Source organism: Pedobacter suwonensis, assembly GCF_900111825.1.
GTDB classification, from domain to species: Bacteria; Bacteroidota; Bacteroidia; order Sphingobacteriales; family Sphingobacteriaceae; genus Pedobacter; species Pedobacter suwonensis.
On the sequence record NZ_FOJM01000015.1, the window covers coordinates 115343 to 173013 of the forward strand.

A 57671-nucleotide genomic window follows, 5' to 3' on the forward strand; every position below is an offset into this window, starting at 1 on the left:
GTCCGATCTTACATCTAAAATCTCCTATTTAAGAAATAATTAACCTGGATTATAAATTAGATTTTGAGACACTAGATATGAGATTTGAGACGATTGTTCGCCTGATCTCACATCTAAAATCTCATATCTCATATCTAAAACAAAATGAAAAAATATACATATACAGAAAAAAAAGATACACGTTCGGGTTTTGGAGCTGGCTTACATGAAGCTGGAAAGAAAAACGAAAATGTGGTTGCCTTGTGTGCCGATTTAGTTGGATCGCTTAAAATGGACGCTTTTATTAAAGATTTCCCTGAGCGTTTTACACAGGTTGGTATCGCAGAAGCAAATATGATCGGTATTGCAGCGGGTATGACCATTGGCGGTAAAATTCCTTTTACCGGTACTTTTGCCAACTTCTCTACTGGCCGTGTTTACGACCAGATCCGTCAATCGGTAGCTTATTCGAACAAAAACGTAAAAATTTGTGCATCTCACGCCGGATTAACACTGGGTGAAGATGGTGCAACACACCAGATCCTGGAAGATATCGGTTTAATGAAAATGCTGCCAGGTATGGTGGTAATCAATCCTTGCGATTATAACCAGACGAAAGCAGCTACCATCGCCATTGCAGAGTACGAAGGTCCGGTTTATTTGCGTTTTGGCCGTCCGGTAATTCCTGTATTTACAGATCCGGATCAAAAATTTGAAATTGGTAAAGCCTGGATGGTTAATGAAGGAAAAGATGTGACCATTATTGCTACCGGCCATATGGTTTGGAAAGCGATTGAGGCTGGTGAAAAATTGGCTGAATTGGGTATCGATGCCGAAATTATCAATATCCATACCATCAAACCTTTGGATGATGAAGCCATTCTAACATCCGTTAAGAAAACCGGATGCGTGGTTACTTGTGAAGAGCACAATAAATTTGGCGGATTAGGCGAAAGCGTAGCTCGTTTATTAACAACTGAACTACCAACGCCACAAGAGTTTGTAGCCACTAACGATACTTTTGGAGAAAGCGGAACACCAGATCAATTAATGTCTAAATATGGTTTAGATGCCATAAACATTGTTGAAGCAGCTCAAAAAGTAATTGGCAGAAAAAAATAGATTTGAGAAATTAGATATGAGGTTTGAGACACTATCAAATCTCATATCTCAATTCTCATATCTCAAATCTATAGGTAATGAAACAAGTTGAAGATTCAGAAATTCTTGCCATGTTTGCCGTTGAGCAAACGCGTAATGAAGCTTTTAACCTGTTACTAAAAAAATATCAGCAAAAAATATATTGGCACATCCGCAGGCTGGTTTTAAACCATGATGACTGTGATGATCTTTTGCAGGAGGTATTTGTTAAAGTCTGGAAGAATCTTGATAAATTTAGAAATGATTCCCAGCTTTATACCTGGATTTACCGCATTGCCACTAACGAATCCATCACTTTCCTTAACAAACAAAAGCAGCGAAACAATACACCTTTGGATGAGGTATCGTCCGAACTTGCCGATAATTTGGTAGCAACATCTTATTTTAACGGCGACAAACTCCAGCTCAAACTTCAAAAAGCAATCCTCACCTTACCGGAAAAACAGCGCATTATCTTCAATATGAAATATTTTGATGATATGAAATATGAAGAGATTTCGGAAGTATTAGGAACCTCTGTAGGGGCATTAAAAGCTTCATTTCACATTGCTGCAAAAAAAATTGAAGCTTTTATTACAAATGATGAAATAGACTATTAAACCTTTTCATGATAATTGTATCATATATCTGTGATGACCGAAAATATAGAAAATAACGATTGGATGAATGAAGCTCCTGCACTTGCTGCTCTGGAGAAGCGTAATCCTTTCTCCGTTCCTGATGGATATTTCGAAAATTGTGAAGATGGCGTTTTTTCTGCCATATTTTTAGATGGATTAAAGCAGAAAACAAGTAACAACGATTTTGAAGTTCCGCAGCTGTATTTTGAAGATTTAGCGGAACGCATACAAACCCAAATTACCCTGTCCGAAATACCTGTTGCAGGAAAGGCTTTCACCGTACCTGACAATTATTTCAACACACTGCAAAGCAGAATTACTGACAGAGTTGCTACGTTAGAACCTAAAAAGGAAGCCAAAGTTATTCCTTTATGGAGAAGAAACATGGTTAAATATGTAAGTGCAGCCTGTTTCCTGTTAATGGCCTCTTTTGGTATTTATTTTTATCAGAATAACTCGACATCTGCCAGTTTGCAATTACCGGCAGCAGAAGCAATGGCAAACGAACAGTTATTATATGATATAGACGAAAGTACGATCATTGATCATTTAGAAACGCAAAACACAACCTCATCTAATATAAAAACAAATTCTGCGTCAGATACAGAAATGGAAAACTACATTCTGAGCAATTTCTCATCATCGGATTTAGCCCAGGAATTAAACAATTAATACAGAAATGAAGAATTTACTTTTTGTTGCTTTAATGTTTTTGTTGCCCACTACCTTACTGGCACAAAGACCAAGGGGAGAAGAAATAGAATCGCTTAAAATAGCTTTTTTTACTCAAAAGCTGGATTTATCACCAGAAGAGGCTAAGGTTTTTTGGCCAATTTATAATGATATGCAGGCAGAGCTCAATTCTTTGCACAAAGAACGCATGCAGAAAATGATCTCTTTCAGAAAAGTGGATGAAATTGATAACTTAACGGATGCGCAGGTGCAGAACCTAATTACCAGTGAGTTTGATTTCAGACAAAGAGAACTGAATCTAAATAAAAAATATTACAACAAATTCAAGTCTTCTTTGCCTATAAAAGTGGTAGGTAAGTTCTACAGGGCGCAGGAAGGTTTTAAACGTGAGTTGCTTAACAGATACAGGGGCGGGCAAAAGCCTTAACGAAAAAGACTTACAGCAATGTAGGTCTTTTTGTTTTAAAGCACCCTTCATTTCCGTACTTTTGTACCATGCTTACCCAACGTCAGTTGTTTTTACAACACAATGCACAAACCTCTCCAGAGCCCCTGATGCTCGAATTTGTAAGGGCAAAAGGCATCTACATTTACGATGCACAGGATAAAAAACACATTGATCTTATTGCCGGCATCGGCGTAAGCAATATTGGCCATTGCCACCCTGCTGTAGTGAAAGCCATTCAAGATCAGGCAGCAACCTATATGCACCTCATGGTTTATGGTGAATATATTCAAACACCCCAGGTTAATTTTGCAAAGGCACTTGCCGAAATATTACCGGAAAGTTTAAGCTGCACCTATTTTTTAAACTCTGGAACAGAAGCTGTAGAAGGTGCCATGAAACTGGCTAAACGTTATACCGGCCGCAAAGGTTTTATTGCCTGTAAAAATGCTTATCATGGCAGTACCCAAGGCGCGGAAAGTTTAATGGAAAGTGATTTTTATTCTGCTGGATACGGTCCTTTCCTACCGCACGTAAATTTTATTGAACATAATAATCTTGCTGACCTTGAAAAAATCACTTCAGACATTGCTGCTGTTTTTATTGAGCCTATACAAGGTGAAGCCGGAATACGTGTTGCACATTTAAGTTATATGCAGGCTTTAAGAGCAAAATGTAACGAAACAGGAACTTTATTGATTTTCGACGAGATACAGTCAGGTTTTGGCCGCAGTGGCAAAATGTTTGCCTTTGAACATTACCAGATTGTACCAGATGTATTGTTACTGGCAAAAGGAATTGGCGGCGGAATGCCAATAGGCGCTTTTATCAGCTCATTAGAGATTATGTCGGTATTATCGCATACGCCAATCCTGGGCCACATGACCACCTTTGGAGGTCATCCGGTTTGCTGTGCTGCCGGCTTAGCGACTTTACGCACCCTGGTTGATGATCATATTGTAGAGGAAGTAGAAGAAAAAGGCCAGTTATTTAAACAGCTTTTAAAACATCCGGCTATTAAAGAAATCAGGGGCAAAGGCTTGATGCTCGCTGTTGAGTTTGAGAATTTCGAACTTAATAAAAAAATTATCGATGCCTGTATTTTAGACGGCGTATTGTCAGACTGGTTTTTACATTGCAGCAATTCTATGCGGATAGCCCCCCCACTAATTATTACTAAAGAAGAAATTAAAGATGCTTGCGAGACCATCTTAAAAAACATTAACTTAGTTGCAGGGTAAACGCATAGCGCTGAGCGCAAAGTGCATGGCGGTAAAAAATTAAACAAAGTTAGCTGAAATGAATGTATTAATCGTTGAAGATGAAAAAAGCCTCGCGCTTGAAATGGATGAATTCCTGAGCAAAGAAGGATTTATTGTAGAGCATGCCTGGAAAAAATCTTCTGCTGAAGAAAAGATTTTTGTAAATAATTATGATTTCATTTTATTAGACCTGGGCTTGCCTGATGGTGATGGTTTTGATATTTTAAAACAGCTGAAAGCGACTAAAGACCGCGACGATGCTGTAATTATTTTAACAGCGCGCAGTGCCGTTGATGACCGGATTAAAGGCCTTGATGAGGGTGCAGACGATTATCTGCCAAAGCCGTTTTCCTTAAATGAACTTTTAGCACGTATACATGCCATTACGCGTAGAAAACATAAATTAGAAAAAAACGAGGTAAACATCCACAACTTTTTGCTCAATATTCAGAACAGAACAGTTTCTTATGGCGACGAAAGATTAAACCTCACCAAAAAAGAGTTCGAAATATTTAACTATCTGGTGTTGAACAAAAATCGTGTAGTATCGAGAATGAGTTTAACGGAACATGTTTGGGGCGATATTTTAGAGGTCAACTCTGACTCAAACTTCGTGGATGTACATGTTAAAAACTTACGAAAAAAACTCGCCGGGGTTACGCCAATAGATTGGTTTGAAACGGTAAGAAGTATTGGTTATAGAATCAATTGCTAGTGAGCTTTAGGGTTGGGCGTATGGCGCAGGGCGTCAATTAACCAATTAGCCAGTTCACCCAACCAAAATGACACCTCATCCATCTTACATAAACCATCATCCATCTAAATGAAGCTACAGGTTAAGTTTTCTTTATATAATGCCGTAACGAAGGTTGCCATCATTCTGGTATTAGGTGCTATCATTTTATTTTCATTAGATAGACTGGCTTACAACCAGCTTGATAACCGTTTGATTAAAAAAAAGAACAAAATCATCAAACACCTTAATGACAATGAAATCGACAGCCTTTTAAATAAAGAACAATCATTTACTGATTATAATATTTTGAAGGAAGAATTTATTGTATTAACGGTTCTTCCCGACAATCAAAAGGATTCGACAGCAAAGGTATTTACGGAAAAAAGAGAGATTGAAGGTGATATTGAAGTATACCGCATTTTAAATTATAAATTCTCTTATCACAAAAACTGGTATAACCTAGAGATTGGTGAAACCATGACAGCACTTCAGTCTATCAAAAATTCGATCCGTTTTTATATGCTGATCGTACTTGTGGCTGCATTGCTGATTACATTGATAGCCGATTACACTTTTTCTAACTTTTTACTCAAACCGTTTTATCGGATTATTGATAAAAAGATTAACCTTGTTGATGATCCCAGCCATTATAATTACCAGAACATCCCAACCAGCACCAGTGATTTTAAAATCCTTGACAACAGCATAAACTCTTTAATGCGAAAAATAAATACACTTTTTGCCTTAGAAAAGCAGTTTATCGCCAATGTTTCGCATGAGTTGCTCACCCCTATTTCGATTTTAAGTACACGATTTGAAAATATGCTTAATACACCGGATATTCCCGTTGAGCATGAAAATAAAATATACGCCTCATTAAAAACCCTGAACCGCTTAAAGCTGATTATCAACAGTCTGCTACTCATTTCAAAAGTTGAAAACAATCAGTACCTAAAAACGGAAGAAATCAGCCTTAACCAAGAAATTGATGATATACATGAGGATCTGGAAGATCGGATAGCGGACAAAAACATTAGTTACAGTGCCCGCCTTTCAAAAGATTTTCATTTTACAGGAAACAAGGCACTGATACATACGCTTTTAATCAACATCATCAACAATGCCATTAAATACAACGTTGATAATGGAACGATTACCATAACTGATAAAACTGAAAGTGACAGATATATCCTCACCATCAGCGATACCGGAACAGGTATGAGCAAAGAACTGGTAGAAAATGCTTTTGATCGTTTTAAAAGAGGAAATTCAGAAGAAAATGGATTTGGCCTGGGCCTGGCCATTGTACAAAGTATTGCCCGGTTCCATAAAATAGATGTTGATATCAAATCCGAAGAACAAAAAGGCACCAACATTTCCCTATCCTTTTCAATATAAGACTTTATTGATCAAATTATTTAACCAAATAAAATACGTTTGTATTGCCTGACTTTAAAACCAGCGGTACCCTGCAAACGGTATAAAATTTTGGCAGGGGCTTTGCTTAGTGTTAAGTCATTTTTAATAAGCAAAACGTATTGTAATGAAAAACATTATCCCCATACTAGGAGCCGCCACTTTATTGATGGCATCATGCCAGGGCGGAACAGCCAAAAAAACACAGGCCAAAATAGATTCCACTATAGTAGCCAATGCAGCCGTGACAACTGATCCGGTTCAGTGTTACCAATACATTAAAAACCGTGATACCGCTACCCTATCGTTAAAAACAGTAGATAATAAATTGACAGGTACGCTAGGCTATAATTTATACGAAAAAGATAAAAATGCGGGTACGGTAGCCGGTATTATCAAAGGTGATACCATCATTGCGAATTACACCTTTCAATCTGAAGGCAAAACATCGGTAAGAGACGTAGCCTTTTTGAAAAAGGGTAATCAGCTAACAGAGGGATTTGGTGATGTACAGGAAGTAAATGGAGAAAGCAAGTTTAAAGATCTGAGCAAACTAAAGTTTGATGGATCGATGACTTTCGAAAAAATTGATTGTAAATAATACTTCGTCATCTTCATTCAAAGGTTGTCATTTCGACTGCAGCGGAGAAATCTGTTGTCTGGTACCATAGATTTCTCTACTTCGCCGCAATTCGCTCGAAACGAGGGTAACTCCAAAGAAATTATTAAATAATTATCCCAGGAAGTAATGAATTACTTATCCTGGCATTGAACTATAAATCCTCAAATCTTTCCCAAAATCCGTCAATCGGTAGTTTGGCAAATATGTTTACCGGTTCCTTTTTTACGGGGTGTATAAACTGTAATCTACGGGCATGCAGGCAAATACTTCCCTTTCTGCTTCCTCGTGGATAACCATATTTGTTATCACCCATAATCGGACAACCCATTGAGGATAGCTGAACCCTAATCTGGTGTGAGCGGCCTGTTAAAGGATCAACTTCCAAAAGATAATAATCGCCTACTTTAGCTTTTACTTTATATGAAAGCTCGGCACGTTGACTGCCCGTAACCTCTGTGTTATAATAAGAAACCACGTTTTTTTGTGGATTTTTAACCAGCCAGTGTACCAATGTAGCCGATTCTTTCTCCGGCTTATTCTTCACTACAGCCCAATACGTTTTCTTTACCTCCCTGTTTTTGAATACGGCATTCATACGTTCTAAAGCCTTACTCGTTTTAGCAAATAAAATTACGCCGCTCACTGGTCGGTCTAAACGGTGTACTACCCCTAAAAAAGCACCATTTGGTTTATTGTATTTTTTAGCGATATACTTTTTTACCTGCTCGTCCAATGGCTCGTCGCCAGTTTCATCAACCTGCACAATATCACCTGCTCTTTTATTAATAGCGATTAAATGATTGTCTTCAAAAAGGATGTCGTTATCGGTAATTGGCATCGGTTAGTTCATTGGTACATCCGTCATTAGTTTATTTGATAAAGCAAATCGGCTAATGCGAAAGTTTATTGGTTAATCATTTAGCTGCTAATTATTGATGGTTGGACGGTTATCTGCGCCTTAAAAAACGCCAAACTCAAAACGCCAAACTCCAACTTAATACTGTTCTTTTTCGTTCGGGAAATCATTTCCTTTTACATCGCGGATGTAAGACTGCGCTGCACCTAAAATTTCATCGTAAAGATTAATATATTGGCGTAAAAAGCGTGGTTTAAATCCTTTGGTTAAACCAATCATATCATTTACCACCAAAACCTGTCCGTCGCAGTCTGGTCCGGCACCAATGCCAATAGTTGGAATATGTAGACTTTCTGTAACTTCTTTACCTAGTGCAGCAGGGATTTTTTCCAATACAATGGCAAAACAACCCGCAGCCTGCAAAGCCAAAACATCGGTTTTCAACTTATTAGCCTCCTCTTCTTCCTTTGCACGAACGGTATAGGTTCCAAATTTATAAATAGACTGGGGGGTTAAACCCAGGTGCCCCATGACAGGAATTCCTGCCGTAATAATTCGTTGAACAGATTCGATAATTTCTTCTCCGCCTTCCAGTTTAACACCATGAGCACCTGATTCTTTCATAATCCTGATCGCTGAATTCAAAGCTTCCTTTGAATTTCCCTGATAAGAGCCAAAAGGTAAATCAACCACAACAAACGCTCGTTTAACGGCTCTGATTACCGATGCAGCGTGGTAAATCATCTGATCTAACGTGATGGGCAAAGTTGTTTCATGACCAGCCATTACATTTGACGCAGAATCGCCAACCAATAAAACGTCCAATCCTGCATCATCCAAAATGGTTGCCATCGAATAATCGTAAGCCGTAAGCATTGATATTTTTTCACCACGCTCTTTCATTTCCTGTAAAATATGCGTGGTAACGCGTTTGATTTCTTTATGTACCGACATGGGATTTGTTTTGTGTTGCCAAAAGTATTGTTTTTTCTTTAATTAAGCTGAAAGACGAAAGGTAAAAGACCAAAGCAATCTCAGACTAAAATCATTTTTCATACTGATGTGGCTTTAATCTTTTTGCTTTAAGCTTCTGCCTTATTTCATTTTTCTCTTTAGATTTCCAATCTAAAATTCTATCTTTGTACCCCGAAATGGACGGGATATCTTCATCTTTTTTTGTACTCTGCAACTACGGTTTTAATGCCGAAAGCCATTCTTTTTTCAACTCTTTTTTAAATCAAAATCCATATTGTAATTACCATGACTAACTACACCAAGTTACCTGCGATTTTATTACTGGCCGATGGCACGGTTTTTTACGGCAAAGCGGCCGGGAAAATTGGAACTACTACCGGCGAAATTTGTTTTAATACCGGGATGACAGGTTACCAGGAAATTTTCACCGATCCAAGTTACTTTGGACAGATAATGGTTACCACAAATGCACATATTGGTAATTATGGTATCCACAAAGATGAAATCGAATCGGGATCAATCAAAATTGCTGGTTTGGTTTGTAAAAATTACAATATCATTTACAGCCGTAAAGAAGCTACCGAATCTATTCAGGATTATTTTCAGAACGATAACCTGGTTGCTATTGCAGATATCGATACACGTGCATTGGTGCGCCATATCAGAGACAAAGGTGCCATGAATGCGATTATTTCTTCAGAAATCACTGATTTGGAAGAATTAAAACAAAAATTAGCTGAAGTACCTTCAATGGAAGGTTTAGAGCTTTCTTCTAAAGTAAGCACCAGCGAACCATACTTTTATGGCAATCCTGAGGCGAGCTTGAAAGTAGCAGCACTTGATTTAGGCATCAAGAAAAACATTTTGCGCAGCTTTGAAAACCGCGACATCTATGTTCAGGTTTTTCCGGCTAAAACCACTTTTGCCGAAATGGAAAAATTTAGCCCTGATGGTTACTTTATTTCAAACGGCCCCGGCGATCCTTCGGTAATGCCTTATGCAGTGGAAACGATCAAAGAAATTTTAGCAGTTGACAAGCCATTATTCGGAATCTGTTTAGGTCACCAACTATTGGCCGAAGCTAACGGTATCGGCACCATGAAAATGTTTAATGGTCACCGTGGCTTAAACCATCCGGTTAAAAACATCATCAAAAACCACTGCGAGGTTACCTCACAGAACCATGGTTTTGGTGTAATACCTGATGAAGTTAGAAACTCTGACAAGGTAGAAATTACACATGTTAACTTAAACGATAAATCAATTGAGGGCATCCGTGTTAAAGGCAAAAAAGCATTCTCGGTTCAATATCACCCAGAATCTTCTCCAGGTCCACACGATTCACGTTACTTATTTGATGATTTTGTTGAGGTAATGAAAGGTGAATTAGCCTGGTAAAAAATTATTTTTTATATAAAGTATTAAAACACTGCTCATTTCTATTGGCAGTGTTTTTTTTATTTAAATTAGAATTTTCTAGGCACTTACTTTGAAAAAAAGATACCGGGTTACCAAAATCCCGAGAAACAAAGGTTGCAATATGACTGCATTTATAGAAAATCATATGCTATGCCGAGCAATAAAATCCAAACCAGTGATACATTCATTTTTTCAAAAAAATAATATTGTTTTGATGAAGCTTTTAATCAGGCAAAAAAACAACTACAAAACAGATTCGATAAATTAAAACATTATAATTGCAACCCTAAAAAATAATAAGTGATGGTTTACCTACCTTAAACATCATTTTACCGACATTTTCATCAATGTATTCAAAAATTCATTCCCTATTCATTTAAAGCTCCTTACATTCGCAATATGGAAACAAAAAAAGCCATTATCAGCGTTAAAGACCTGGTAAAAAAATATGATGATTTTGTAGCCGTTCAAGGGCTTAGTTTCGAGGTTTACGAGCATGAAATTTTCGGTCTGCTTGGGCCTAATGGAGCAGGAAAAACCACAACCCTCGAAATTATCGAAACATTGAGAGACAAAACATCTGGTGAAATTATTGTTGATGGTTTTTCTGTTGACAAACATCCACAGGATATCAAACAGATTATTGGTGTACAGCTACAGGCAGCCGGTTATTATCCAAATCTAAATCTGATCGAACTTGTTGAACTTTTTGCCGGTTTATACGGTGCCAATATTAAACCCATGGAGATGTTGGAAAAAGTAAATCTTCAGGATAAGGCAAAAGCCAAATACAAAGCACTTTCAGGTGGGCAAAAACAACGCTTCTCAATAGCTACAACCCTCATCAACCAACCAAAAATAATTTTTCTGGATGAGCCCACAACAGGTTTAGATCCACAGGCACGCAGAAATCTTTGGGACCTGATTACAGAAATCCGGAATGCAGGTACAACGGTGGTTATTACCACACACTACATGGATGAGGCTGAACAGCTTTGCGACCGCGTTGCCTTTGTGGAACGCGGACAGATTATTGCGCTGGACACGCCCGATACCTTAATAGATAATTTAGTAAATAGTGGTTTTGAACGTAAAAAAGAGGTTAAAAAGGCTAATCTGGAAGATGTATTTATTCATCTTACAGGTCAGGAATGGCGTGAATAGCCCACTATTCCCCAAAAGGAGAAACTTGACTTCATACATTTTTTAAATAAAATCCAGCGAAACCAATATGCAAACAGATATACACAAAAAAAAATCAAACTCTCCTTCAGGGGCTGGGGGGTACAATAATCTTACAGCAACTCTTGCCCTTGCCAAAGCAAGTTTCCGTTCTATTATGCGGAGCCCCTCTGCGGTGGTTTTTACCCTGGCTTTTCCCCTGATATTCATACTTGTTTTTGGATTCTTAGGTGGCGGCGGAACCCGTATCGATGTTGGGGTAATGCCAGGTTCGGATGTAAACAACCCGGTAATGGGTATGTTGGAAAAAACAGGCATGATCCGTTTGGTAAAAGATAAATCAAAAACCGAGTTCGATAAGTTACTGGAAAAGGGCAATGTTGATGCTATGATTGATGTACACAGAAAAGTAAATTCTGCCGCCTATTCGGTTAATGTGGTTTATACTTCGGCATCGAGAGATAAAGGTGGAATTTTAAAATCAGTTTTAAACAACATCTTTTACGATAAGACATTAAAGCCCACCGTTGCAGAAATTAAAGAAAGCACCATTACGGGCCGTGAATATAAAACCATTGACTTTATCCTTCCCGGCCAATTGGGCTTTTCGCTATTAAGCACGGGCGTTTTCGGAACGGCATTCGTATTTTTAAGTCTGCGCCAAACCTTAGTAATCAAACGCTTTTTTGCTACTCCTGTGAGGCGATCGAGCATCGTTATCGGCGAAGGGATTGCGCGTATAGGCTTTGCCTTAATCGGTGCTTTATTTATCATTTTAATTGGCCATTTCTTTTTTCGCTTCACACTCGTCCACGGAGCGCTTACGGTCGTCGACATGCTTATACTGGCCACCCTTGGGGTCATCGTTTTTATGGGCTTTGGTTTTATTATTTCAGGCATCGCCAAAAGCGAAAGCATGGTTCCTCCAATATCAAATATCATTACCTTGCCACAGTTTTTACTATCGGGTACATTCTTTTCTATCGAGGCTTTCCCGGGTTGGCTACAGCCAATCAGCAGGGCTTTACCGCTTACCTATTTAAATGATGCCATGCGCAAAGTAGCTTTCGAAGGTTTAGGATTATGGGATGTTAAGTTTCAGATTATGATCCTATTGCTTTGGGGAATTGGTATTTACGCCGTCGCGGTAAAAGTATTTAAGTGGGAATAAGACAGCCTGAAAGCATTTTGAAATGATAACACATTGTTATCATTTTTTTGAAGCAAAATTTTTAATATCGGATAATTTAATTTTTACTATCATCCGATATTATTACCTTTGGGCATGTGGGATTTTGATTTAAGCGATTTAGAAGAGCTATTACCGCAAATAGAAAGGTTATACGAAAAAAAGGCCAGGTTAGAAACTTCAAGGCCTTTGCCTAATAGCGCCCTAAACCGTATCAGAGAAGATCTTACCCTCGAGTGGACGTATAACTCCAATAGCATAGAGGGAAATACTTTAAGCCTGAAAGAAACCCAGATGGTTTTACAGGAGGGTATAACGGTTAAAGGCAAATCGTTACGGGAACATTTCGAAGCTTATAACCACGAAAAAGCTATCGATTACCTGTACACTTTGGTTAATAAAGATTATACCCTCAGAAGCATTGACATTTTATCGCTTCATGGCCTGGTACTCAGAAGTATTGAGGATGATTACGCAGGTCGTTTAAGAAATGGCGGTGTGCGCATTGTAGGTGCAAATTTTACACCACCCAATGCCAATAAGGTTTCTGATTTATTAGATCAATTGATCACTTTCATCAACGATAACCCATTGGGCTCAAATGATATCTTATTAGCTAGTATTTTTCATCATAAACTTGTTTGGATACATCCTTTTTTTGATGGGAATGGGCGTACCGTTAGGCTTGCCATGAATTTATTACTTATGCGAAGAGGCTTCCCCCCTGCTATCATCCTCAAAAATGATAGAAAGAAATACTACGAAGCGCTTAACCAGGCAAACAAGGGCAATTACCATAAACTTTGTTTATTGATGTTGCAAGCCCTAGAACGCTCATTAAATATCTATATAAATGCATTGCCAGGAAACCATTATGGTGATTATGAACCCATCTCCAATATCGTTTCAGAACCTGATGTTCCTTATGGCCAGGAGTATGTGAGCCTACTGGCCAGGCAGGGAAAAATAGATGCTTATAAAGAAGGTAGAGATTGGCTTACCACTAAAGCTGCTGTACAAAGCTATATCAAAACGAGGAAAAGAAAACGTTAACCTTTTTTAACTTTTTGGTAGAGGATATTGGCGTAATTTTACCCAAAAATAGTTAATGAAAAGTCTGTTCATCTTTTGTGGCATTTTGCTTCTTTTCAGTAGTTCACAAGCTCAATTTAAGTTTCTGGCAAACAACAGTTCTGACCAATACAAGGCCAAAATTTTTGTCGAGAAATGTGAAGGAAATGCCTGTAGCGGAAAAGCCACAATTATTATTTATGACAAAGTTACAGACAGGGAAACAGATATTTTTCACTCTGAAGACCTGGACTTCGGCTTAACAGGCACTCAAAATGCCAAACTTGGATGGCTGGAACTTGGCAAATACCAAACGCCTTTAATTTTCGGCGATTTTAATTTTGACGGTCTTGAAGATCTTGCCATCAGAAACGGTAGTAATGGCGCTTATGGCAGCCCATCATACGACGTTTATTTATCATCAAAAGAAAATAAATTTTTAAAAAGCGAGGAACTGACCAAACTGGCCAGCGAAAATCTTGGCATGTTTGATTTTGACAAAAAAACAAAAAAAATTGCTACCCATCAAAAAGATGGTTGTTGCTTTGATAAAACCATAAATTATAAATTTAACGCTAAGAACGTACTTTACGAAGACTCATCAGTTATTGAAGACTCCAGCATTGCCGATATTGTGACGGTAATTACTCAAAAAAATGTTGATGGAAAAATAAAAAGAACGGTGCAAAAATTTAGAATGAAAGATTATTATAATCAATAAGTTACCTTATTTTTAACATCAGTTTAAAATTAATAGTTTACCTTACCTTAATAAACAATACACTAAAAATGTAACTAACCGAAGTCGTTACCCTGATCCGATAGCTCGGATTTATTTCAGGGCCTATTGCAGGAAAAATGCTGACCACGAAGTAGTTACAAGGCAATTGAAAATAATATTTCTTCCTTGTAAAATAAATTCAGCATGACGATCGCTTGTATAACTAAAATAGTTTACAGTGCTGCTTTTACTAAAAATGGCAATATTTCTTTCTGGAAACTCACAAAATTCTTACGTACATCAGAATCGCTAACTGAGGTAAAGGCAAATGAAAATACAATACTTTTACTTGCTTTAAGTAAAAATGCCAGTCCTTCTCTTCTTGCCGGATTGTTTTTAAAGTTATCCAGTTGCAGGTAAGCAGCCAACAATAAAGCCTCTAACTGGTCTGATAGATGTTTCAAAAACTCTTGTGAATTTGCATTTTCACGAACAAAATCCCAGCCGATAAACTCATTACAGGCAGTAAATGACAAACGGCTCGTTTTCATTACCAATGCTTTCAGGTGTTCTTCTTCTGAAGCGTAACTGACTTTATTATTTAATATCTCATAAAGGTTCTGGTCCAGATAATCCATCAGAATACTATCCAAAACCTGTTCTTTACTCTCAAAATATTTGTAAATGGTTGCTTTGGCTATACGGGCCTTTTTTGCAATTTCATTTACACTGGTTTTATGGTAACCGTATTTTCGAAATAATTCTTTGGCAGCTTTTTTTACTGTTTCTTTTATTTTTTCAGCTTCCATCTTAATTGCTTACGTGTAATAATGTATTGCCCTGCAAAGAAATATTATAAGCTTTCAGGCTTCTTTCGGCAGGCGCTTTTTGTGGACTCCCATCAAGCAGCGAAAATTTGGCGCCCGAACAAGGATCGGTAGCCGTTACACCGCTATCGTCAGGTATTACTTTGCAAATCTTTTCCGGGTTTACCGTGCTGCATCGATCAAAGGCAACATATCCACCTAGCGGCGTTTTTACAATCAGCAATCCACCCACTCCATTGTTTGAAACAACCAAGACATTGTTTACTGCCTTTAAGCTAAATTCCGTTATCGTTACGTTATAGTTTACAGGTACCTCAGGAATAAAACCCTGGTTTTTACCACAACCCGTAACCATAAGGAGTACAAACAATATGCTATATAGATATTTCGTCATTAAATTAAAGCAGATTTAAATTGCTTTAAGAAACGTGCATCATTTTCAGAAAATAAACGCAAATCTTTAATTTCATACTTTAGATTGGCAATACGTTCAATCCCCATTCCAAATGCAAAACCACTATATTTTTTTGAGTCAATACCACAGTTTTCCAACACATTCGGATCTACCATGCCACAGCCTAAAATTTCTACCCAACCACTGTATTTACAAAGCTGGCAACCGGAGCCTTTACAAATGGTACAAGAAATATCCATCTCTGCAGACGGTTCGGTAAAAGGAAAATATGATGGACGGAAACGCACCTTTGTACCTTCTCCATATAATTCCTGCACGAAATAAAACAAAGTCTGCTTTAAATCTGCAAATGAAACATTTTCATCCACATATAAACCTTCTATCTGGTGAAAAAAGCAGTGTGCACGGGCAGAAATGGCTTCGTTTCGGTAAACACGGCCTGGCATAATTGCCCTGAATGGCGGCTGGCCTTGTTCCATCATGCGCACTTGCACCGACGAAGTATGTGTACGTAAGGCTATATCTCCTTTCTCACCTCCCTTTTTAATAAAGAAAGTATCTTGCATATCTCTTGCAGGATGCTCTTCAGGAAAGTTCAGGGCCGAGAAATTATGCCAATCATCTTCAATTTCGGGCCCTTCTGCTACAGTGAAACCCAGTTTGGCAAAAATCTCAACAATTTCTCTACGCACCAGAGCCAGAGGATGGCGCGAACCGATCTCGAAACCTTCGCCAGGCAAAGTTAAATCCAATTGCGTACCGTCACTTTTAGCATCAGTACTTTCGGTTGCTTCTTTTAGTGTAATGTATTTTGATTCGGCTAGTTGTTTAAATTCATTTAAAACCTTGCCCAACGATCTTTTTTCTTCAACAGAAACAGATTTGAATTCGTCGAAAATCTCCTTAATGATGCCTTTGCTTCCTAAATATTTAATGCGGAACTGCTCTAACTCGTCTGCCTTTTCAGTTACGAAAGCATTAATTTTCTCGGTATACTGTGCTATTTTGTCCTGTAACATGGCATCAAATATACAGCAAATTATCCAATAATTTTAAGCTTGTCCGGTTCAAATAATCTGTTTACAATGCCATTATAAAAGAAAATGAACCCATAAACAACAAAAGCCGCTGTAAGCGGCTTTTGTTGTTTATATAAATTCATGGATTTTAAATTACCCCTAATTCTTTTCCCACTTTAGTAAATGCGGCAATGGCTTTATCTAAGTGGTGTTGCTCGTGGCCGGCAGATAATTGCACACGGATTCTGGCTTTCCCCTGAGGCACAACCGGATAAAAGAACCCGATTACATAAATTCCTTCTGCTAACATTTTAGCAGCAAACTGCTGTGCAATTTTAGCATCATACAACATTACCGGAACAATGGGATGGAAACCAGGTTTAATATCAAAACCTGCTTCTGTCATTTTTTCACGAAAATATTTGGTGTTTTTTTCTAATTTATCCCTTAACGATGTGGTTTCGCTCAGCATATCCAATACCGCTATAGATGCTCCCGCAATTGCCGGCGCTAGAGTATTAGAGAACAAATACGGACGTGAACGCTGGCGTAACATATCAATAATTTCTTTCTTGCCTGAAGTAAAACCACCCGATGCACCGCCTAAAGCCTTACCCAATGTACCGGTAATGATATCGATACGGTCCATTACATTAAAATGCTCATGAGTTCCGCGACCGTTCTTACCAATAAAACCAGTACAGTGCGATTCATCGATCATAATCAATGCCTCGTATTTATCAGCCAAATCTGCAATCTTATCCAGTGGTGCTACAGAACCGTCCATAGAGAAAGCGCCATCAGTTACAATAATCCTGTGCCTGCAATCTTTGGCCGCGATTAACTGTTTTTCCAAATCCTCCATATCGGCATTTTTATAACGGAAACGTTGTGCTTTACACAACCTTACCCCATCTATAATTGACGCATGATTTAACTCATCAGAAATAATAGCGTCTTCAGCATTAAACAATGGCTCAAAAACTCCTCCGTTTGCATCAAAAGCAGCAGCATACAAAATAGTATCCTCAGTGCCTAAAAATTTAGAGATCTTTGCTTCAAGTTCTTTGTGCACATCTTGTGTACCACAGATAAAACGAACTGAAGACATTCCATAGCCATGATCGTCGATTGCTTTCTTAGCTGCTTCTATCACTTTGGGATGAGAAGAAAGGCCTAAATAATTATTAGCACAAAAGTTAACCACTTCAGTACCACCGATTACTCTAATGTCGGCACCCTGAGGGGTGATGATGATACGTTCACGTTTAAATAATCCAGCGTTTTCGATTTCTTCAAGTTCCTTTTGGAGAACAGGTTGTAATGTTTTGTACATGGCCTTTTTTTAATGGTTGATTTGGCACCAAAGTTATAAAAAAAAGTCTTTTCCGACCTAAAAGGGCAATTTTATCCCAACATTTTGAATACAAATATTTGACTGATCAGCTCAGCATTTCTATGACGAATCTTTAAACAACATCTATCCTGATTATTTTTTTTTCGATCTTAACAAACTTTAACACTCACCTATGTGTATAGTGTTAAAGTTATTCGATATTTATAGCTTACTAACCCAACATATGATAAGAATTTTATCGCTCCTGTTTTTTTGCGGATTTACCAATATTATTTTAGCTCAGCAATCTACCATCACTGGTTTGGTTAAAGATAATAGCGGCCAACCTATTCCTTTTGCAACTGTTTATTTAAAAAATACCACCAAAGGAACATCAGCAAATGTTGATGGAAAATATGCGTTAAAACTCAAAAATGGTCAATACACTTTAAGTTTTAGGGCTGTTGGTTATAAACAACAAGATCATATTGTCAATTTATCTGCAGATCAATCGCTCAACGTTATCTTAACCTCAGAAAGTTATACGCTAGAAAACGTGGATATCACGGCCAGTGCTGAAGATCCGGCCTATGCCATTATCCGAAAAGCCATTAAGGAACGAAAAGCACACTTGAATGAAGTTAAAGCGTTTAGCTGTGATGTATACATTAAAGGAGTGCAAAGGTTAAAAGGCGCACCTAAAAAATTCTTCGGTCAGGATATACAGAAAATTTTGGAACTTGACACTAACCGGAGGGGTATTATTTACCTTTCAGAATCACAGAGCAAATTTAATTTCAAACGGCCCAATGAGGTACACGAAGAAATGATTTCATCAAAAGTTGCCGGCCGAAACAATACATTCAGTTTTAATAAGGCATCCGATCTGATCATCGATTTTTACGACAATTACCTGCTTGAAAACAAATTGAGTACGAGAGGATACATTTCACCTATCGCAGATAATGCCCTTTTTTATTATAAATATAAATTATTAGGCGAAAGCAATGAAAACGGGGAAACTATCCATAAAATAGAAGTGATTCCACGTCGCGAGAACGACCCTATTTTCAGGGGAATTATTTATATTATCGATAATAGCTGGAGAATTTACAATACCGATGTTTACCTCACTAAAAAAGCAGGCATCAATTTCATTGATACGCTGCACATCAGCCAGCAGTTTACCAAGGTTAATGAAGCGTATATGCCTACTGCCATTAACTTTAAATTTGGCGGTAATGTGCTGGGATTTAAAATAGACGGTTATTATGTTGGTATTTACAGCAATTATAACCTTGATCCTAAATTCCCAAAACACTTTTTTAATGGGGAGATCTTAAAAGTTACCGAAATGGTAAATAAAAAAGATTCCATTTATTGGAAAAACAACAGGCCTATCCCGCTAACGGAAGACGAAAAGATCAACTACGTCAAAAAAGATAGCATAGCGAAACTAAAAGAATCGAAAAAATATCTCGATTCTCTTGAAAGAGAAAATAACAAATTCGGAATAGGTAAGCTTTTGCTCAGGGGTGTAAGCATCAATGACCGGTACGATAAAGAGTATTGGAATTTCGACCCTGTATTAAAAGCTATATTTTACAACACAGTAGAAGGATTTGCCATAAAATATGGTGTTACCTATCGCAAGGATTTTGAGAACAGAAGATCTTATTCCATCCGACCTGAGTTGAGATATGGTTTCGCCAACCAGAAGCTTACCGGAAGTCTGAGCGGAAGTTATTATTACAATCCACGTAAGCGGGCCAGTGTTGGCGCATCATTCGGAAATGGGATATTCGACCTGAACAATCTGGGCTCTATGACACAGCTTGGCAATACCATTAACTCATTATTTTATGAAAAAAACTTTGCCAAATTTTACGAAAAGAGTTTTATAAATATTAATACCACCCGCGAGCTCGTCTCCGGCCTTCAGGGAAGTTTGGCCTTGGATTACAGCAGGAATAAAAACCTCACCAATAATACCAATTTCAAATTTATAGACGTTAAGGACCTCGAATTTACTTCGAACAACCCTTTCAGTCCAAATGAAGAGATACCGCTGTTCCCTACATATAATTCTTTCAGCGCAACGGCAAGTTTAACCTATACCTTCGGGCAGCAGTATATCACCCGTCCGGATGGCAAGTTTTATACCGAATCGAAGTTCCCAAAAATTACATTATTATATAAAAAAGGTTTTAATGGTGTATTGAATAGCGATATTGACTACGATTTTGTGAAGATGGAAGTTTCTCAAGACAGGATCGGGATGGGATTATGGGGCTATACCTCCTTTTTGGCCGGTGTGGGTAAATTTTTGAACAACAAAAACATGTATTATCCTGACTTTAAACATTTCGCGGGTAACATTTCCACTATTTTCCCTCCTAATATCAGAAAATTCCAGTACCTCGACTTCTATCAGTTTAGCACCAATCAACAATATTTCGAAGCGCACTTAGAACATAATTTTGCAGGTTTCTTTATGAATAAAATTCCCTTGTTGCGTAAAGCAAAACTGGAGGAATTTATTGGTGGAGGTTATTTATCGTCTCCCGAAAAAAGGAATTATAAAGAATTCTATTTCGGTATCCAACGTCTGGTATTGCGTGCCAGCTACGGCTTTGCCTATGACGGTGGACGTAAGTTGACGCAGGGATTCAGGATCGCGTACGGATTCTAATATGGAAGATGTTTTATGTAAGATGGATGATGGCAGACAACACATTTTCCATCTTACTTTTTTATATAATTTATCTATTCAGTAAAGAAGTTGCTGAGCGGTCGGTTCGCAATCCATTCTACATTTTCCATTTTACATCATAAAAAAACCTTCCTTCTTAAGCCTTCTACCTTCAACCTTTTTTACTATCTTTGCACCGCTTTAAACGCCGTTTGCAACGGTATCAACAGCGTTATGAAAAAATATCAGACACTACTTTACTATTGCTATAGCTACATAGCAGAGGCAGAGCAATTTGCAGCCGATCATCTTAAATTTTGCAAATCTTTAGGTCTTGTTGGCCGTATCATCGTGGCCGACGAAGGTTTAAATGGTACCATATCGGGCACTCCGGAAGCCTGCGAAGCTTATATGAAAGCGATACATGCTGATGAAAGGTTCGCCAAAACAGAGTTTAAAATTGATGATGTAGAAGAGCTTTCATTTTTGAAAATGCATTGCCGTTACAAATCGGAAATTGTGCATTCTGGTTTAAGGGACACGACAATTATCGATCCCAACAAACAAACCGGTAAACATCTAGAACCGGTCGATTTCATGAAAATGAAGGATGAAGAGGATGTAGTAATCCTGGATGTACGTTCCAATTATGAACACAATCTTGGCAAATTTAAAAATGCGGTAACGCTCGACATAGAGAATTTCCGTGATTTTCCTGAGCAGATTAACCAGCTTGCCCAATATAAAGACAAAAAAATACTTACTTATTGCACGGGTGGGATTAAATGCGAAAAAGCATCTGCCCTACTATTACACCATGGCTTTAACAATGTTTATCAATTACATGGTGGTATCATCAAATATGGCAAGGAAGCTGGCGGAAAAGATTTCGAAGGTAAATGTTACGTATTCGATAACCGAATAGCAGTGGATGTGAACCAGGTTAATCCAACAGTGGTTTCAGTTTGTTATAATTGCGGAGTTACGACACCAAAAATGATTAACTGTGCCAATCCTGAGTGTAATGAGCATATTACCCAATGCGATGCCTGTGGAGAACAGCTTCAGGGCTGCTGCTCGGTAGCATGTACAACCAATCCGCGCAAACGCCCTTACGATGGTACAGGTTACTATGTAAAGGTTCCGCAGCCGGTAGCGGTAAAAGGGTAAAGAAATTAATAGAAAGATTGTCATCTCGACTGGAACGCAGTGAAATAGAGAGCTCTGTTGAAACAGATTTAGCTTCGCTGAGCACTTACGTGCTTCTCGATTTCATTGCACCCGATTTGCAAATAAAATATTTTATTTTTGGTTCATGGACGGTCAAGAACTAGCCAGTGTAGCGGGCTGATCCTTTAGGTTTAGTGCGCTACTTCCTTAAATGTTATATCACTTATATCGATTTAATGCAATAAATTACCCCTCGAAATGTCGGCAATTTTAGGAACTACTAAAATTTCGATCTTTTCATGCTTGAATCCTTAACATCCATCACCTCTCGCATGTTCTAACAATTTTTCTTTACTTTGTGGCATAATGGGTGTACCCAATATCACTTTATGCTAAACTACTTCAGGCTTTTACTATTATTATTCTGCGTTACTATAACCAGCGCCGCATCAGAAATTAAAAGTATTGGCGTTCCTTACATTGAAAATTATCCAAAAGCGGTTTATGCGTCAGGAAATCAGAACTGGAGCATAGCCAAAGATAAAAATGGTGTAATGTACTTTGGCAATGCGGAAGGATTGTTAACTTTCGATGGACGTTACTGGCAGAAATACCAAATGCCGAACAGGCAGATTGTTAGAGCTGTAGCAACCGATAAAAGTGGAAAAATTTATACCGGTAGTTTTGGCGAATTTGGTTACTGGGCAATTAAAAACAATAAATTAAGCTACCATTCACTTACCAATCTGCTGCCGAAAGGGATAAAAATAGATGATGAGGTATGGAAAATCTATGTTGATCCGGATAGGATAATCTTCCAGTCCTTTTCCAAAATATTTATTTATAGAAATAATAAAATAGAGGTGATAAAGTCACCGGCATCGTTTCTATTTCTGCATAAGGTAAATAACAGGTACTTTATAGAAGTGCTGGAAAAAGGCTTATTTGAACTGCTCGGCAACAAGTTAGTCTATATTCCCAATAGTGACAAACTAGGCAAAGAGGGTATATTATCTATTCTTCCCTATAAGCATACTGGCCTGATCATTGGGACAAGCAAACAGGGATTGTTTACTTATGATGGTAAAGATTTTAGGCCTTTAAATACTCCCGCTAATAATTACCTGAAAACCTACCAGCTTAACAATGGAGTAAGTTTGTTGGGCAAGTATTTCGCATATGGTACCATTCTTAACGGCTTGATCATAATCGATGAAAATGGAAAAATTGTGCAGCGGATCAATAAATCTAGCGGTTTGCAGAATAATACGGTTTTAAGCTTATACGCGGATAACGAGCAAAATCTATGGACAGGACTGGACAACGGAATCGACCGGATAGAACTGAATTCACCCTTATATTTCTACTTCGATAAAACTGGTCAGTTTGGAACGGTCTATTCCAGTATTATTTTCAACAATAAAATCTACTTAGGCACTAATCAAGGGCTGTTTTACAGCGAGTGGTCGCCAGACAATCTTTTGCCTTTCAATTTCCGTTTAATTCCTAATTCGCAGGGTCAGGTTTGGGAGCTGACAATTATCGATAATGAGCTAATTTGCGGTCATAACAGCGGTACCTTTAAAGTTTTGGGAGATAAAATAGAATGGATATCGAGGTCGACAGGTGGCTGGACCATCAAAAAACTAAATTCAAATCCAAATTACCTTGTTCAGGGAACTTATACAGGCTTATCTTTATTTACTAAATCGCCAGGTTCTGGATTAAAGTTCGCGACTAAAATAGCGGGCTTTCAAGCGCCTTCCAGATATGTTGAACAAGATAACAGAGGAGATATCTGGGTTGGACATGCCTATAAAGGTCTATTTAAATTAAGCCTTAGCCCCGATTACACCAGGGTAACGAGCACTAAATACTTCGATGAGAAAAATGGCTTACCTGGTAATTATAACATTAACATTTTCAACCTGGAGAATAAAATTGTTTTTTCGTCTGATGTCGGCTTTTATACCTATGATGAACTCAGCAACAAATTCACCAAATATGAGGCACTCAATAAAAGCCTGGGCTCATTCGAAACTTCCAACAAAATCATCCCCGCAGGCAGTAAAAAATACTGGTTTATTAATCATGGCAAAACGGCGATGGTTAACTTTAGTGAGCCGGGCAAGGTAGAAATAGATTCTAATCAATTCAGCATTTTGGATGGCCGGATGGTGCAATACTATGAAAATATCAGTCGCATCAGTAACTCCATTTATCTCATCAGTGTTGATGACGGTTTTGTAATCTATAACCCTACTGAACAGCTCAACCAGGAAAAGAAAAAACTACCCTCTGTTTTAATCAGACGGGTAGAAGATATTACTGACAAATTCTCACTAATCAGTGAAGGTGGAAATAGCAACGAAGAAGCAGAAATCCATAATAGCAGAAACAATATCCGCATCTCTTATGCGCTACCTTATTACAGACAAGCTAAAGTGAAATACCAGTTTTATCTGGAAGGCTATTCACACAGCTGGTCTGATTGGTCTTCGGCTACGCAAAAAGATTTCACCAATTTAAGCGCAGGCACTTATACTTTTAAAGTGAGGGCAAAAGTTGACGATAATACAATTAGTAATGAAACAATTTATACATTTACCATCCTACGACCATGGTATTTGAGCAATTGGGCTATTTTATTATATACCATCCTGTTTGTGGCAGTTTTAATTTTGGGTAAAAAAATATACGAAAAGAAACTGCAGCGAGATAGTCAGAAAATTACCGATCGTTTAAAAGCAGAGCAGGAAGAAAAATTGAGGCAGGAAGCTGAAATAAGCGAAAAGCAGATTATTAAATTACAAACGGAAAAACTCCAGGCTGAACTTGCTTCGAAGAATAGGGAGTTGGCTAATTCTGCAATGACATTGGTATACAAAAACGAGTTGCTTCAAAAACTGGCTGACGACATTACCAAGTTAAAGGATGAAAATGGTAAGAAACTTTCGGAAGAGCAGACCCGTAAAATACAAAAGGTGATCAACGACGGGATGAATGATGAACGCGACTGGCACCTGTTCGAGAACAGTTTTAACGAAGCCCATGAGAGCTTCTTTAAAAAGTTAAAAGCCCAGCATCCTGATCTGGTCCCGAATGATCTAAAACTATGTGCTTATTTAAGGATGAACATGAGCAGTAAGGAAATGTCGTCGTTATTGAATATCAGTTTAAGAGGAGTTGAAATTCGCCGATACCGTTTACGTAAAAAACTCGAGGTGCCACACGACAAAAATTTAACCGAATTTTTAATGGAACTCTAGCCTTTTGATTTCATTTTTTTAATTATCATCCATGCAAAGACAACACATCATCATTAAACGATTATTATTTTAAGAAATCGTTTTCGCGGCTTTTTACGATTTTTCAGTTCGTTAGGGACTACATCATTACCTCTCATCACAATTTTGCAACCCCCACAAAATACTTGGTGTACTTTTTACACAAAGCAAGATACTAACATTCCATTAAAACTGAAAAAAACTCTGTTTTTGACCTGAAATCGCGTTTGGTTTATTTGCCTTCGAAACTCCAAAGGCTACGATGATGTATTAATGTAGAGGTAAAATCACTTGCACATCTACCAAAACAACCCCACATTTAACTAACAATTAAACTAAATTTATAATAAAGCATGAAAAGAATCTTTACAAGAATTTCTGTTCTCGCTGCATTTTGTTTGCTAACAATTAACGTAGCATTAGCGCAAAACATTACTGTAAAAGGTAAGGTAATCGATGGCGGTGACAAGACCCCATTACCTGGCGTATCTATTTTAATTAAAGGCACACAAAGTGGCACCCAAACAGATGTAAATGGCAACTACTCTATTAGCGCGCCGGCCAACGCTACATTAGTATTCAACTTTGTAGGCTACACAGCAGCTGAGCAAGCTGTAAACAATCAAACTACCATTAATGTATCATTGGCATCTTCTACACAGCAATTAGAGCAGGTTGTGGTGGTAGGTTATGGTACACAAAGAAAAATTGATGTAACTGGATCTGTAGGAAATGTTAAAGGAGAAGATATTTCCAAACAACCATCAGTTAACCCGGTAAGTGCATTACAAGGAAAAGTTGCAGGAGTTTCCATCACAAACGTAGGAACTCCAGGTGCATCACCTAAAATTACAATTAGGGGGACTGGAACCATTTATGGAAATACCGGCGTTTTATACGTAGTAGATGGTGTTTGGTATGATGACATTAACTTCTTAAATCCTGCAGACATCGCAAACATTAGCATCTTAAAAGATGCTTCTTCGCAATCTATTTATGGTATCAGAGCTGCGAATGGTGTCGTTTTGGTTACCACCAATAAAGGAAAACGAGGAGATGCTGTTATCAACTATAACGGAACTGTAGGTTTTCAAAAAGTAACCAACCAGGTTGAGATGGCAAATGCATCGGAATATGCTACTGCCGTAAATGAGGCTTACAGCTTATTAAATCCACCAGTCGCTCCTTTATTCGCAAATACTAATTTAGGCGAAGGCACAAACTGGTACGATGTCATTTTAAGGGATGCTTTGGTGACCAACCATCAGCTATCAGTAAGTGGTGGAACAGAAAAGTCTACTTATAACCTATCTCTCGGTTACTTAGATCAGGATGGTATTGTAAAAAACAATAACTATAAAAGATACACTGCGAGGTTATCAAACGATTTTCAAATTTTTGACCCCTTAAAGGTGGGGTATAATGTTACCGCTACCTCTAGCAAATCTAAGGATGCTCCTTCAGGTATTTTTAGGGCATTGTATGCCGCATCTCCGGTTGTACCCGTATTTAATGCTGATGGAAGCTATGGCGATCCAAATGCATTTAACCTTGGTAATGGAAGTAACATGAATCCTCAGGCTACGCTTGATTTTTTTAATCAAAATACAACAAAGTATAAGGTTACCGGAAATGTTTATGCAGAATTAAAATTCCTAAAGAACTTTACCTTTAAAACAAGCTTTGGTGGTGATTTTGGCCAGGAAGAAGTTAGGGGATATGTAGGAGTTTACAAAGCAAGTAATACCCAGCAAAATACAAACAGTAAACTGGATATAGATCGCGTTGAAAACAGAAACTGGATTATTGAAAATACGTTAACATATGATAAAAAATGGGCGGATCATAGTTTAACGGTTTTGTTGGGACAAACTGCTCAGCGCAATAAACTTTATGCAATTAATGCCGACGCATTAAACGTACCATATACTTCAGAAGGAGATCTGTATCTGGCTTTAGGTAATGCAGCTAGCAGAAGTATAGTAGACAGGGGCGAATTATCAACCTTTGCATCTTATTTCGCCAGGGTAAATTATGGCTACAAAAACAAATATTTAATCAATGCATCTGTTAGAAGAGATGGTGCTTCTCAGTTTTTTGGCTCTAACAATCTTTGGGGCAACTTCCCTTCAATTGGTGCAGGTTGGGTAATCAGCAATGAAGATTTTATGAAAGACCAAAAAATCTTTAGCAATTTAAAACTAAGGGGAAGCTGGGGTAAAGTTGGAAACGCCGGCGTTCCTTTCAACCCTTCTACCGAAACTGTAGATCAAACGCCAAGCTTAGTTGCTATTTTTGGTGGTATACCATATACCGGTGCAAGCGTCAGAATGCTGGTACCACCTACGTTATTCTGGGAAAGAAGCGCTGGTACAGATATAGGTCTGGAAATGGGCTTTTTAAATAACAGATTAACAGTTGAAGCTGATTATTATAACAGAAAAACGGAACAGGCTATTTTCGATATTCCAATATTTAAAAATTTAGGAACTGTTAATGGTCGGTTAATTGCAAACCAAGCCGATATTCGAAACCGCGGATTTGAATTTTTAGCAACTTGGGCAGATAAAACAACTGGAGGTTTTAACTATTCAATCAGCGGCAACGTCGGAATTAATAACAATAAAGTTATGAATGTTACCTCCGGTGATAATCCCATTTATAGCGGTGGTGCAGGTCTGACAAGTGGGTATTTATCTACGAGAACAGTTAATAACCGTCCGATTGGAGAGTTTTTCGGCTATCAGGTTATAGGTGTTTTCCAAACAGATGCTGAAGCTGCTGCTTGGCCGGGTTTCAAAAAAGGAGATTTCAAATATGCTGATATCAATAACGATGGTGTAATTGATTTAAAAGATAGAGTTGTTCTAGGAAATCCAAATCCTAAATTTACCTATGGCTTAAATACAAATTTCGCCTACAAAAACTTCGATCTAACCTTAGATATTCAAGGTGTTGCAGATGTCGATGTATTTAATGCTAATCTCAGCAACCGTTTTGGTAATGAAAACTACACCAAAGATTTCTTTGATCACCGCTGGACTGGTCCAGGTACATCTAACACCTATGCGTCAGCAAATTTAGCAGGAGGCCTAAACAATGCACCGAGCTCTTTTTATGTAGAAAAGGGTGATTATATCCGATTAAGAAATATCCAACTGGGTTATAGCTTGCCAACTGCAATTGTTAATAAGTGGAAAATGCAAAGGCTTAGAGTATTCTTAAATGCTCAAAATGCTGTAAACATATTTGGCTATAAAGGCTTCAGTCCTGAAGTGGGTGGAGTGCCAACCAGTGCAGGTATAGATACAAACGTTTATCCTTTGTTCGCGACTTATAATTTCGGAGTTAACGTAACTTTCTAATCGACATCAAAATGAAAAAAAATATAAATATACAGTCTTGCCTTGTAGCAACAGCCTTAAGCGCAATGCTTTTCGCTGCATCATGTAAAAAAGACTTCCTTAATGTTCCGCCACAAGGACAACAACCATCTATTACCTTTTGGAAAACGGGTGATGATGCTCTAAAGGGCGTAAACGCCATTTATGCCAATTTACGCAGCTGGGATAATGTGGCATTTAATGCAATTGCTATTGAAAGTACCGGCTCGGATGAAGCAGATAAAGGCAGTACGCCTACCGATGCAACATTCTTTAACCTTTTTGATCAGTTTACGGTAACTTCTACACAGGGGTCACTAGAAGGTTTTTGGAATGGACAATACCAAAATATCAATCTTTGTAATCAGGTTCTTGATAAAATTCCTAATATTAGCATGGATGAATCTTTAAAAAACAGATATCTGGCAGAAGCTAAATTTGTAAGGGCATACTCTTATTTTAGGTTGGTTCGTGCCTATGGAAATGTGGTATTAAGATTACACCTACCGAGAGACAATAGCGAGTACAATCTTCCACAATCAGACAAAGCTACTGTTTATGCCCAAATCGAAAAAGACCTTACAGAGGCGGCTGCTGTGCTACCACAGTCTTATCCGGCAACTGATTTAGGTAGAGCAACAAAAGGCGCTGCATTGGGCATGAAAGCAAAAGTTGCCATGTATCAGAAAAAATGGGCTGATGTACTTGCGCTAACCAATCAGGTAATGACTTTGGGATACGATCTGTTTCCTGATTATGAAAAAGGATTTAGGGAAGCAAATGAAAACAGTGTGGAATCTTTATTTGAAGTACAAGCTTCATTAATTCAAGGCAACGCTGCTGCCTCTAACTCACAATACAGTCAGGTGCAAGGAGTAGCAGGCGTTATGGGATGGGGTTTTAATACACCATCTGCAGAATTGGAGGCAGCGTATGAAACCGGAGACCCAAGAAAAGACGCTACTATTCTGTTCAGAGGAGAAACTACTCCACAGGGCGACCTTGTTCCTACATCTGTACCGAATCCTCGTTATAATCAAAAATCTTATGTTCCGTTTAATACAAGAATATCAGGCTTTAATGAAGGTGCGCAACAAAATATAAGGGTATTAAGATTTGCTGATATACTACTTATGAATGCGGAAGCTGCTAACGAACTCGGAAATCCTACGCAGGCGCTTACCTCGTTAAACAGGGTACGCAAACGTGCAAGAGGCTCAAATCCGGCAATTTTACCTGATGTGACTACAACGGACCAGACGGCTTTAAGAACAGCTATCTGGAAAGAAAGACAGGTTGAGCTTGCGATGGAAAACGATCGTTATTTCGATGTAATCAGACAAGGAAGAGCATTAACCGTATTTGGTCCTAAAGGATGGAAAGCCAATAAAAATGAAGTTTGGCCAATTCCACAAACTGAAATTGATTTAAGTGGAGGTTTGCTTAAGCAAAATCCTGGTTACTAAAACATAATTTTAAAGGGTTGCCAGATAACTGGCAACCCTTTTTTCACACTTCTATGATGTTAAAAATCTATCCTACAAGAATTTCATTATTATCAATTATCTTGGTTTCGTTGTTGGTTTTCGGTGCATGCTCTAAAGCCAAAACTCAAGTCTATAATCCTGACCTCAGCATTAAGAAAAACCTTAGTGATGAGCAATTGCTTGACCTCGTTCAAAAACAGACTTTCCAGTATTTTTGGGATGGTGCAGAACCGACATCTGGTGCCGGTCGCGAACGTTATCATGTAGATAATGTTTATCCCGAAAACGACAAGAACACCGTTGCAACCGGTGCTACCGGTTTTGGCTTGATGGCTATTTTAAGCGGGATTGACAGAAATTATGTGTCTAAAAGGGAAGGTTTAGACCGGTTAAATAAAATATTGGATTTTCTATCCAAAGCAGATCGCTTTCATGGTGCCTGGCCACACTGGATTTATGGTGAAACCGGTAAGGTACGTCCATTCGGACAAAAAGACAACGGAGGCGATCTTGTAGAAACATCATTTGTTGCACAGGCGTTAATCTGCATTAAAGAATATTATAAAAACGGAACAGATGCCGAAAAAGCTTTAGCTGAAAAAGCTGACAAACTTTGGAAAGGCATTGATTTTAACTGGTACCGCAATGGTAGCCAGAATGTATTGTACTGGCATTGGTCGCCAGAATACCAGTGGGAAATGAATTTTCCTGTTAAAGGCTATAACGAATGTTTAATTATGTACGTAATGTCAGCCTCTTCTCCAACTCATAGCGTACCTGCCGAAGTTTATCATGAAGGCTGGGCAAGAAATGGAGCAATCAAGGCAAATTTCGATCTATACGGGCATCATATCCCTTTAGATTATCAAGGTGCAAAAATCTCTGTGGGTCCATTATTCTGGGCGCACTATTCCTATTTAGGTTTAAATCCTAAAGGATTAAAAGACCGCTATGCCGATTATTGGCAAAACAATGTCAATCAAACATTAGCCATACATGATTATTGCGTGGCTAATCCAAAGAAATTTAAAGGCTATGGCCAAAATAGCTGGGGTTTAACGGCCAGTTATTCTGTAAAAGGATACGCCGCTCACAGTATTCAGGAAGATTTTGGCGTAATCTCTCCTACCGCAGCCATATCCTCTATCCCCTATACCCCAAAAGGATCGATGAAAGTGATCAGGCACCTCTACGAAGATCTGGGAGACAAAGTTTGGGGAAAATACGGCTTCTACGATGCTTTTTCCGAAACTGATAACTGGTATCCTCAAAGATATCTGGGCATTGATCAGGGACCAATGGTAGTGATGATCGAAAATTACCGTTCAGGTCTGCTCTGGAAGTTATTTATGGGAAATGAAGACGTACAGAATGGTTTGAAGAAACTGGATTTCCAGTTTCAACCCTAATATCAGATTGTATATAAATGTTTAGCCATCATATATTTTAAATTAAATCTACAGAACCATGAAAAAAGTAATTTTAATATTAACAGCAATAATAGGATGTATCATCCTTAATTCTGGCTTCACTAACCTGACTGAAGCTAAACATAAAACTATAAAATCAAAATTCGCCACAGTAAATGTAACTGCAACAAACTCCACAACTGATGGCGTATATGTGAAATTAGAAAATAATACCAGCGGTGGTGTTTATTCTTTCTTTATACCACCAAATTCACCTAGTGGAACTGTTATCGGACAGATACCGGAAAACGGAGATGTATATACTGTTACACTAACCTCAACAGGCGGCGCACATGATATGTGGGTGTACTGGGAACACCAATCGCAAGTTACCGGCTTAACAGTAAGCGGAATGTCGATAGGCTGCTCAAGCTGTGCAAGAATTAACATTTTCAATTAATTAACCAACGAATAATGGCTAAACATTTATTCAAAATATTTCTGTTAACAGTCCTGTTCTGCGGTACTTATACCACATTTGCCCAGCAAAAAACCTACTGTAATCCCATCAATGTAGATTATGGTTACACGCCTTTCGAGTCTTTTACTGAATGGGGCAAACACAGGGCTACAGCCGATCCGGTTATTGTAAATTATAAGGGCGATTTTTACCTGTTTAGCACCAACCAATGGGGTTATTGGCATAGTGCCGATATGCTGAACTGGAAATTTCACGAAAGAAAATTCTTACGACCATGGAACAAAACCAAAGATGAGCTCTGTGCGCCAGGCGTGGGCATTGTTGGAGATACCATGGTGGTTTTTGGCAGCACTTACACCAAAAACTTCACCCTTTGGGGCAGTACAGATCCTAAAGGGAATAAATGGTTTCCTTTGGTTGACTCCTTGGAAATAGGTGGCTGGGATCCAGCCTTTTTTACCGATGATGATGGTAAATTTTATATGTACAATGGTAGTAGCAATAATTACCCCATGTATGGTGTAGAGCTCGACCGCAAAACTTTTAAACCCAAAGGTACCCGTACACCAATGTATTTACTCGAAAGCTGGCGCTATGGCTGGCAGCGTTTTGGGGAGTATATGGACAATACCTTTCTTGATCCCTTCGCCGAAGGTGCCTGGATGACCAAACATAATGGCAAATATTATTTCCAATATGGTGCACCGGGAACCGAATTTAGTGGCTATTCAGACGGTGTGGTTGTAGGTACCAAACCGCTGTTTTATGATACGCCTACCACACCGCAATCTGATCCGTTAAGTTATAAAGGCGGGGGATTTTCACGCGGTGCAGGTCATGGAGCAACCTTTCAGGATAATAACAAAAATTACTGGCACATTTCTACCAGCATTATCTGCGTAAAAAACACATGGGAACGCCGCATGGGCATCTGGCCAACTGGTTTTGATCAGGACGATGTAATGTGGACCAATACCGCATTTGGCGATTACCCGCTTTATCTACCTGCCGAAAGGAAAGAAAGCGGACCTGCCGGTCCCGGATGGATGCTCATTAACTATAAAAAACCGGTAACTGTATCTTCTACCCTTGGCGGCTTTAACGCCAATAATGCGGTTGATGAAAATATTAAAACATATTGGAGTGCCAAAACAGCTGATAACGGCGAATGGATCCAGACTGATTTAGGGAGCCTTGCAACCGTTAATGCCATACAAATTAATTATGCTGATCAGGATGCCGGATTTTTAGGAAAACAGATCGGAATTTATCATCAATATAAAATCCTTTCATCAGTTGACGGTAAAAAATGGATGACTCTGGTTGATAAAAGCCAAAACAAAACCGATGTTCCGCATGATTATATCGAATTGCCAAAGCCGGTTAAAACCAGGTTTATCAAAATGGTGAACATCCATATGCCTACCGGGAAATTTGCCATTAGTGGTTTACGCGTTTTCGGCAATGGGAATGGCGAAAAACCCTCTCAGGTAAAAAACCTGATCGTTTTAAGAACAGAAAAAGATAAACGTAGTGCCTATATCAAATGGGAACCTGTTGATAATGCATTTGCCTATAACCTTTACTATGGTACAGCCCCGGATAAACTGTACAACTGCATCATGATCCACGATTTTAACGAATACTGGTTTAAGGCAATGGACAGTAAGAAAGCGTATTATTTTGCTATGGAAGCCATCAATGAAAATGGCGTTTCGGTAAAAACCGAAGTAAAAAAAGTTGATTAAAATAAATGTTCACAAACAAACAGCTCGCGCCCGTTTCTAACGAGCGCGGACAAAGCCAATCGTTTTGAACGATTAAAAGTAAAACAATAGAATCGTCAAGTTATTCAGGCATCGTTTTTAACGAGTGCCGGCAAAAATTTGATCAATAAAGAATAAAACACATATATAATGAAGAGAGCGAATATCCTGGTTGTTTTTTTAACCCTTTTTGTGCTGAACGGATCGGCACAGACCAAAAAAACTGTTTCGGCGGAAGAAGCAAAGATGAATACCTTCATCAGCAACCTCATGGCGAAAATGACCGTTGATGAAAAAATAGGTCAGTTGAATTTGCCAAGTTCGGGTGATATTACTACAGGACAAGCCAACAGTAGCGACATCTCAAAAAAAATAAAAGCCGGACAAGTTGGGGGTTTATTCAATATCAAGGGGGTAGATAAAATTAAAGCAGTACAAAAAATAGCGGTAGAAAACAGCCGTATGAAAATTCCATTGCTATTCGGAATGGATGTGATCCATGGGTACAACACTGTTTTCCCGATTCCTTTAGGCGTTAGTTGTATCTGGGATATGGCAACCGTACAAAAATCGGCCCGTATAGCTGCTATAGAAGCCAGCGCAAGTGGAATTAACTGGACCTTCTCCCCTATGGTCGATATTTCCAGGGATCCACGCTGGGGACGCATCTCAGAAGGAAGTGGGGAAGACCCTTATTTAGGTTCGCAAATTGCCGCCGCTATGGTGAAAGGTTATCAGGGAAAACTCCAGGCCAATAACGAGATTTTAGCCTGCGTAAAACATTATGCGCTTTATGGTGCTGCTGAAGCAGGCAGAGACTATAATACAACCGATATGAGCAAAGTGAGGATGTACAACGAATATTTCCCACCCTATAAAGCTGCTGTTGATGCCGGTGCAGCTAGCATTATGGCTTCCTTTAACGAAGTGGATGGTATCCCGGCTACGGGAAGCAAATGGCTAATGACAGATGTTTTGAGAAATCAATGGGGCTTTAAAGGTTTTGTAGTGACTGATTATACAGGCATCCCTGAAATGATTGCACATGGGATGGGTGATTTACAAACTGTATCCGCTTTGGCTCTGAATGCCGGCATTGATATGGACATGGTAGGTGAAGGCTTTTTAGGAACTTTAAAAAAATCATTGGCAGAGAAAAAAGTGGGTATCGCACAAATAGACCGTGCCTGCCGCTTAGTGCTTCAGGCCAAATACAAGTTGGGTTTATTTACAGATCCATATAAATTTTGCAATACAGAAAGAGCAGAAAAAGAGGTTTTTAGCCCGGCTAACCGTCAGGTGGCACGCGAAGTTGCAACAGAAAGTTTCGTGCTATTGAAAAATAACAATAATCTACTTCCCTTAAAAAAATCAGGTACCATTGGTTTAATCGGTCCTTTGGCAGATAATACCGCTAATATGTATGGTACCTGGAGTGTTGCCGCACTTTTTGACAAGTCGGTAACGGTACTACAAGGTTTAAAAAATGTATTGGGTGATAAAGCAAAAATATTAACTGCACGCGGTGCAAACTTCCTGGCAGATTCTGCTATGGAGCAGCGTTATGTAAACATCCACAACCCAACATACAAACGTGATCCACGTACCGAAGCTGAAATGATTAAAGAAGCTTTAGAAGTGGCAAAAAAATCGGATGTTATTGTAGCCACTATTGGAGAAGGTTCTGAATTTACAGGCGAAAGCAGCAGTGTAACCGATATCCAGATTCCTGAAACACAGAAAAACCTCTTAAAAGCTTTGGCTAAAACTGGTAAACCTGTGGTATTGGTCCTGTTTACAGGTCGCCCTTTGGCATTAAATTGGGAACAGCAGAATATACCGGCAATTTTAAATGTTTGGTTCCCCGGTAGTGAAGCAGGAAATGCAATTGCCGATGTCCTCTTCGGGGATGTTAATCCCTCAGGCAAACTGAGCGCAACTTTTCCTCAAAATGTAGGTCAGGTGCCGTTGTATTATGCCCATAAAAATACTGGTCGTCCACTGGCTGAAGGTAAATGGTTCGAAAAATTCCGCTCCAATTATTTAGATGTAAGTAATGATCCATTGTATCCTTTTGGTTTTGGTTTAAGCTATACAACATTTAATTATAGCAATGTTAAACTGAGTGCCAATACCTTAAGCAAAGGAAAATCGATCACAGCATCGGTTACTTTAAGCAACACCGGCAAATATGACGGTAAAGAAGTTGTTCAATTGTACATTCAAGATCTTGTTGGAAGCATTACCCGTCCGGTTAAAGAATTAAAAGGCTTCCAAAAGATTAATTTAAAAGCCGGAGAAAGCAAAACGGTTACATTCAATATTTCCGAAAACGACCTTAAATTTTACAATTCTGATTTAAAATTCGCTGCAGAACCTGGCGATTTCAAGGTATTCATCGGTACAAATTCCCGCGATGTAAAAGAAGCATCTTTTACATTGAAATAAAGACAATTAGGTTCGGTTATCAACCCTGAGCTATTGTAAAGTAGCCAGGGTTTTTTATTTTTGCTGAATCAACGATCAGGATCTCAAAAAACACAGCTATTAATTAAGCCCTGTGATCGCTTCGTTTCTACTATAAACCAATCGAACCTACACGCTCGAAAACCAGACATAATCAAGTACAATTAATAAACAAACAGATGAAAAAGATTATTCTAACAATTTGCATTCTTTTTCCTGTACTCTTTTTAAATGCTCAGGACTTAAAAAAATACGACAGGGGAAGTTTTATTAAAGGAAAGGACTCTATTTACTACAGGGTTTTATTTCCGGAGAATTTTAATCCCGACCAAAAATACCCGATCGTTTTCTTTTTACACGGAAGCGGAGAAAGGGGCAGTGATAACGCCAGTCAACTGGTACATGGTGGAAAATTATTTTTAAGAAATGATATACGGAAAAATTTCCCTGCTATAATTGTTTTCCCCCAATGTCCGCAGAACGATTATTGGGCTAATGTTAATATTGAGAAAAATGCCAATGGCAAAAGAACGTTCAGCTTTGTAGAAGGAGGTAAACCAACCAAAATAATGCATGCCTTACAGGGAATGATCAAAGATTTTCTTAAAAAACCTTATGTAAACAAAGATCAGGTTTATGTTGGGGGCCTATCAATGGGCGCTATGGGTACCTATGAATTGTTGAGGAGAGAGAGGCGTAAATTTGCGGCAGCCATTGCTATCTGTGGTGGCGACAATACGAATAACATTAAAAAGTATAGAAAAATACCGCTTTGGATTTTTCATGGTGCGAAAGATGATATTGTAGATCCGGCATTATCTATGGCCATTGCCGAACGGCTAAAAAGCATTGGTGGGGAGGTTAAATTCACGCTGTACCCTAACGCAAACCACAATAGCTGGGATAATGCATTTGCCGAACCAGAGTTATTGAGCTGGTTGTTTTCGCATAAGAAATAGTAAGTTAATCGAACCTCGCAGGTTTCTCGTATCGTCACCCTGATCCGATGGCTATCAGATTTATTTCACTTTCTTCAATAGATGTTAAAACACCTGTCCTACCAGCCGGAAGTTCAGCAGAACGACAAATTTAAAAGAGATAATGTAAAATTGATTTTCAGGTAAAAGATTTGGAAGCAGGGTTTGGTAGATGATGGGTTTCGATAGTCCTGCCATCCGCTTTACTCGCATCAATTGAAAAAATTGATGCTCCTGCTCGCTCCTGTCAGGTTTAACTTACCTGGGTTAACCTAGGTAACCTAGACCCGACAAAAACGGAAAGCCCGGAGGTTGAGGAACGAAGCCGAGGACTTGAAGTGATGGCGGGATTATTGTAACCGATAAATATAGGTTTTGCTCTCCAAAAACAAAACTTCAGAAATCTTAAGGTCATGCAATCTTTGCACCTCACTAAGCGCTTAGTTTAACCCATATAAATTTGGAACAAGTAAATTGGGTGTTCTTATCGAAACGCTAAGACGAGAGAAGAGGAAATTGTTCTAATCATAATTAAATTGTTAGATAAATCAAATATCATCATATCCAGACCTTGCAGGTTTTAAAAACCTGTAAGGTCTAAATGTAAAAAAGGCCTGAAGAAAATCCTCAAGCCTTATTCAGTAAATATCAGTTGCACTTACTCTGCCATATTGTGGTAAACTGCCTGCACATCATCATCTTCCTCCAACTTATCAATCAATTTTAATACATCAGCAGCCTGCTCTTCAGTAACCTCATGGTGAGATAAAGCAATGCGCTCCAATTTTGAACTTTTCAACTCAATACCTTTCTCTTCCAGCGCTTTCTGTAAAGAACCAAAGTTTTCGAAAGCACCCTGCGCCACCACGATATCGTTTCCTTCCTCATCGGCCTCCACATAAAGCTCTTCCAAACCAGCATCAATTAATTCGAACTCTAATTCTTCCAGATCCAAACCTTCTACAGGTACAAAACGAAAAATAGATTTGCGGTTAAAAACAAAATCCAGCGATCCGGTTTTCCCCAGGGTACCGTTCGTTTTATTAAAATAACTACGTACGTTTGCGACCGTACGGTTGGTATTGTCAGTAGCTGTTTCAATTAAAACGGCTACACCATGTGGTGCGTACCCTTCGTATACAATCTCTTCATAGTTAGCCATCGATTTATCAGAGGCACGTTTAATTGCAGCCTCTACCCTATCTTTCGGCATATTTACCGCTTTGGCATTTTGTATCGCTGTACGTAAGCGGGAATTGGTTTCCGGATGAGGTCCTGATTCCTTTACCGCCATTACAATATCTTTACCAATACGCGTAAACTGAACCGCCATTTTGGCCCAACGCTTAAATTTTCTCTCTTTTCTAAATTCGAATGCTCTTCCCATTATTTTAGTATTGAGATATAAGGTGTGAGAGGTGAGACCTTACGCCTTCAACCCTCTACCTATATCTTATTTTTTTAAATTATTTAACATATCAATTGTAAGTTTCGATAAATCGAATGCTGGTTTCCATCCCCAGTCTTTTGTTGCATAACTATCATCAATAGACCGTGGCCAGCTGTTTGCAATTTGTTGACGGGGATCGTTATCGCTGTAAGTCAGCGTAAAATCCGGAATATGTTTTCTGATTTCAGCGGCCAAAACTTCAGGTGTAAAACTTACCCCTGCAAAATTATAGCTGCTACGCACTGAAATCTGGTCTGCCGGAGCATCCATTAGTTCAATTGTTCCGCGGATCGCATCATCCATGTACATCATAGGCAGCTCTGTTTCTGCATTTAAAAAACTTTGATAACTGCCTTTCTTTAATGCGTCATGAAAAATGTGGATCGCATAATCCGTTGTTCCACCTCCCGGAGCAGCTTTCCAGCTAATGAGTCCCGGATAACGGATGCTACGAACATCCAATCCGTATTTTTGGTTATAATATTCACACCAGCGCTCTCCTGCCAGTTTACTGATTCCGTAAACCGTATTCGGATCCATGATACAATATTGTGAAGTATGATCTTTTGGCGAATTTGGTCCGAATACAGCGATAGAACTTGGCCAATATACTTTTGCCGTTTTATATTCTAAGGCTAAATCTAACACATTTAGCAAACCGTTCATATTTAAATCCCAGGCTAGTTTTGGGTTTTGCTCACCGGTTGCCGATAATAATGCCGCCAGGAGGTAAACTTGTGTGGGTCTGTATTTATGGAAAATGCCATTGATCATTTCTTTATCAAGTACATTCACAAATTCGAAAGGTGCAGAGTTTTTGATATCATAATCCGGCCTGCGTATATCGCACGCAACAACGTGATCATCACCATATATCTTACGTAACGTCGTTACTAACTCGGTGCCAATTTGACCGTTAGAACCTAAAACAACAATTTTTTCCTGCATATTTTTTTTGAGATTGAGCAAAGGTAAAAAAATGAGATAAAAGGCAATAAAATATTTTAAGATGACGTTTAAACCTTTAATATGTAAACCGGGAAGTTATTAACCGGATAAAGGATCAGATCAAGAAAAAATGCTAACCAAAAACTACCAACTCAGTCGGATGAACTTTAATCAATTGTGATTGATAAAACCGCTAAATTGAAAGCCACGTTATACCTGATTTTTGCCTGAAAAATCTTCATTTTTAGATTTATAGCTCAGAAACGCATTTATATATACTAAATGTATTTTTTACACCAAGTAAAATTTAAATAAAAACGCCATTTAAAACGTCGCTGAGCCACAAATTAATCCCTATTTAGAATAATTCTACTCAGTAACAATCATATTTCATACTGTTAATTTAATTTAAAAAATTCATTCTTTACGCTATATTTTTGCTAATATTACTAACTCAACACATAAGTAACCAAAATATAAAATCATAAATACGATGCACAGAAGAGAAGCACTCAAAAACGTTGCATTTTTGCTGGGTGGAGCAATCTCAGCAAGTACAATGGGCGTGTTATTTGAAAGTTTTACGCTCCCCGAAAATGAAAAAAACTTTGTAAACTATTCACTGGAAGACGAAAAGATTTTTGCTGAATTTGCTGATATTATCGTTCCTACTACCAAATCATCTGCAGGTGCCAAAGCAGCTGGATTAGGTAAGTTTATTCCGATGATGATGAAAGATTGTTACCCTGCCACCATGCAAACTTCCTTTGCAAAAGGCTTTAAAGATCTTCAGGCAAAATCGATGAAAGATTTTGGCAAAAGTTATCTTGCGTTAACACCTGCCGACCGCACAAAGTTAATGATCGATTTGAGAGCTATTGCACTTGCTCAGAAAGAAAGCAAATCAGAAGACAATAAAGATTTAGCTTATTTTTTCATCACAGCAAGAGATTTAACCCTGCTCGGCTACTATTCTTCAGAAATTGGTTGTACCAAAGCGAGGGAATATGTCCTTATTCCGGGCCGCTATGATGGCAACGCGCCTTTAAAACCTGGCCAAAAATCCTGGGCTACCTCCTAACAACAACTACAAAACATCATGAATTTAAATACGAATTTAAAAGCAGAAAATACTTACGATGCTATTGTTATAGGATCGGGGATTAGTGGCGGCTGGGCTGCAAAAGAACTTACCGAAAAAGGTCTACGTGTACTGATGCTCGAAAGAGGAATGAACATTGAGCACATTACCGGTTACGAAAATGCGATGAAAAATCCATGGGATTTTAAACATGCAGGCAGACTTACCGAAGAGCAAAAACGTACCCACCCGGTACAAAAAAGGGATTATCCATACCAGGAAGCAAACGAAAAATGGTGGGTAAACGATTTAGAATGCCCGTATACCGAAGATAAACGTTTCGATTGGTACCGTGGTTTCCATGTAGGAGGTAAATCATTGATGTGGGGCCGCCAGAGTTACCGTTTAAGCGACCACAACTTTGAAGATAATGCAAAAGATGGTCATGGAAACGACTGGCCGATCCGCTATGCAGAACTTTCCCCTTGGTACGATTATGCAGAACGTTTTGCGGGTATCAGTGGCTCTAACGAAAACTGGCCAACTTGCCCGGACGGGCAGTTCCTACCTCCGATGGATTTAAACATTGTAGAAAAATCGGTAAAAGCGCGGATAGAAGAACATTATAAAAGAGAACGGATTATGATGATTGGCCGTGTGGCTAACCTCACTGTTCCGCACAAAGGCCGTGGAAATTGCCAATACAGAAACCTGTGCAGCCGCGGTTGTCCGTTTGGCGCTTACTTTAGTACGCAGTCTTCAACCCTGCCTGCGGCAATGGCAACCAAACGTTTAACTTTGCGTCCATACTCGATCGTAAATCATATCATATATGATAAGGATACCAAGAAGGCTAAAGGCGTAATGGTTATCGATGCAGAAACCAACAAAACGATGGAGTTTTATGCAAAAATCATTTTTGTAAACGGTTCTACATTAGGCTCTACATTTATTTTATTGAATTCAACATCAGAAGCACATCCTAATGGACTGGGCAATGGCAGCGGCCAGTTGGGCCATAACTTAATGGATCACCATTTCCGTTGCGGAGCTTCCGGAGAGGCTGAAGGCTTTGACGATAAATACACGTATGGTCGTCGTGCAAACGGTATTTATGTACCAAGATACCAGAATATCGGTAAGGATAAACGTGACTATTTACGTGGTTTCGGTTACCAGGGCGGTGCGAGTAGAAGCAACTGGCAAAATGATGTTGCTGAATTATCGTTTGGTGCAGATCTGAAACAAAAAATGACCACTCCGGGAAAATGGACCATGGGATTGGGCGGTTTCGGGGAAATGTTGCCTTACTACGAAAACAAGGTTTATATTGACAAAACCAAAAAAGATAAATGGGGTCAGCCTGTATTGGCAATTGATTGCGAATACAAAGAGAACGAGAAAAAAATGCGTGTGGATATGATGAATGACGCTGCTGAAATGTTAGAAAGAGCAGGCATAAAAAATATCAGAACATATGATAATGGCTGCTATCCGGGCATGGCGATCCACGAAATGGGTACTGCCAGAATGGGTAACGATCCAAAAACTTCAGTGCTCAACAAATGGAACCAGATGCACGAAGTGAACAATGTTTTTGTAACCGATGGATCTTGCATGCCATCAATCGCTTGCCAAAACCCTTCGTTAACATTTATGGCGCTAACTGCGCGTGCTGCTGATTATGCAGTAAAAGAACTAAAGAAAAAGAATATCTAGAAAGGTTTCAAGGTAGAAGGTTTAAGGTGTAAGGTTAAAAACCCTATGCCCTAAACCTTTAGCCCTATACCCCATAATTCAAACATGAAAAGAAAATTAAGAATGGGCATGATAGGCGGTGGAAAAGACGCCTTCATCGGTGCCGTACACCGTTTGGCCGCTAACATGGATGGCCTGATCGAATTATCTGCCGGAGCGCTAAGTGTAAATCCTGAAGTTGGATACGAATCTGGAAAAATGCTTTTTCTTCCCGATAACAGGATATACAACAACTATGAAGAAATGCTGACCAAAGAAAGTGAGTTGCCAGCAGACGAAAGAATAGATTTTGTAACCATTGTTACCCCAAACTTTGCCCACTTTGCCCCGGCAATGATGGCATTGGACAAAGGATTTAACGTTGTGATTGAGAAACCAATGACGTTAACTTTAGAAGAAGCAAAAGAACTTCATGCTAAAGTGGAAGAAACGGGATTAACCCTTTGTTTAACCCACACCTACTCTGGATATCCGATGGTTAAGCAAGCCAAACAAATGGTTAGCGAAGGCAAATTAGGTGCTATCCGTAAAATTGTAGTAGAATATCCGCAAGGCTGGTTAAGCACACTTTCTGAACGCGAAGGCAATGCGCAGGCAGCCTGGCGTACTGACCCTTCTAAAACTGGTAAAAGTGGTTGCATGGGCGACATTGGTACACATGCAGCACACCTTGCTGAATATATTTCGGGATTAAAAATCACTAAAATTTGTGCCGATTTAAATATTGTAGTTCCCGGCAGAGCCATTGATGATGACGGTAACGTACTCTTAAAATTCGATAATGGCGCCAATGGCGTATTGGTGGCCTCACAAATTGCTGCCGGCGAGGAAAACGCACTGAAAATCAGGGTTTATGGCGAAAAAGGCGGCTTAGAATGGCACCAGATGGAACCCAATACCATGATTGTAAGATGGTTAGATGCACCAGCCCAGATCTACAGAACAGGTAATGGCTATATGGATAGTTTTGCAAAACACAATACCCGTACACCGGGCGGCCACCCTGAAGGTTATTTAGAGGCTTTTGCCAATATCTATAAAAACTTTGCACTTACTGTAGATGCAAAATTAAACAATGAACAACCTACGGCAGAAATGCTTGATTTCCCCGGAACCTCAGATGGAATCAGAGGAATGGCGTTTATTGAAAATGTAGTGGCTTCTGGCCAATCAGACCAAAAATGGTTCGACTATAAAATATAACAACCCGGCATGACAACAATAAAAGGACCAGCTGTATTTTTAGCACAGTTTATAAGCGACGAAGCACCATTTAATTCACTAGACAGCATTTGCAAGTGGGCTGCAGATTTAGGATTTAAAGGCATCCAGATGCCGACCCTTGATACCCGCTTTATTGATCTTAAACAAGCAGCAGAAAGTAAAACCTATGCTGATGAGTTAAAAGGTAAGATTGCAACCTACGGTTTGGAAATAACCGAACTGTCAACACACCTGCAAGGTCAGTTGGTTGCCGTTCATCCTGCTTACGATGATTTATTTGATGCTTTTGCGCCAAAAGATGTGCATAAAAACCCAAAAGCCAGAACGGAATGGGCTGTACAACAGATGAAATATGCTGCACAGGCATCGCAGAACCTGGGTTTAAATGCACATGCAACGTTTAGTGGCTCATTATTATGGCAATATTTTCACCCCTGGCCTCAACGTCCGGCCGGATTGGTTGAAGAAGGTTTTGCAGAACTGGCAAAACGGTGGACACCGATCTTAAACGAATTTGACCAATGTGGTGTAGACGTTTGCTACGAAATCCATCCCGGAGAGGATTTATTTGATGGTGAAACTTACGAGATGTTTCTTGCGGCAGTGAATAATCATCCGCGGGCATGCTTATTGTATGATCCATCTCACTTTGTGTTGCAACAATTGGATTACATTCAGTACATCGATTTTTACCACGAACGCATCAAAGCTTTCCATGTAAAGGATGCAGAATTTAATCCTACAGGCAAACAGGGCACTTTTGGCGGATACCAGAGTTGGGCAAACCGCGCAGGTCGCTACCGCTCGCCAGGTGATGGACAGGTTGATTTTAAAACCATTTTTAGTAAATTAGCCCAGTATGATTTTAAAGGTTGGGCTGTAATGGAATGGGAATGCTGTATTAAAAACCAGCAGGATGGCGCCCGGGAAGGTGCAGAATTTATCAAAAAGCACATTATTAATGTAACTGATAAAGCATTTGATGATTTTGCTGCATCGGGCAGTGACAGCGCTTTCAATAAAAGAATATTAGGATTATAAAAATAACAACACACAAAACACACACAACATGAAAAAAACATTTTTAATTTTAGGCGCTGTAGTCATTTTTATGGCGTCGTTTTCAAAGGCTGATTTAGCAAAAGAGAAGGCTGTGCTTGCAACAGCAACAACAACAACCCACGCTGCCTTTCAATCAAATCCGGGCGAAAAGCTGATCAACAAATCAGACTGCTTAGGCTGTCATAATAAAACCAATAAAATTATTGGCCCTGCGTACGTAGATATCGCAAAAAAATATCCGGCTACCGAAAAAAACATCAACATGTTGGCCGATAAGATTATTAAAGGTGGAACAGGTGTTTGGGGCAATATGCCGATGACCGCACATGCTACGCTTAAAAAAGATGATGCCAAACTTATGGTAAAGTATATTTTATCTTTAAAGAAAAAATAGTCGAATTTAGCTAGCAAATCGATTTACTAAATATGAAAACAGAGCATGAAAATAAAAACACGAGTAACCGCCGTGATTTTATTAAAACTTCAGCAATCGCTGCCGCTGCCTTTATGATTGTTCCGCGCCACGTTTTGGGCGGAACTGGCTATTTAGCACCGAGCGATCGCCTATTGGTTGCCGGCATTGGGGTTGGCGGAAAAGGCCAAAGCGATTTGGATATGTTTTACAAAAGTGGAAAAGCAGATATTGCTTTCCTGTGTGATGTAGACGATCGTCGCGCGGCAACTAGCGTAAAAGCTTTCCCTAAAGCAAAATATTATAAAGATTGGCGCGAAATGCTGGATAAAGAGCATAAAAACTTCGATGCTGTCTCTGTTTCTACTCCCGATCATAACCATGCCATACAGGCTTTAGCTGCCATGCAGCTGGGTAAGCATGTTTACGTTCAAAAACCACTAACACACGATATTTATGAAGCGCGGATTCTGACCGCAGCCGCAAAAAAATATAAAGTGGTTACGCAAATGGGCAATCAAGGGGCATCAAATGATGGTCCACGCCAGATGAAGGAATGGTACGAAGCGGGTTTAATCGGTGACGTGCATACAGTTTATGCCTGGACCAACCGCCCGGTATGGCCTCAGGGTATTCCGTGGCCAAGTCAAAAAGCAGAAATCCCTAAAGAATTAGACTGGAATTTATGGTTGGGGACAGCCCCTGAAAAGGACTATGTAGATAAATTGGTTCCATTTAACTGGCGCGGCTGGTGGGACTACGGAACAGGCGCTTTAGGCGATATGGGTTGCCACTTAATCGAAGCTCCTTTTAGCGTATTAAATTTAAAATATGCCAAAGAGGTGCAGGCCAGTGTAGGTTCTGTTTATGTGGATGAATTTAAACGCGGTTATTTCCCAGAAAGCTGCCCGCCGTCAAGCCATGTTACCTTAAAGTTCCCCAAAACGGATAAAACCAAAGGTGATGTTACCTTACATTGGATGGATGGTGGGATCCAGCCAGAACGGCCGGAAGAATTAGAAGCGAATGAAACTTTTGGCGATGGTGGCAACGGTACGTTATTTATCGGAACAAAAGGTAAGATGATGGCCGAAACCTATAGTGCAAACCCTAAATTATTGCCTTTAAGTAAAAACAAGGACATTAAAGTTGCACCAAAATATGCCCGGGTACCAGATGGAGCAAACGGACACTACAAGCAATGGGTTGAAGCGGCAATTGCTGGTTACGGCAAACAAGAAGTGAGTTCGCCTTTCGAAATTGCTGGTCCGTTAACGGAGGCTTTATTGATGGCCAACCTGGCCATCAGAAGTTTTGATGTACAAAAAACGGTAAATGGTAAGACCAGTTACCCGGGCAGGTATATGAAGATGCTTTGGGATAACGATAATATGAAAGTGACCAACTTTGACGAAGCAAACCAGTTTGTTAAACGCGAATACCGTAAAGGCTGGAACAATTTAACACTTTAATTATTACAAACCCGCAGATTTTAAAAAACCTAGGGGGTTTAATTTGAAAAAAATGAAAAAAATCTTTCTTTCTGCTTGCATTATGCTGGCAGTTACACAAATATCAAAAGCCCAAAAAGGCTTTAAACCACTTTTTGATGGTAAAACCACAACTGGCTGGCATACATACAACAAAACTACTGTTGGTAGTGGCTGGCAGGTTCAGGATGGTGCATTACACCTGGATTTAGCTAAAAAAGGTAAAGACGGTGGTGGCGATTTGGTTACCGATAAAGAATATGGTGATTTCCACTTAAAGTATGACTGGAAAGTAGCTCCAAAAGCAAATAGCGGCCTTATTTTTTATGTTCACGAAGAGCCTAAATACCATGCTACCTATTCTACCGGCTTAGAAATGCAGGTAATCGATAATGATGGCCACCCTGATGGAAAAATCACAAAACACCGTGCCGGCGATCTTTATGACCTGGTAAAAAGTTCGTCAGAACCCGTTAAACCGGTTGGCGAGTGGAATAAAGCTGAGATCATCAGCAAAAAAGGAAAGCTAACTTTAATTTTGAATGGTGTTGAAGTAGTAAAAACAACCCTTTGGGATGATAACTGGAAAAAGATTGTTGCAGGAAGCAAATTTGCCACATGGGAAAACTGGGGGACTTTTAAAACCGGTAAAATTGCCCTACAGGATCATGGAGATGAAGTTTGGTACAAAAACATCTCTATCAAAGAACTATAGGAAACGGAAAATGTAAGAGGGAAAATGTATAATGTGAATTCCGTCTCCCTCTTAAAAATTCAGATGGTGTAGCTACAACATCTCCGTAAAAAGAAATAGAAAAATAGAAAATGTAAGAGGGAAAATGTATAATGTGAATTACAAAATCCCTCTTACCAAATCCAGTTAAAATATTATAAAGTTGTAAGATGAGTTACGGGGATACGTCTCCTTCATCCCTCTTACCTTAACCATCTTACATAATTAACAGCCAAATGAATAGCACTACACGCTTTAAACTTTCTGCCATGATGTTCCTTGAATTTTTTATCTGGGGAGCATGGTTTGTAACTTTAGGAGCATTCTTAAACAATAACCTGAAGGCAACCAACTCTGAAATTGGTTCCGTATTTTCAACTCAATCCTGGGGTGCTATTATTGCTCCATTTATAATAGGCCTTATCGCCGACAGATATTTTAACGCTGAAAGAATTTTGGGTGTTCTACACATTATTGGTGCTATTTTAATGTACCAGATGTATAGTGCGCCGGATGTGAGTGTTTTCTACCCTTACGTTTTAGCTTACATGATTTTGTTTATGCCAACCCTTGCGCTTGTAAACTCTGTTTCATTCAACCAAATGAAAGATGCGGAAAAAGAATTTGCTAACATCAGGGTATTTGGTACAATAGGCTGGATCATCGCTGGTTTATTGATCAGTTTTGCCTTCCACTGGGATTCTCCGGAAGGAATTCAAGCCGGATTATTAAAAAGCACCTTTCTGATGGCTGGCATCGCTTCTTTGGTATTGGGATTGTTTAGTTTTACTCTACCTGCAACTCCGCCAAAGGTTGCCAAAGACGAAAAAATAAAAGTAGGCGACATTTTAGGATTAGACGCATTGAAATTATTAAAAGATAAAAATTTTGCTGTCTTCTTTATTTCTTCCATCCTGATCTGTATCCCGTTAGCCTTTTATTATCAAAATGCAGGCCTTTTCCTGGCTGACATCAAAGTTTCCAACCCAACAGGTAAAATGGCAATTGGTCAGGTTTCCGAAGCATTATTTCTATTGGCTATTCCTGTATTCTTTTCAAAATACGGCTTCAAGAAAACCATTATAGTTGGTATGCTGGCCTGGGCGATACGCTATATTCTTTTTGCTTATGGCAATGCCGGCAGCTTAAGTTTTATGCTCATTATAGGTATCGCACTCCATGGTGTTTGCTACGATTTCTTTTTTGTTTCCGGTCAGATTTACACTAATTCAAAGGCAGGAGAAAAATTTAAAAGTGCAGCTCAGGGTATTATTACCCTAGCTACCTATGGCGTTGGTATGTTAATTGGGTTTAAAGTAGCGGGCTTAATTACAGATATGTATAAAACAGGAGATGTAACTGACTGGAAAATGGTTTGGATTATTCCAGCAGGAATTGCAGCTGCAGTTTTCTTATTGTTTGCTTTATTATTTAACGATAAAACCAAATCAGAAGTAGAAGTTAAAACTGTTTAATATGACCTCTAACATCAACAGAAGAAATGCATTAAAGAATATTGTTGCAGGAACCGCAGCAGTTGGTGTTTCTTCAGGCCTCTCCGCCCTAGCCATGAACAAAACAGAATCAAACGAGCCACTCAGGCTAAAAGGAAATATCAACCATGCCGTATGCCGCTGGTGCTTTAGCAGCGTTGATGTTGAAGCGCTTTGCATTGAAGCAAAAAAAATAGGAATCAAAGGAATTGATCTGGTTGGTCCGAACGATTGGCCTACATTAAAAAAACATGGCTTAGAATCAACCATGTGCAATGGAGCCGAGATTAACTTAGTAGATGGTTTTAACGACGAAAAATTCCACGAAAAGTTAGTTCAAAATTATACCAAAATGATTCCGCTGGTGGCTGAAGCCGGTTATACAAACCTGATCTGCTTTAGTGGAAACCGTCGTGGTAAAGACGATGAAACCGGTTGGAACAATTGTGTTAAAGGATTAAAACAGTTAATTCCATTGGCCGAAAAGCACAAGGTGGTATTGGTTATGGAGTTGCTAAACAGCAAAGTAAACCATAAAGATTACCAATGCGACAGGACATCGTGGGGTGCTGAACTCTGCAAACGCCTGGGTTCTGAAAATTTCAAATTGTTATATGATATTTACCACATGCAGATTGATGAAGGTGATGTAATCAGTAACATCAGGCAGTACCACCAATACATTGCGCACTACCACACCGCTGGTGTACCAGGCCGTAATGAAATAGACGATACGCAGGAATTGTATTACCCTGCCATTATGAAAGCCATTGCCGAAACCGGCTTTAAAGGTTACGTTGCACAAGAATTTATACCTAAACATGCAGATAAAATAGCCTCATTGAAAAAGGCTGTATCCATCTGCGATATTTAATCTACATTATGATATCAAGAAGAAATTTTCTAATCAACAGCAGCGTGGCTGCAGCAGCGGCACTGATCGTTCCGTCATTTGCTTTTGCAGCGGATAATAAAAGAGTTGTTGGCCTCCAGTTGTATTCTTTAAGAGATGAGTTGCCTAAAGATGTAAAAGGGACGATTGCAAAAATCGCCAAAGCAGGTTTTAAGGAAGTAGAAACCTATGGTTTTTCGATAAAGGATCAGTTTTGGGGTTTAACGCCTAAAGAATTTAAAGCATTGTTGGATGCTCACGGTTTAAAGGCACCAAGTGGCCATTACGGTTTAGGGACTTATTTAAGTGATGGCAACACCACCGAATTAAAGGCTGCAATTGCAGCAGCGAAAGTACTGAAAAGCGAATATGTAACCATCCCTTGGTTAGATACCAGCCTCAGAAAAAATGCTGAAGATTATCAAAAAATTGCCTCCAGAATAAACGAAGCTGGAAAAATGTGCAAAGCGGCAGGTATTCGCCTGGCTTACCACAACCACAATTTCGAATTCGATAAAATTGGCAATACTACCGGATACGAAATCCTGTTGAAAGGGACAGATAAAAAATTGGTTGATTTCGAACTTGATCTGTATTGGGTGGTACGTTCAGGAAACGATCCTTTAAAACTGTTTAAAGAAAATCCGGGACGTTTTACCATGTGGCATGTTAAAGACATGGATAAAACCAACCCGGCCTTAAACGCAGAAGTAGGCACTGGATCTATAGATTTTAAATCGATTTTTGCACAGGCCAAACTTTCGGGCATGAAACATTTCTTTGTAGAGCATGAAACCAACTACAAACCAAATCCGATGGAATCTGTTGCTGCAAGTTGTGCTTATATTAAAAAAGAGATTATTTAATTTAACAGATGAATTCAAGAAGGACATTCCTAAAGCATGCAGGATTAGCGGCCGGAGCAGCATTGCTGATCCCCTCTTTTGCCTTTGATAAAGCCAGCAAAAATATTGGTTTACAGCTCTATACTTTGCGTGGAGAATTACCGAAAGACGTGAAAGGCGTTATCGAAAAAGTAGCGCAGGCCGGGTACAAAGAAGTGGAAACCTATGGTTTTTCTAACGGAAAATTTTGGGGCTTAACACCTAAAGAGTTTAAAGCATTGTTAAATGCGAACGGCTTGAAAGCACCAAGTGGGCATTATGGAATGGACGAATTCTCTAAAACCGGAAAAACCGACAAATTAAAAGCAGATATCGAATCAGCAGCAGCTATTGGCGGTAAATATTTTACCATTGCCGGTGCACATGTTGATATGGGCAAAGGTGTAGATGGCTTTAAGAAAACTGCCGACGATTTTAATAAAGTGGCTGAAATTGCAAAGGCATCGGGCTTGAAGTTTGCCTACCACAACCACGATTTCGAATTTAAGAAATTGGGTGATACCACCGGTTATGATGTTTACTTAAGCGAAACCGATAAAAACCTGGTCAACTTTGAAATGGATTTATATTGGGTTGTGCGTTCAGGTAATGATCCGTTGGCTTTGTTTAAAAAATATCCTGGCCGTTTCCCGATGTGGCATGTTAAAGATATGGATAAAACTAATCCAGCCTTAAATGCTGAAGTAGGTACTGGTTCTATAGATTTCAAACCGATTTTTGCTGAGGCAAAACTTTCGGGTATGCAGCATTTCTTTGTAGAACATGAAACCAACTACAAACCAGATCCGATCGGCTCAATCAAAACCAGCTGCGATTATATTAAAGCGAAATTGATTTAAACTTATCCAAACCCCGCAGACTTTTGAAACCTGCGGGGTTTAACACATCCTTGTCGTCCTCTCGACTGAAGCGAAGCTAAGATGGAGAGAGCTATCTTCATAAATCACATCTCCTCCTATCTTCCATAACCCAAAACTCATCTATTATTGCGAGTATTGTTTATCTAAACCTGATATACAGAATTCTTCTTAATGGCAATCGCTATAAATCCCATTGTCTGTAAAATTTATTTAATAACACATTTTAGTGGATTGAAAACTCCGACGAATAGTCATTCCCCACTCGATTGGGAACAACATAGTGTTTATGAATGCCCATGACTAAAAAAACACGCATGAATAATCTAAGCGCCTTACGTATTAAGATTGCAAAATGAGTGGCATCCGATTGCTATCGGATGACGACCCTTCCACCGAGCATTGCTAAATAGAATTAGCGATTTAGCCATTAACCATATTTTCTATGGAAAACCAAAAATTTTAAACATAAAAAGCAAATTTAATTATCAAGAATAGGGATATCAGCTTAATTTTTAGCATATTTGAACTCATATCAAATAATTAATAATATTAAAAAAAATTAAAATGAAAGTAGCAGTAGTGGGTGCCACCGGGTTGGTTGGCACTGTCATGTTAAAAGTATTGGAGGAAAGAAATTTCCCTTTAACAGAGTTAATTCCCGTAGCATCAGAAAAGAGTGTTGGTAAGGAAATTACTTTTAAGGGTAAGAAGTTCCCAATTGTTAGCATGGATACTGCCATCAGCATGAAACCAGATATCGCTTTGTTTTCAGCGGGCGGAAATACTTCATTGGAACATGCACCGCGTTTTAAAGAAGCCGGAACAACGGTTATCGATAATTCTTCGGCATGGAGAATGGATCCCGCAATTAAGTTAATTGTACCGGAAGTTAATGCACATGAACTGTCTATTGATAACAAAATCATTGCCAATCCTAACTGTTCTACCATTCAGATGGTTGTGGTTTTAAAACCTTTGCACGATAAATACAAAATCAAACGTGTAATCGTTTCTACCTACCAATCGGTTACAGGCACAGGGGTTAAAGCGGTTGATCAGTTGATGAACGAACGCAAAGGCATTGATGGTCCAAAAGCTTATCCATACGAAATCGACTTAAATGTGCTTCCGCATATTGATGTTTTCACTGATAACGGATACACCAAAGAAGAAATGAAAATGGTGAAGGAAACGAACAAAATCATGAGCGATAATAACATAAAAGTTACCGCTACCACAGTTCGGATCCCGGTTATGGGTGGTCACTCAGAATCGGTTAATATCGAGTTCGAAAATGATTTCGATTTAGCCGAAGTACGTAGTATTTTAGAAAAAGCGCCAGGCGTAATTGTTGTGGATGATGTGGCTAACCTCAAATACCCAATGCCAAAAGATGCACATGAAAAAGATGAAGTTTTTGTAGGCCGTATCCGTAGAGATGAATCGGCACCGAAAGCATTAAACCTTTGGATTGTTGCAGATAACTTACGTAAGGGTGCAGCAACCAATGCTGTACAGATTGCAGAATACCTGGTTCAAAAAGAATTGGTTTAATTCATAAATTAAGTAAAAGCCTCGATTTATCGGGGCTTTTTTGTGCGCATTCCATCATGAAACATATTCCAATCTTTTTAATTTATTCCAGGTTACTTATCGGTTTTGGAATTATTCTGTTAAGCGTTTTCCATGTTAGCCATTATTCTTTTTTAGCCGTTACTTTATTATCTGTTGGTTTGTTAACCGACGTGTTTGACGGGATTATCGCCCGTAAGCTCAATATCTCATCTGAAAAACTGAGGCGCCTGGATTCTGGCATAGACCAGGTATTTTTTATTTCTGTAGCAATTGCCACCTACATCCAATGCCCTGATTTTTTTAAAACCAATCTTATAAAACTGATCGTACTGGGTACTTTTGAGGCCTCTACCTATGTACTATGTTATATCAAGTTTAAAAAGGAAATTGCTACCCACTCTATCGGTGCTAAAATCTGGACACTTACTATATTCGCCACCCTCGTTGAGATTATGTTGCATTGCGAATCAGTCGTGCTTTTTGAAATTTGTTTCTGGCTCGGCCTGGCTACAAGGTCAGAAATACTCGCTATTATACTCGCCCTCAAAAAATGGACAAACGATGTACCATCGATTTATCATGCCGTAAAACTCAGACAGGGAAAAGAGATTAAACGGAATAAGCTGTTTAATGGCTAAGTTCTGAGTTAGTATAATTTAGCGTTCGTAATTACTAAATTATATATAAAAAAGAGATCATAATCATCAAATTATATATAATTTAGTGATTTCCACTTCCACTACACCACAAATGAAATTTTTCACACTCCTTTTCATCGTCCTGTCTTTCTTCTTTACCCAGAGCTTTGCCCAAAACAGAATCCAAGATATAGAAAAAGCTTTTAATAATCTATTAAATGATGAACAGGCCAGGCATGCGATGGTTTCGCTATGCGTTTTGGATGCCAATACGGGCAAAACCTTATATGCTAAAAATGAACAGATAGGTTTGGCTACCGCTTCAACCTTAAAAACCATCACCGCAGCTACTGCATTTAGCATCTTAGGAAAAGATTTCCAATACCAGACTAATTTGGCTTACACCGGTACGGTTACCAACGATGGAACCTTAAAGGGCAACATAATGATAATCGGTAGTGGAGACCCCACTTTGGGTTCATGGCGTTATCAAAACAAAGAAAAAACTGTTTTAACGCAATGGGTTGCTGCCATAAAGGCGGCCGGAATTAAAAAAATTGATGGTGCTATAATTGGTGATGACCGTATCTTTGGCACACAAACCACACCTGAAGGTTGGGTATGGCAGGATATAGGCAATTATTATGGCGCAGGAACATCTGGCTTAGCCTGGCGGGAAAATCAGTTTGATATTCACCTTAGGCCTGGTAGCAGCACAGCTGACGAGGTAAAAATTGTAAAAACAGTTCCGGCTACTCCATACATTCAGATTATAAACGAGCTGAAAACCGGTGCGTCTGGTACCGGCGACAGAAGTTATGCCTTTCTCCCACCCTATGGCGATGTGGCTTACCTACGCGGGAGCTGGGGAATGGGGATTGCTAAAACAGGCATTTCGGTTGCTTTGCCCGATCCTGCGTTTGATTGCGCTTACCGCTTAGAGGATACATTGAAAAGACTGGGAATTTCTACCAGCCAGCAAGCCACCACCGCTAGGTTGATGACCCTGAATAATCAGGTTATTCCTCTTGTTACACAGAAAATAAACACCATCAGTTCGCCAAGTTTAAGCGACATTACCTATTGGTTTTTAAAGAAAAGTATTAATTTATATGGCGAATCACTTTTGAAAACCATTGCAATAAAATCAGGCAAAGAAGCTATAACAAGCAAGGGTGCAGAAACTGAGATTAATTTTTGGGCAAGTAAGGGAATCGATAAAACGGCACTTAACATTATTGATGGCAGCGGACTTTCTCCGGGCGATAGGGTCACGACCTCTGCCATGGCCAATATACTTTTCCAGATCCAAAAAGAAAACTGGTTCGCTGATTATTATAAAGCCCTACCAGAATACAATGGCATGAAAATTAAAAGCGGAACCATTAACGATGTTTCGGCATTTGCAGGTTACCACACTGATGCAGCAGGCAACAAATACGTGGTCGTGATCAATATTAATAATTACAGCGGAAACAGTATCAACAAAAAGTTGTTTAAGGTGTTAGATGAACTAAAATAACCCCTGTTTACTATTATGACTTTTTTTGTAAAAAACCTGCAAACGGTTGACGGATTGATTTCAAACCTGTACAGGGATATTTCTGTTGAGGAAATGACTAGAAAAATTACCGGGCTTTTTGAATTACAAGGCTACAAGGTAATAGATCAACAATTCGGAAATTTAATTTTAGAAAAAGGCAGCCGCATAAAAAGACTATTATTGGGTGCATTTACAACCTACTACAAATTCAGCGTAACCATTATGCCAGGAGCAGAAAATGAACTGACAGTAAATGTTTTTCAGCAATCAAGCGGCATGTCTGGCGGTTTAATTGGCATGAACCAGATTAAAACGGAATTACAGCGTTTAAATTTTATTTTTGCCAACATTTAGCTTTACATTCGGCAGATCATAATCTAAACCAATGCAATTAATTTTACGCCCTTACCAAAAAAGTGATATTGAAAATTTGGTTAAACATGCCAATAACTTCAACATTTCTAAATACCTGACCAATAAATTTCCTTTTCCTTACGAAAAAAAAGATGGTGAAGCTTTTATTCAATTGGCTTCGAGTCACGATCCCTTACAGATCAAAGCCATTGTGTTGAACGATGAAGTAATTGGCTCTATAGGCGTGCATCAACTGGCAGACATTTACAGCAAAAGTGCAGAAATGGGATATTGGATTGGGGAAGAACATTGGGGTAAAGGCATCGTTGCGCTTGCGATAAAAGAAATGCTACAATATGGTTTCAAAACATTTGAGATCGACAGAATTTTCGCGAAGACTACCCATACCAACCTGGCTTCACAAAGGGTCTTACAGAAATCTGGTTTTATTTTTGAAGCCGAATTAAAGGGGACCATTTTTAAAAATGGTGAATATTTTGATGAACTGATTTTTGGTTTCAGAAAAAACCAGCTGATTTAGAGTTGATATTAAACTTTTGTTAAAGCCAGCGCTTATTGCGTAAATTCGCAATAAGCAAAAACAACAAAATAATGAAATTATCGATCAAATCATTAATGCTATCTGTTGCACTTTTAGGTGCTGCACATTTCGCCGGTGCCCAGGATGCAAAATTCCCTCAGCCAAGTAGTGGCCAAACCTTAATCCAGGATTTTGGATTGGGAAAAATAACTTTAACCTATTCCCGTCCGAATGTAAAAGGCCGCAAAATTTTTGGTGGTATAGAACCGATGGGTGTGGTATGGCGTAACGGAGCAAACGCTGCTACGCGGGTTAAATTTACCGATGACGTTAAAGTTGAAGGTAAAGATTTACCAGCAGGCGAATATAGCTTGTTCAGTATTCCTGGTAAAAATGAGTGGACCGTTATTTTCAATAAGACTGCCGATCAGTGGGGTGCATACGATTATAAGGAAAGTGACGACATACTTCGAGTAAAAGTAAAAACGATAGCCCTAAAGGATAAAGTTGAAACTTTAACCATGCAGTTCTCCTCTGTCAGCGAAACTTCTGCAACTTTAAACATGATGTGGGAAAATAGCGCGTATGCTGTTAATATCACCACTTCTATTGATGAAAAAGTAATGGCCAATATTGCCGAAGCCATGAAAGGTGAAAAGAAACCCTATTTTGCAGCAGCACAATACTATTTTCAGCATGGAAAAGATTTAAAACAGGCTTTGGAATGGGTGACTGAAGCAGAAAAATCAGATCCAAAGGCTCCTTGGTTTAAACTTTGGAAAGGCCGTATTCAGTTAAAAATGGGCGATAAAGCTGCTGCTGCAATTACAGCGCAACAAGGCATTGACGCCGCTAAAGCCCAAAAGATTGATGAATATGTACGCCTGAATTCGGAACTTTTGGCTGAGGCTAAAAAATAAAGAAACTCTATTCGGTCGGTGAGACACCGACCGATAAATATTACCATTCCAATGCCTCCTGATCTTACAGCTATAGCATCGGGGATGACGGCATCTTCAGCACGGGCATTGTTTCCTATAATTTACCGAACCTAAGTAATTTAAACCCGATTGAAATGAAAAGCCCGCAATCCCGATTTTTCATCGGGAGAGGACTTGTAATGAAAAGCGGGGCCAACCCAACCGAAGTAATACTGCAATTGCTTTTCAAACCAACATCAGTAATCAATACCTGTTAAGCTGCAACCTACATCGGTTTCGCCGCTAATATAAACTTAAAATTAACCATCTGTTAACTCAGTCAACTATCGTAACATTAACCCTCAAAACGCTTTATTTATTTAAAAATTATACTAACTTTGATGTTGGGCTTAGTAATTGTACTTTGTACACTAAGCAGGTTAAAAAATCAACAAAAATTAAAATAAAAATGAGCATAATCGTTAATGTCCATGCGAGACAAATCCTCGATTCAAGAGGAAATCCAACAGTAGAAGTAGAAGTTGCAACAGAAGCAGGTGCATTTGGCCGTGCTGCAGTACCAAGTGGTGCATCTACCGGACAATATGAAGCTGTTGAATTACGTGATGGAGATAAATCTACATATTTAGGAAAAGGCGTTTTAAAAGCAGTAGAAAATGTAAACACCAAAATTGCTGATGCATTAAGGGGTATTGATGTTTTTGAACAA

At 39.0% G+C, this 57671-nt stretch carries 49 protein-coding genes (1 of these 49 cut by a window edge); 41 read left to right on the forward strand and 8 right to left on the reverse strand.

The features are described 5' to 3' along the window. Positions 1-144: 144 nt before the first annotated feature. The 8 genes from BM107_RS18700 to BM107_RS18735 all read left to right on the forward strand — a co-directional run bounded on the left by BM107_RS18700 (position 145) and on the right by BM107_RS18735 (position 6913). Positions 145-1101 (forward strand): transketolase family protein, encoded by a 957-nt coding sequence (locus BM107_RS18700; RefSeq protein ID WP_090986115.1) that lies wholly within the window; start codon positions 145-147, stop codon positions 1099-1101. Between the two features lie 77 nt (positions 1102-1178). Beyond that, positions 1179-1739, forward strand: coding sequence for an RNA polymerase sigma factor (locus BM107_RS18705; protein WP_090986117.1), 561 nt, complete (start codon positions 1179-1181; stop codon positions 1737-1739). Positions 1740-1772: 33 nt separating this feature from the next. Further along, complete coding sequence (locus BM107_RS18710) at positions 1773-2432, forward strand: hypothetical protein (protein ID WP_090986119.1); 660 nt, start codon at positions 1773-1775, stop codon at positions 2430-2432. Between the two features lie 7 nt (positions 2433-2439). Beyond that, on the forward strand, positions 2440-2880 hold the full coding sequence (locus BM107_RS18715; RefSeq protein WP_090986121.1) for a hypothetical protein: 441 nt from the start codon (positions 2440-2442) through the stop codon (positions 2878-2880). A gap of 68 nt (positions 2881-2948) precedes the next feature. Next, positions 2949-4139, forward strand: a complete 1191-nt coding sequence (locus BM107_RS18720) for an aspartate aminotransferase family protein (RefSeq protein ID WP_166672366.1) — start codon at positions 2949-2951, stop codon at positions 4137-4139. 58 nt (positions 4140-4197) lie between these two features. Then, on the forward strand, positions 4198-4875 hold the full coding sequence (locus BM107_RS18725) for a response regulator transcription factor (RefSeq protein ID WP_090986123.1): 678 nt from the start codon (positions 4198-4200) through the stop codon (positions 4873-4875). Between the two features lie 108 nt (positions 4876-4983). After that, positions 4984-6294 (forward strand): sensor histidine kinase, encoded by a 1311-nt coding sequence (locus tag BM107_RS18730; protein WP_090986125.1) that lies wholly within the window; start codon positions 4984-4986, stop codon positions 6292-6294. A 145-nt stretch (positions 6295-6439) separates the two neighbouring features. Beyond that, the gene (locus BM107_RS18735; protein WP_090986127.1) at positions 6440-6913 is read left to right on the forward strand and encodes a hypothetical protein; all 474 of its coding nucleotides are present in this window, start codon (positions 6440-6442) and stop codon (positions 6911-6913) included. A 172-nt stretch (positions 6914-7085) separates the two neighbouring features. Here BM107_RS18735 and BM107_RS18740 read toward each other — a convergent pair whose 3' ends face one another. Then, complete coding sequence (locus tag BM107_RS18740) at positions 7086-7772, reverse strand: RluA family pseudouridine synthase (RefSeq protein ID WP_090986129.1); 687 nt, start codon at positions 7770-7772, stop codon at positions 7086-7088. A 156-nt stretch (positions 7773-7928) separates the two neighbouring features. After that, complete coding sequence (gene panB / locus BM107_RS18745; protein WP_090986131.1) at positions 7929-8744, reverse strand: 3-methyl-2-oxobutanoate hydroxymethyltransferase; 816 nt, start codon at positions 8742-8744, stop codon at positions 7929-7931. A gap of 306 nt (positions 8745-9050) precedes the next feature. On the opposite strand from panB, the gene carA reads away from it, so the two are divergent. The 5 genes from carA (at position 9051) to BM107_RS18770 (ending at position 14347) form a co-directional block, all read left to right on the forward strand. Next, positions 9051-10163 (forward strand): glutamine-hydrolyzing carbamoyl-phosphate synthase small subunit, encoded by a 1113-nt coding sequence (carA, locus tag BM107_RS18750; RefSeq protein ID WP_090986133.1) that lies wholly within the window; start codon positions 9051-9053, stop codon positions 10161-10163. A 420-nt stretch (positions 10164-10583) separates the two neighbouring features. Beyond that, positions 10584-11348, forward strand: a complete 765-nt coding sequence (locus BM107_RS18755) for an ABC transporter ATP-binding protein (protein WP_090986135.1) — start codon at positions 10584-10586, stop codon at positions 11346-11348. A gap of 67 nt (positions 11349-11415) precedes the next feature. Next, entirely contained in the window at positions 11416-12537 is a 1122-nt protein-coding gene (locus BM107_RS18760) for an ABC transporter permease (protein ID WP_166672365.1), read from the forward strand. Positions 12538-12651: 114 nt separating this feature from the next. Then, positions 12652-13608: a Fic family protein gene (locus BM107_RS18765; RefSeq protein WP_090986137.1), complete on the forward strand. Its 957-nt coding sequence runs from the start codon at positions 12652-12654 to the stop codon at positions 13606-13608. Between the two features lie 55 nt (positions 13609-13663). Continuing rightward, entirely contained in the window at positions 13664-14347 is a 684-nt protein-coding gene (locus tag BM107_RS18770; RefSeq protein WP_090986139.1) for an XAC2610-related protein, read from the forward strand. A gap of 233 nt (positions 14348-14580) precedes the next feature. Here the strand turns inward: BM107_RS18770 and BM107_RS18775 are convergent, their stop codons facing one another. From BM107_RS18775 to kbl, 4 genes are all read right to left on the reverse strand, one after another. Then, positions 14581-15156, reverse strand: a complete 576-nt coding sequence (locus BM107_RS18775; RefSeq protein WP_090501759.1) for a TetR/AcrR family transcriptional regulator — start codon at positions 15154-15156, stop codon at positions 14581-14583. Between the two features lies 1 nt (position 15157). After that, positions 15158-15568: a Rieske (2Fe-2S) protein gene (locus tag BM107_RS18780; RefSeq protein WP_090986141.1), complete on the reverse strand. Its 411-nt coding sequence runs from the start codon at positions 15566-15568 to the stop codon at positions 15158-15160. Further along, on the reverse strand, positions 15568-16608 hold the full coding sequence (gene pheS / locus BM107_RS18785; protein WP_090986143.1) for a phenylalanine--tRNA ligase subunit alpha: 1041 nt from the start codon (positions 16606-16608) through the stop codon (positions 15568-15570). The genes BM107_RS18780 and pheS overlap by 1 nt, the downstream gene beginning before the upstream one ends. Positions 16609-16756: 148 nt before the next feature. Beyond that, on the reverse strand, positions 16757-17944 hold the full coding sequence (gene kbl / locus BM107_RS18790; RefSeq protein WP_090986145.1) for a glycine C-acetyltransferase: 1188 nt from the start codon (positions 17942-17944) through the stop codon (positions 16757-16759). 244 nt (positions 17945-18188) lie between these two features. On the opposite strand from kbl, the gene BM107_RS18795 reads away from it, so the two are divergent. From BM107_RS18795 to BM107_RS18840, 10 genes are all read left to right on the forward strand, one after another. Then, on the forward strand, positions 18189-20636 hold the full coding sequence (locus BM107_RS18795; protein WP_090986147.1) for a DUF5686 and carboxypeptidase regulatory-like domain-containing protein: 2448 nt from the start codon (positions 18189-18191) through the stop codon (positions 20634-20636). Positions 20637-20870: 234 nt separating this feature from the next. Then, on the forward strand, positions 20871-21806 hold the full coding sequence (gene trhO, locus BM107_RS18800; protein WP_090986149.1) for an oxygen-dependent tRNA uridine(34) hydroxylase TrhO: 936 nt from the start codon (positions 20871-20873) through the stop codon (positions 21804-21806). Between the two features lie 389 nt (positions 21807-22195). Then, positions 22196-25075, forward strand: coding sequence for a triple tyrosine motif-containing protein (locus BM107_RS18805; RefSeq protein ID WP_090986151.1), 2880 nt, complete (start codon positions 22196-22198; stop codon positions 25073-25075). A 371-nt stretch (positions 25076-25446) separates the two neighbouring features. Further along, positions 25447-28458 (forward strand): SusC/RagA family TonB-linked outer membrane protein, encoded by a 3012-nt coding sequence (locus tag BM107_RS18810; RefSeq protein WP_090986153.1) that lies wholly within the window; start codon positions 25447-25449, stop codon positions 28456-28458. A gap of 11 nt (positions 28459-28469) precedes the next feature. Beyond that, the gene (locus BM107_RS18815) at positions 28470-29942 is read left to right on the forward strand and encodes a RagB/SusD family nutrient uptake outer membrane protein (RefSeq protein ID WP_244278857.1); all 1473 of its coding nucleotides are present in this window, start codon (positions 28470-28472) and stop codon (positions 29940-29942) included. Positions 29943-29995: 53 nt separating this feature from the next. Next, entirely contained in the window at positions 29996-31372 is a 1377-nt protein-coding gene (locus BM107_RS18820; RefSeq protein WP_244278858.1) for a glucoamylase family protein, read from the forward strand. Between the two features lie 58 nt (positions 31373-31430). Further along, the gene (locus BM107_RS18825) at positions 31431-31832 is read left to right on the forward strand and encodes a hypothetical protein (protein ID WP_090986156.1); all 402 of its coding nucleotides are present in this window, start codon (positions 31431-31433) and stop codon (positions 31830-31832) included. A gap of 14 nt (positions 31833-31846) precedes the next feature. Further along, the gene (locus BM107_RS18830; RefSeq protein WP_208864416.1) at positions 31847-33601 is read left to right on the forward strand and encodes a discoidin domain-containing protein; all 1755 of its coding nucleotides are present in this window, start codon (positions 31847-31849) and stop codon (positions 33599-33601) included. A gap of 168 nt (positions 33602-33769) precedes the next feature. Continuing rightward, complete coding sequence (gene bglX / locus BM107_RS18835; RefSeq protein ID WP_090986158.1) at positions 33770-36067, forward strand: beta-glucosidase BglX; 2298 nt, start codon at positions 33770-33772, stop codon at positions 36065-36067. A 197-nt stretch (positions 36068-36264) separates the two neighbouring features. Continuing rightward, positions 36265-37044: a carboxylesterase family protein gene (locus BM107_RS18840; RefSeq protein ID WP_090986160.1), complete on the forward strand. Its 780-nt coding sequence runs from the start codon at positions 36265-36267 to the stop codon at positions 37042-37044. A 676-nt stretch (positions 37045-37720) separates the two neighbouring features. Here BM107_RS18840 and BM107_RS18845 read toward each other — a convergent pair. Further along, entirely contained in the window at positions 37721-38449 is a 729-nt protein-coding gene (locus tag BM107_RS18845) for a YebC/PmpR family DNA-binding transcriptional regulator (protein WP_090986162.1), read from the reverse strand. A gap of 66 nt (positions 38450-38515) precedes the next feature. Then, positions 38516-39460, reverse strand: a complete 945-nt coding sequence (locus BM107_RS18850; protein ID WP_090986164.1) for an NAD-dependent epimerase/dehydratase family protein — start codon at positions 39458-39460, stop codon at positions 38516-38518. Between the two features lie 493 nt (positions 39461-39953). Here BM107_RS18850 and BM107_RS18855 point away from each other — a divergent pair, with 493 nt between their 5' ends. The 18 genes from BM107_RS18855 to eno form a co-directional block, all read left to right on the forward strand. Next, positions 39954-40541, forward strand: a complete 588-nt coding sequence (locus tag BM107_RS18855) for a gluconate 2-dehydrogenase subunit 3 family protein (RefSeq protein WP_090986166.1) — start codon at positions 39954-39956, stop codon at positions 40539-40541. 18 nt (positions 40542-40559) lie between these two features. Beyond that, positions 40560-42260 (forward strand): GMC oxidoreductase, encoded by a 1701-nt coding sequence (locus BM107_RS18860; protein ID WP_145860219.1) that lies wholly within the window; start codon positions 40560-40562, stop codon positions 42258-42260. A gap of 84 nt (positions 42261-42344) precedes the next feature. Next, positions 42345-43502 (forward strand): Gfo/Idh/MocA family protein, encoded by a 1158-nt coding sequence (locus BM107_RS18865; protein ID WP_090986169.1) that lies wholly within the window; start codon positions 42345-42347, stop codon positions 43500-43502. Between the two features lie 9 nt (positions 43503-43511). After that, positions 43512-44564, forward strand: coding sequence for a sugar phosphate isomerase/epimerase family protein (locus BM107_RS18870; protein WP_090986171.1), 1053 nt, complete (start codon positions 43512-43514; stop codon positions 44562-44564). A 28-nt stretch (positions 44565-44592) separates the two neighbouring features. Beyond that, on the forward strand, positions 44593-44979 hold the full coding sequence (locus tag BM107_RS18875; RefSeq protein WP_090986173.1) for a c-type cytochrome: 387 nt from the start codon (positions 44593-44595) through the stop codon (positions 44977-44979). 32 nt (positions 44980-45011) lie between these two features. Then, the gene (locus BM107_RS18880) at positions 45012-46469 is read left to right on the forward strand and encodes a Gfo/Idh/MocA family protein (protein ID WP_090986176.1); all 1458 of its coding nucleotides are present in this window, start codon (positions 45012-45014) and stop codon (positions 46467-46469) included. Positions 46470-46521: 52 nt separating this feature from the next. Continuing rightward, positions 46522-47202, forward strand: a complete 681-nt coding sequence (locus tag BM107_RS18885) for a 3-keto-disaccharide hydrolase (protein WP_090986178.1) — start codon at positions 46522-46524, stop codon at positions 47200-47202. Positions 47203-47456: 254 nt separating this feature from the next. Beyond that, positions 47457-48695 carry a nucleoside permease gene (locus BM107_RS18890; protein ID WP_090986181.1) on the forward strand — a complete coding sequence of 413 codons (1239 nt, stop codon included), beginning with the start codon at positions 47457-47459 and terminating at the stop codon, positions 48693-48695. Between the two features lies 1 nt (position 48696). Then, positions 48697-49587: a hydroxypyruvate isomerase family protein gene (locus BM107_RS18895; RefSeq protein WP_090986183.1), complete on the forward strand. Its 891-nt coding sequence runs from the start codon at positions 48697-48699 to the stop codon at positions 49585-49587. 8 nt (positions 49588-49595) lie between these two features. Continuing rightward, positions 49596-50471 (forward strand): sugar phosphate isomerase/epimerase family protein, encoded by an 876-nt coding sequence (locus BM107_RS18900; protein ID WP_090986185.1) that lies wholly within the window; start codon positions 49596-49598, stop codon positions 50469-50471. 8 nt (positions 50472-50479) lie between these two features. Next, positions 50480-51349, forward strand: coding sequence for a sugar phosphate isomerase/epimerase family protein (locus tag BM107_RS18905; protein ID WP_090986187.1), 870 nt, complete (start codon positions 50480-50482; stop codon positions 51347-51349). Positions 51350-51934: 585 nt separating this feature from the next. Beyond that, a complete protein-coding gene (locus tag BM107_RS18910) occupies positions 51935-52924 on the forward strand; it encodes an aspartate-semialdehyde dehydrogenase (RefSeq protein WP_090986189.1) in 990 nt (329 codons plus the stop codon). 56 nt (positions 52925-52980) lie between these two features. After that, positions 52981-53583 (forward strand): CDP-alcohol phosphatidyltransferase family protein, encoded by a 603-nt coding sequence (locus tag BM107_RS18915; RefSeq protein ID WP_090986191.1) that lies wholly within the window; start codon positions 52981-52983, stop codon positions 53581-53583. Positions 53584-53695: 112 nt separating this feature from the next. Beyond that, positions 53696-55105 carry a D-alanyl-D-alanine carboxypeptidase/D-alanyl-D-alanine endopeptidase gene (gene dacB, locus BM107_RS18920; RefSeq protein WP_090986193.1) on the forward strand — a complete coding sequence of 470 codons (1410 nt, stop codon included), beginning with the start codon at positions 53696-53698 and terminating at the stop codon, positions 55103-55105. Positions 55106-55120: 15 nt separating this feature from the next. Then, positions 55121-55480 carry a hypothetical protein gene (locus BM107_RS18925; protein ID WP_090986195.1) on the forward strand — a complete coding sequence of 120 codons (360 nt, stop codon included), beginning with the start codon at positions 55121-55123 and terminating at the stop codon, positions 55478-55480. A gap of 31 nt (positions 55481-55511) precedes the next feature. Then, positions 55512-56021 carry a GNAT family N-acetyltransferase gene (locus BM107_RS18930; protein ID WP_090986197.1) on the forward strand — a complete coding sequence of 170 codons (510 nt, stop codon included), beginning with the start codon at positions 55512-55514 and terminating at the stop codon, positions 56019-56021. A 71-nt stretch (positions 56022-56092) separates the two neighbouring features. Next, positions 56093-56941, forward strand: coding sequence for a DUF2911 domain-containing protein (locus BM107_RS18935; protein WP_090986200.1), 849 nt, complete (start codon positions 56093-56095; stop codon positions 56939-56941). A gap of 469 nt (positions 56942-57410) precedes the next feature. Next, positions 57411-57671, forward strand: partial view of a phosphopyruvate hydratase gene (eno, locus tag BM107_RS18940; RefSeq protein ID WP_090986243.1) — the start only. The gene runs 1035 nt beyond the window's last position; 261 of the gene's 1296 nt are visible here — the first part of the coding sequence; the start codon lies at positions 57411-57413; its stop codon lies beyond the right edge, outside the window.

Excerpts from the sequence above, each read along its gene's own strand:
- BM107_RS18700 (WP_090986115.1), top strand. The coding sequence starts at position 145 with ATGAAAAAATATACATATACAGAAAAAAAAGATACACGTTCGGGTTTT.
- BM107_RS18705 (WP_090986117.1), top strand. The coding sequence starts at position 1,179 with ATGAAACAAGTTGAAGATTCAGAAATTCTTGCCATGTTTGCCGTTGAG.
- BM107_RS18710 (WP_090986119.1), top strand. The coding sequence starts at position 1,773 with ATGACCGAAAATATAGAAAATAACGATTGGATGAATGAAGCTCCTGCA.
- BM107_RS18715 (WP_090986121.1), top strand. The coding sequence starts at position 2,440 with ATGAAGAATTTACTTTTTGTTGCTTTAATGTTTTTGTTGCCCACTACC.
- BM107_RS18720 (WP_166672366.1), top strand. The coding sequence starts at position 2,949 with ATGCTTACCCAACGTCAGTTGTTTTTACAACACAATGCACAAACCTCT.
- BM107_RS18725 (WP_090986123.1), top strand. The coding sequence starts at position 4,198 with ATGAATGTATTAATCGTTGAAGATGAAAAAAGCCTCGCGCTTGAAATG.
- BM107_RS18730 (WP_090986125.1), top strand. The coding sequence starts at position 4,984 with ATGAAGCTACAGGTTAAGTTTTCTTTATATAATGCCGTAACGAAGGTT.
- BM107_RS18735 (WP_090986127.1), top strand. The coding sequence starts at position 6,440 with ATGAAAAACATTATCCCCATACTAGGAGCCGCCACTTTATTGATGGCA.
- BM107_RS18740 (WP_090986129.1), bottom strand. The coding sequence starts at position 7,772 with ATGCCAATTACCGATAACGACATCCTTTTTGAAGACAATCATTTAATC.
- panB (WP_090986131.1), bottom strand. The coding sequence starts at position 8,744 with ATGTCGGTACATAAAGAAATCAAACGCGTTACCACGCATATTTTACAG.
- carA (WP_090986133.1), top strand. The coding sequence starts at position 9,051 with ATGACTAACTACACCAAGTTACCTGCGATTTTATTACTGGCCGATGGC.
- BM107_RS18755 (WP_090986135.1), top strand. The coding sequence starts at position 10,584 with ATGGAAACAAAAAAAGCCATTATCAGCGTTAAAGACCTGGTAAAAAAA.
- BM107_RS18760 (WP_166672365.1), top strand. The coding sequence starts at position 11,416 with ATGCAAACAGATATACACAAAAAAAAATCAAACTCTCCTTCAGGGGCT.
- BM107_RS18765 (WP_090986137.1), top strand. The coding sequence starts at position 12,652 with ATGTGGGATTTTGATTTAAGCGATTTAGAAGAGCTATTACCGCAAATA.
- BM107_RS18770 (WP_090986139.1), top strand. The coding sequence starts at position 13,664 with ATGAAAAGTCTGTTCATCTTTTGTGGCATTTTGCTTCTTTTCAGTAGT.
- BM107_RS18775 (WP_090501759.1), bottom strand. The coding sequence starts at position 15,156 with ATGGAAGCTGAAAAAATAAAAGAAACAGTAAAAAAAGCTGCCAAAGAA.
- BM107_RS18780 (WP_090986141.1), bottom strand. The coding sequence starts at position 15,568 with ATGACGAAATATCTATATAGCATATTGTTTGTACTCCTTATGGTTACG.
- pheS (WP_090986143.1), bottom strand. The coding sequence starts at position 16,608 with ATGTTACAGGACAAAATAGCACAGTATACCGAGAAAATTAATGCTTTC.
- kbl (WP_090986145.1), bottom strand. The coding sequence starts at position 17,944 with ATGTACAAAACATTACAACCTGTTCTCCAAAAGGAACTTGAAGAAATC.
- BM107_RS18795 (WP_090986147.1), top strand. The coding sequence starts at position 18,189 with ATGATAAGAATTTTATCGCTCCTGTTTTTTTGCGGATTTACCAATATT.
- trhO (WP_090986149.1), top strand. The coding sequence starts at position 20,871 with ATGAAAAAATATCAGACACTACTTTACTATTGCTATAGCTACATAGCA.
- BM107_RS18805 (WP_090986151.1), top strand. The coding sequence starts at position 22,196 with ATGCTAAACTACTTCAGGCTTTTACTATTATTATTCTGCGTTACTATA.
- BM107_RS18810 (WP_090986153.1), top strand. The coding sequence starts at position 25,447 with ATGAAAAGAATCTTTACAAGAATTTCTGTTCTCGCTGCATTTTGTTTG.
- BM107_RS18815 (WP_244278857.1), top strand. The coding sequence starts at position 28,470 with ATGAAAAAAAATATAAATATACAGTCTTGCCTTGTAGCAACAGCCTTA.
- BM107_RS18820 (WP_244278858.1), top strand. The coding sequence starts at position 29,996 with ATGATGTTAAAAATCTATCCTACAAGAATTTCATTATTATCAATTATC.
- BM107_RS18825 (WP_090986156.1), top strand. The coding sequence starts at position 31,431 with ATGAAAAAAGTAATTTTAATATTAACAGCAATAATAGGATGTATCATC.
- BM107_RS18830 (WP_208864416.1), top strand. The coding sequence starts at position 31,847 with ATGGCTAAACATTTATTCAAAATATTTCTGTTAACAGTCCTGTTCTGC.
- bglX (WP_090986158.1), top strand. The coding sequence starts at position 33,770 with ATGAAGAGAGCGAATATCCTGGTTGTTTTTTTAACCCTTTTTGTGCTG.
- BM107_RS18840 (WP_090986160.1), top strand. The coding sequence starts at position 36,265 with ATGAAAAAGATTATTCTAACAATTTGCATTCTTTTTCCTGTACTCTTT.
- BM107_RS18845 (WP_090986162.1), bottom strand. The coding sequence starts at position 38,449 with ATGGGAAGAGCATTCGAATTTAGAAAAGAGAGAAAATTTAAGCGTTGG.
- BM107_RS18850 (WP_090986164.1), bottom strand. The coding sequence starts at position 39,460 with ATGCAGGAAAAAATTGTTGTTTTAGGTTCTAACGGTCAAATTGGCACC.
- BM107_RS18855 (WP_090986166.1), top strand. The coding sequence starts at position 39,954 with ATGCACAGAAGAGAAGCACTCAAAAACGTTGCATTTTTGCTGGGTGGA.
- BM107_RS18860 (WP_145860219.1), top strand. The coding sequence starts at position 40,560 with ATGAATTTAAATACGAATTTAAAAGCAGAAAATACTTACGATGCTATT.
- BM107_RS18865 (WP_090986169.1), top strand. The coding sequence starts at position 42,345 with ATGAAAAGAAAATTAAGAATGGGCATGATAGGCGGTGGAAAAGACGCC.
- BM107_RS18870 (WP_090986171.1), top strand. The coding sequence starts at position 43,512 with ATGACAACAATAAAAGGACCAGCTGTATTTTTAGCACAGTTTATAAGC.
- BM107_RS18875 (WP_090986173.1), top strand. The coding sequence starts at position 44,593 with ATGAAAAAAACATTTTTAATTTTAGGCGCTGTAGTCATTTTTATGGCG.
- BM107_RS18880 (WP_090986176.1), top strand. The coding sequence starts at position 45,012 with ATGAAAACAGAGCATGAAAATAAAAACACGAGTAACCGCCGTGATTTT.
- BM107_RS18885 (WP_090986178.1), top strand. The coding sequence starts at position 46,522 with ATGAAAAAAATCTTTCTTTCTGCTTGCATTATGCTGGCAGTTACACAA.
- BM107_RS18890 (WP_090986181.1), top strand. The coding sequence starts at position 47,457 with ATGAATAGCACTACACGCTTTAAACTTTCTGCCATGATGTTCCTTGAA.
- BM107_RS18895 (WP_090986183.1), top strand. The coding sequence starts at position 48,697 with ATGACCTCTAACATCAACAGAAGAAATGCATTAAAGAATATTGTTGCA.
- BM107_RS18900 (WP_090986185.1), top strand. The coding sequence starts at position 49,596 with ATGATATCAAGAAGAAATTTTCTAATCAACAGCAGCGTGGCTGCAGCA.
- BM107_RS18905 (WP_090986187.1), top strand. The coding sequence starts at position 50,480 with ATGAATTCAAGAAGGACATTCCTAAAGCATGCAGGATTAGCGGCCGGA.
- BM107_RS18910 (WP_090986189.1), top strand. The coding sequence starts at position 51,935 with ATGAAAGTAGCAGTAGTGGGTGCCACCGGGTTGGTTGGCACTGTCATG.
- BM107_RS18915 (WP_090986191.1), top strand. The coding sequence starts at position 52,981 with ATGAAACATATTCCAATCTTTTTAATTTATTCCAGGTTACTTATCGGT.
- dacB (WP_090986193.1), top strand. The coding sequence starts at position 53,696 with ATGAAATTTTTCACACTCCTTTTCATCGTCCTGTCTTTCTTCTTTACC.
- BM107_RS18925 (WP_090986195.1), top strand. The coding sequence starts at position 55,121 with ATGACTTTTTTTGTAAAAAACCTGCAAACGGTTGACGGATTGATTTCA.
- BM107_RS18930 (WP_090986197.1), top strand. The coding sequence starts at position 55,512 with ATGCAATTAATTTTACGCCCTTACCAAAAAAGTGATATTGAAAATTTG.
- BM107_RS18935 (WP_090986200.1), top strand. The coding sequence starts at position 56,093 with ATGAAATTATCGATCAAATCATTAATGCTATCTGTTGCACTTTTAGGT.